The sequence below is a fragment of the Meiothermus sp. Pnk-1 genome, from assembly GCF_003226535.1.
In the GTDB taxonomy this organism is placed as follows: Bacteria; Deinococcota; Deinococci; order Deinococcales; family Thermaceae; genus Allomeiothermus.
Genome location: NZ_QKOB01000001.1, coordinates 445,473 through 501,724, shown reverse-complemented (window position 1 = coordinate 501,724; position 56,252 = coordinate 445,473). Strand labels below are relative to the sequence as shown.

The 56,252-nt window shown below is 65.0% G+C and carries 53 protein-coding genes, 3 tRNA genes, 3 pseudogenes and 1 riboswitch (2 of these 60 cut by a window edge); of the genes and pseudogenes, 28 read left to right on the top strand and 31 right to left on the bottom strand.

Features of this window, described 5'->3' with window-relative positions; all coding sequences use genetic code 11:
• From DNA98_RS02570 to DNA98_RS02495, 17 genes and pseudogenes are all read right to left on the bottom strand, one after another.
• Positions 1–655, bottom strand: partial view of a hypothetical protein gene (locus DNA98_RS02570; RefSeq protein ID WP_110525262.1) — the 5' portion only. It extends 1,436 nt beyond the left edge of the window; the window shows 655 of its 2,091 coding nt (coding positions 1–655); its start codon is at positions 653–655; its stop codon lies beyond the left edge, outside the window.
• 334 nt (positions 656–989) lie between these two features.
• Positions 990–1,739, bottom strand: a complete 750-nt coding sequence (locus DNA98_RS02565; RefSeq protein ID WP_110525260.1) for an ABC transporter permease — start codon at positions 1,737–1,739, stop codon at positions 990–992.
• A 101-nt stretch (positions 1,740–1,840) separates the two neighbouring features.
• Positions 1,841–2,872, bottom strand: coding sequence for an ABC transporter ATP-binding protein (locus DNA98_RS02560; RefSeq protein WP_233493017.1), 1,032 nt, complete (start codon positions 2,870–2,872; stop codon positions 1,841–1,843).
• Positions 2,845–3,987 (bottom strand): ABC transporter permease, encoded by a 1,143-nt coding sequence (locus DNA98_RS02555; protein ID WP_233493015.1) that lies wholly within the window; start codon positions 3,985–3,987, stop codon positions 2,845–2,847. Before DNA98_RS02555 ends, DNA98_RS02560 begins: the two co-directional genes overlap by 28 nt.
• A 176-nt stretch (positions 3,988–4,163) precedes the next feature.
• Positions 4,164–5,066, bottom strand: coding sequence for an ABC transporter substrate-binding protein (locus DNA98_RS02550; RefSeq protein WP_110525258.1), 903 nt, complete (start codon positions 5,064–5,066; stop codon positions 4,164–4,166).
• A gap of 193 nt (positions 5,067–5,259) precedes the next feature.
• Entirely contained in the window at positions 5,260–6,492 is a 1,233-nt protein-coding gene (locus tag DNA98_RS02545; protein WP_110525255.1) for a CaiB/BaiF CoA-transferase family protein, read from the bottom strand.
• Between the two features lie 61 nt (positions 6,493–6,553).
• Complete coding sequence (cax, locus tag DNA98_RS02540; protein WP_110525253.1) at positions 6,554–7,624, bottom strand: calcium/proton exchanger; 1,071 nt, start codon at positions 7,622–7,624, stop codon at positions 6,554–6,556.
• A 46-nt stretch (positions 7,625–7,670) separates the two neighbouring features.
• Positions 7,671–7,829 carry a hypothetical protein gene (locus DNA98_RS17730; RefSeq protein ID WP_158531590.1) on the bottom strand — a complete coding sequence of 53 codons (159 nt, stop codon included), beginning with the start codon at positions 7,827–7,829 and terminating at the stop codon, positions 7,671–7,673.
• A 51-nt stretch (positions 7,830–7,880) separates the two neighbouring features.
• Positions 7,881–8,996 (bottom strand): zinc-binding dehydrogenase, encoded by a 1,116-nt coding sequence (locus DNA98_RS02535; RefSeq protein ID WP_165364053.1) that lies wholly within the window; start codon positions 8,994–8,996, stop codon positions 7,881–7,883.
• 127 nt (positions 8,997–9,123) lie between these two features.
• Complete coding sequence (locus DNA98_RS02530) at positions 9,124–10,197, bottom strand: class II aldolase/adducin family protein (RefSeq protein ID WP_110525249.1); 1,074 nt, start codon at positions 10,195–10,197, stop codon at positions 9,124–9,126.
• Between the two features lie 48 nt (positions 10,198–10,245).
• Positions 10,246–10,539 (bottom strand): hypothetical protein, encoded by a 294-nt coding sequence (locus tag DNA98_RS02525; RefSeq protein ID WP_110525247.1) that lies wholly within the window; start codon positions 10,537–10,539, stop codon positions 10,246–10,248.
• A gap of 48 nt (positions 10,540–10,587) precedes the next feature.
• Entirely contained in the window at positions 10,588–11,067 is a 480-nt protein-coding gene (locus DNA98_RS02520) for a YbaK/EbsC family protein (protein ID WP_110525426.1), read from the bottom strand.
• A gap of 6 nt (positions 11,068–11,073) precedes the next feature.
• A pseudogene (locus DNA98_RS02515) lies at positions 11,074–12,177 on the bottom strand (M20 family metallopeptidase); the annotation flags it as partial.
• Between the two features lie 21 nt (positions 12,178–12,198).
• Positions 12,199–14,121: a bifunctional diguanylate cyclase/phosphodiesterase gene (locus tag DNA98_RS02510; RefSeq protein ID WP_110525245.1), complete on the bottom strand. Its 1,923-nt coding sequence runs from the start codon at positions 14,119–14,121 to the stop codon at positions 12,199–12,201.
• 382 nt (positions 14,122–14,503) lie between these two features.
• A tRNA-Ala gene (locus DNA98_RS02505) sits at positions 14,504–14,579 on the bottom strand.
• Between the two features lie 37 nt (positions 14,580–14,616).
• Positions 14,617–15,201, bottom strand: a complete 585-nt coding sequence (locus DNA98_RS02500) for a Uma2 family endonuclease (protein WP_110525418.1) — start codon at positions 15,199–15,201, stop codon at positions 14,617–14,619.
• Positions 15,202–15,203: 2 nt separating this feature from the next.
• On the bottom strand, positions 15,204–15,782 hold the full coding sequence (locus DNA98_RS02495; RefSeq protein WP_110525243.1) for a Uma2 family endonuclease: 579 nt from the start codon (positions 15,780–15,782) through the stop codon (positions 15,204–15,206).
• A 284-nt stretch (positions 15,783–16,066) separates the two neighbouring features.
• Here DNA98_RS02495 and DNA98_RS02490 point away from each other — a divergent pair, with 284 nt between their 5' ends.
• The 8 genes and pseudogenes from DNA98_RS02490 (at position 16,067) to DNA98_RS02460 (ending at position 19,741) form a co-directional block, all read left to right on the top strand.
• A complete protein-coding gene (locus DNA98_RS02490; RefSeq protein ID WP_110525241.1) occupies positions 16,067–16,435 on the top strand; it encodes a prepilin-type N-terminal cleavage/methylation domain-containing protein in 369 nt (122 codons plus the stop codon).
• A gap of 51 nt (positions 16,436–16,486) precedes the next feature.
• Positions 16,487–16,555, top strand: a pseudogene (locus DNA98_RS18470) (prepilin-type N-terminal cleavage/methylation domain-containing protein); the annotation flags it as partial.
• A 90-nt stretch (positions 16,556–16,645) separates the two neighbouring features.
• The gene (locus DNA98_RS18000; protein ID WP_233493014.1) at positions 16,646–16,840 is read left to right on the top strand and encodes a hypothetical protein; all 195 of its coding nucleotides are present in this window, start codon (positions 16,646–16,648) and stop codon (positions 16,838–16,840) included.
• A complete protein-coding gene (locus DNA98_RS02480) occupies positions 16,831–18,279 on the top strand; it encodes a hypothetical protein (protein WP_110525237.1) in 1,449 nt (482 codons plus the stop codon). The genes DNA98_RS18000 and DNA98_RS02480 overlap by 10 nt, the downstream gene beginning before the upstream one ends.
• 51 nt (positions 18,280–18,330) lie before the next feature.
• The gene (locus DNA98_RS02475) at positions 18,331–18,714 is read left to right on the top strand and encodes a HEPN domain-containing protein (RefSeq protein ID WP_110525235.1); all 384 of its coding nucleotides are present in this window, start codon (positions 18,331–18,333) and stop codon (positions 18,712–18,714) included.
• Positions 18,715–18,719: 5 nt separating this feature from the next.
• On the top strand, positions 18,720–18,989 hold the full coding sequence (locus tag DNA98_RS02470; protein ID WP_233493013.1) for a nucleotidyltransferase domain-containing protein: 270 nt from the start codon (positions 18,720–18,722) through the stop codon (positions 18,987–18,989).
• A 118-nt stretch (positions 18,990–19,107) separates the two neighbouring features.
• Positions 19,108–19,407: a nucleotidyltransferase family protein gene (locus tag DNA98_RS02465; RefSeq protein ID WP_110525231.1), complete on the top strand. Its 300-nt coding sequence runs from the start codon at positions 19,108–19,110 to the stop codon at positions 19,405–19,407.
• Positions 19,397–19,741 carry a DUF86 domain-containing protein gene (locus DNA98_RS02460; protein ID WP_110525229.1) on the top strand — a complete coding sequence of 115 codons (345 nt, stop codon included), beginning with the start codon at positions 19,397–19,399 and terminating at the stop codon, positions 19,739–19,741. Before DNA98_RS02465 ends, DNA98_RS02460 begins: the two co-directional genes overlap by 11 nt.
• 6 nt (positions 19,742–19,747) lie before the next feature.
• Here DNA98_RS02460 and DNA98_RS02455 read toward each other — a convergent pair whose 3' ends face one another.
• The 4 genes from DNA98_RS02455 to ispD form a co-directional block, all read right to left on the bottom strand.
• Positions 19,748–21,277 (bottom strand): iron ABC transporter permease, encoded by a 1,530-nt coding sequence (locus DNA98_RS02455; RefSeq protein ID WP_110525228.1) that lies wholly within the window; start codon positions 21,275–21,277, stop codon positions 19,748–19,750.
• Positions 21,274–22,311 carry a thiamine ABC transporter substrate binding subunit gene (locus tag DNA98_RS02450; protein WP_233493036.1) on the bottom strand — a complete coding sequence of 346 codons (1,038 nt, stop codon included), beginning with the start codon at positions 22,309–22,311 and terminating at the stop codon, positions 21,274–21,276. The genes DNA98_RS02455 and DNA98_RS02450 overlap by 4 nt, the downstream gene beginning before the upstream one ends.
• Before the next feature lie 76 nt (positions 22,312–22,387).
• Positions 22,388–22,498, bottom strand: a riboswitch (TPP riboswitch).
• Positions 22,499–22,534: 36 nt separating this feature from the next.
• On the bottom strand, positions 22,535–23,359 hold the full coding sequence (gene ispE, locus DNA98_RS02445) for a 4-(cytidine 5'-diphospho)-2-C-methyl-D-erythritol kinase (protein WP_165364050.1): 825 nt from the start codon (positions 23,357–23,359) through the stop codon (positions 22,535–22,537).
• Positions 23,359–24,000 carry a 2-C-methyl-D-erythritol 4-phosphate cytidylyltransferase gene (ispD, locus tag DNA98_RS02440; RefSeq protein WP_110525222.1) on the bottom strand — a complete coding sequence of 214 codons (642 nt, stop codon included), beginning with the start codon at positions 23,998–24,000 and terminating at the stop codon, positions 23,359–23,361. Before ispD ends, ispE begins: the two co-directional genes overlap by 1 nt.
• Before the next feature lie 67 nt (positions 24,001–24,067).
• On the opposite strand from ispD, the gene DNA98_RS02435 reads away from it, so the two are divergent.
• A complete protein-coding gene (locus DNA98_RS02435; protein ID WP_110525220.1) occupies positions 24,068–24,847 on the top strand; it encodes an undecaprenyl-diphosphate phosphatase in 780 nt (259 codons plus the stop codon).
• Positions 24,848–25,532: 685 nt separating this feature from the next.
• Here the strand turns inward: DNA98_RS02435 and DNA98_RS02430 are convergent.
• The 4 genes from DNA98_RS02430 to DNA98_RS02415 all read right to left on the bottom strand — a co-directional run bounded on the left by DNA98_RS02430 (position 25,533) and on the right by DNA98_RS02415 (position 30,171).
• Positions 25,533–26,111 carry a UbiX family flavin prenyltransferase gene (locus tag DNA98_RS02430; RefSeq protein ID WP_110525218.1) on the bottom strand — a complete coding sequence of 193 codons (579 nt, stop codon included), beginning with the start codon at positions 26,109–26,111 and terminating at the stop codon, positions 25,533–25,535.
• Between the two features lie 74 nt (positions 26,112–26,185).
• Complete coding sequence (locus DNA98_RS02425) at positions 26,186–27,562, bottom strand: sodium:alanine symporter family protein (RefSeq protein WP_110525216.1); 1,377 nt, start codon at positions 27,560–27,562, stop codon at positions 26,186–26,188.
• A gap of 67 nt (positions 27,563–27,629) precedes the next feature.
• Positions 27,630–28,706 carry a S41 family peptidase gene (locus DNA98_RS02420; RefSeq protein ID WP_110525214.1) on the bottom strand — a complete coding sequence of 359 codons (1,077 nt, stop codon included), beginning with the start codon at positions 28,704–28,706 and terminating at the stop codon, positions 27,630–27,632.
• 31 nt (positions 28,707–28,737) lie between these two features.
• Positions 28,738–30,171 (bottom strand): ATP cone domain-containing protein, encoded by a 1,434-nt coding sequence (locus tag DNA98_RS02415; RefSeq protein ID WP_110525212.1) that lies wholly within the window; start codon positions 30,169–30,171, stop codon positions 28,738–28,740.
• 178 nt (positions 30,172–30,349) lie between these two features.
• Here DNA98_RS02415 and DNA98_RS02410 point away from each other — a divergent pair.
• The 14 genes and pseudogenes from DNA98_RS02410 (at position 30,350) to DNA98_RS02345 (ending at position 43,984) form a co-directional block, all read left to right on the top strand.
• Positions 30,350–30,424: transfer RNA gene (locus tag DNA98_RS02410), tRNA-Cys, on the top strand.
• 56 nt (positions 30,425–30,480) lie between these two features.
• Positions 30,481–30,557, top strand: a tRNA-Val gene (locus DNA98_RS02405).
• 83 nt (positions 30,558–30,640) lie between these two features.
• On the top strand, positions 30,641–31,459 hold the full coding sequence (locus DNA98_RS02400; RefSeq protein WP_110525210.1) for a glycosyltransferase family 2 protein: 819 nt from the start codon (positions 30,641–30,643) through the stop codon (positions 31,457–31,459).
• Between the two features lie 540 nt (positions 31,460–31,999).
• A complete protein-coding gene (locus tag DNA98_RS18465) occupies positions 32,000–33,406 on the top strand; it encodes an HD-GYP domain-containing protein (RefSeq protein ID WP_110525208.1) in 1,407 nt (468 codons plus the stop codon).
• A gap of 17 nt (positions 33,407–33,423) precedes the next feature.
• Positions 33,424–33,966, top strand: coding sequence for a DUF5317 domain-containing protein (locus DNA98_RS02390; protein ID WP_110525206.1), 543 nt, complete (start codon positions 33,424–33,426; stop codon positions 33,964–33,966).
• Positions 33,967–33,997: 31 nt separating this feature from the next.
• Positions 33,998–35,008 carry an isocitrate/isopropylmalate dehydrogenase family protein gene (locus tag DNA98_RS02385; protein ID WP_110525204.1) on the top strand — a complete coding sequence of 337 codons (1,011 nt, stop codon included), beginning with the start codon at positions 33,998–34,000 and terminating at the stop codon, positions 35,006–35,008.
• A 251-nt stretch (positions 35,009–35,259) separates the two neighbouring features.
• Positions 35,260–36,400, top strand: a pseudogene (gene pilM, locus DNA98_RS02380) (type IV pilus assembly protein PilM).
• Positions 36,393–37,025, top strand: coding sequence for a flagellar protein FliT (locus DNA98_RS02375; RefSeq protein WP_110525203.1), 633 nt, complete (start codon positions 36,393–36,395; stop codon positions 37,023–37,025). Before pilM ends, DNA98_RS02375 begins: the two are co-directional and overlap by 8 nt.
• Positions 37,015–37,710: a type 4a pilus biogenesis protein PilO gene (locus tag DNA98_RS02370; protein WP_110525416.1), complete on the top strand. Its 696-nt coding sequence runs from the start codon at positions 37,015–37,017 to the stop codon at positions 37,708–37,710. Before DNA98_RS02375 ends, DNA98_RS02370 begins: the two co-directional genes overlap by 11 nt.
• The gene (locus tag DNA98_RS02365) at positions 37,707–38,633 is read left to right on the top strand and encodes a hypothetical protein (protein ID WP_110525201.1); all 927 of its coding nucleotides are present in this window, start codon (positions 37,707–37,709) and stop codon (positions 38,631–38,633) included. Before DNA98_RS02370 ends, DNA98_RS02365 begins: the two co-directional genes overlap by 4 nt.
• Positions 38,634–38,637: 4 nt before the next feature.
• Positions 38,638–40,947 carry a secretin N-terminal domain-containing protein gene (locus DNA98_RS02360; RefSeq protein ID WP_110525199.1) on the top strand — a complete coding sequence of 770 codons (2,310 nt, stop codon included), beginning with the start codon at positions 38,638–38,640 and terminating at the stop codon, positions 40,945–40,947.
• Positions 40,948–41,041: 94 nt separating this feature from the next.
• Entirely contained in the window at positions 41,042–42,193 is a 1,152-nt protein-coding gene (gene aroC / locus DNA98_RS02355) for a chorismate synthase (protein ID WP_110525197.1), read from the top strand.
• Between the two features lie 61 nt (positions 42,194–42,254).
• Entirely contained in the window at positions 42,255–42,932 is a 678-nt protein-coding gene (locus tag DNA98_RS02350; protein WP_255418276.1) for a shikimate kinase, read from the top strand.
• On the top strand, positions 42,929–43,984 hold the full coding sequence (locus DNA98_RS02345) for a 3-dehydroquinate synthase (RefSeq protein ID WP_110525195.1): 1,056 nt from the start codon (positions 42,929–42,931) through the stop codon (positions 43,982–43,984). Before DNA98_RS02350 ends, DNA98_RS02345 begins: the two co-directional genes overlap by 4 nt.
• On the opposite strand, the gene rsmF is transcribed toward DNA98_RS02345, so the two are convergent.
• Complete coding sequence (rsmF, locus tag DNA98_RS02340; protein WP_110525193.1) at positions 43,944–45,317, bottom strand: 16S rRNA (cytosine(1407)-C(5))-methyltransferase RsmF; 1,374 nt, start codon at positions 45,315–45,317, stop codon at positions 43,944–43,946. The two genes, DNA98_RS02345 and rsmF, sit on opposite strands and share 41 nt — an antisense overlap.
• A gap of 127 nt (positions 45,318–45,444) precedes the next feature.
• On the opposite strand from rsmF, the gene acpS reads away from it, so the two are divergent.
• Positions 45,445–45,810 carry a holo-ACP synthase gene (gene acpS / locus DNA98_RS02335; RefSeq protein ID WP_110525191.1) on the top strand — a complete coding sequence of 122 codons (366 nt, stop codon included), beginning with the start codon at positions 45,445–45,447 and terminating at the stop codon, positions 45,808–45,810.
• 32 nt (positions 45,811–45,842) lie between these two features.
• Here the strand turns inward: acpS and DNA98_RS02330 are convergent, their stop codons facing one another.
• Positions 45,843–46,694 carry a sulfurtransferase gene (locus DNA98_RS02330; RefSeq protein WP_110525188.1) on the bottom strand — a complete coding sequence of 284 codons (852 nt, stop codon included), beginning with the start codon at positions 46,692–46,694 and terminating at the stop codon, positions 45,843–45,845.
• 128 nt (positions 46,695–46,822) lie between these two features.
• On the opposite strand from DNA98_RS02330, the gene DNA98_RS02325 reads away from it, so the two are divergent.
• Positions 46,823–48,424 (top strand): DNA repair protein RecN, encoded by a 1,602-nt coding sequence (locus DNA98_RS02325; protein WP_110525186.1) that lies wholly within the window; start codon positions 46,823–46,825, stop codon positions 48,422–48,424.
• A 29-nt stretch (positions 48,425–48,453) separates the two neighbouring features.
• Positions 48,454–49,767 carry a diguanylate cyclase gene (locus tag DNA98_RS02320; RefSeq protein WP_110525184.1) on the top strand — a complete coding sequence of 438 codons (1,314 nt, stop codon included), beginning with the start codon at positions 48,454–48,456 and terminating at the stop codon, positions 49,765–49,767.
• 109 nt (positions 49,768–49,876) lie between these two features.
• Here DNA98_RS02320 and DNA98_RS02315 read toward each other — a convergent pair whose 3' ends face one another.
• The 4 genes from DNA98_RS02315 to gmk form a co-directional block, all read right to left on the bottom strand.
• Positions 49,877–50,491 carry a MarC family protein gene (locus DNA98_RS02315; RefSeq protein WP_110525182.1) on the bottom strand — a complete coding sequence of 205 codons (615 nt, stop codon included), beginning with the start codon at positions 50,489–50,491 and terminating at the stop codon, positions 49,877–49,879.
• A gap of 53 nt (positions 50,492–50,544) precedes the next feature.
• Complete coding sequence (gene argR / locus DNA98_RS02310) at positions 50,545–51,003, bottom strand: arginine repressor (RefSeq protein WP_110525180.1); 459 nt, start codon at positions 51,001–51,003, stop codon at positions 50,545–50,547.
• 197 nt (positions 51,004–51,200) lie between these two features.
• Entirely contained in the window at positions 51,201–51,527 is a 327-nt protein-coding gene (gene rpoZ, locus DNA98_RS02305) for a DNA-directed RNA polymerase subunit omega (protein ID WP_110525178.1), read from the bottom strand.
• Between the two features lie 79 nt (positions 51,528–51,606).
• Positions 51,607–52,284: a guanylate kinase gene (gmk, locus tag DNA98_RS02300; RefSeq protein ID WP_110525176.1), complete on the bottom strand. Its 678-nt coding sequence runs from the start codon at positions 52,282–52,284 to the stop codon at positions 51,607–51,609.
• 112 nt (positions 52,285–52,396) lie between these two features.
• Here gmk and DNA98_RS02295 point away from each other — a divergent pair, with 112 nt between their 5' ends.
• Positions 52,397–53,857 (top strand): glycoside hydrolase family 13 protein, encoded by a 1,461-nt coding sequence (locus DNA98_RS02295; RefSeq protein WP_110525175.1) that lies wholly within the window; start codon positions 52,397–52,399, stop codon positions 53,855–53,857.
• A gap of 296 nt (positions 53,858–54,153) precedes the next feature.
• On the top strand, positions 54,154–56,252 hold the 5' portion of the coding sequence (locus DNA98_RS02290; protein ID WP_110525172.1) for an adenosylcobalamin-dependent ribonucleoside-diphosphate reductase. The gene runs 2,158 nt beyond the window's last position; the window shows 2,099 of its 4,257 coding nt (coding positions 1–2,099); the start codon lies at positions 54,154–54,156; its stop codon lies beyond the right edge, outside the window.

Genomic DNA, 56,252 nt, shown 5'->3' with positions numbered 1-56,252 from the left:
GTTCGGGGATGGGGATGGGCTTGACGATCTGTTTAAGGATTTCCGGATCGAGCTTGAGTTTGTCCCAGATCGTCACGTCCACGTGCTCGAACAGGCACCACCATTTGTTGGTGGGCTTGATCTGAATGTGCTCATCCAGCACGCTTCCCCAGGGGGGAAGCCAGGTAGGCAGGGGCGGGGGAACCCATTCCCAGGAGAGGATGGCCCGTACCCGGGGCATCACCGCGGTGTCGCAGCACTTGCGGTGGGGATCGAGCTTGAGACTCACCGCGTAGGTCAGGGGCTTGTTAGGCTTCCCGGCGCAGTCGTTGGCGTTGGGGATGTCGTAGACGTGGGTGGCCACTACCCCCAGATCCTGCCAACCCCCGCCGTAGTCGATGAAGAAGCGCACGTACTCGAACGTGCCCTTCTGGCAAAGGCTGCCCCCGTAGCCAAACGGAAGCTTGACCTCGATCACCGCCTCGAGCTGGTCGAGGTCGGGGTTATAGCCCAAGCAGGTGAGCTGTTCGTACTTGGTGTTGGGCTGCCACTTGAGGGCAGCCTTGGGGCCGCTTTCTAAGTTGCCAAAGTGGTTGGGATTCCTGGCGATCAACTGGCGGAACTGTGAACGTTCTTTTTCAATGCGGATAGCTTCGGTAGGTTTTTCTCTGGCCATAAAGCTCCTTTCCGCAGGCCCCACGCCTAAAGCGCCCTTCACCATTCGGGCAGATAGGGGCCGAACCCGTCTGGCGAGCCGATCCTGGGTAAACCACCCCTCCTTTCCCCACACTGGGAAGGGGTCACGGTGGCTTGTGCGTCATCGCCCGAGGCAGGGGAATAGGGTCAACTTGGAAACCGCGCCCGACGAGGCCGGGACATGTCGGTGCAACTAGCCAATCAACCTTGAAGCAGCCTCGAGGCCAACCCTAGCAGACCAAGCGTTACACCAGCGTTACAGCCATCTTGGCCAAAAAGGGAGCCACGCATAGGGTGACTGCTACAATGGCTGGTCACCGCCAGGGGGCTAAACAAGCCTCGAGCTGGGCGAAAGTGTAGTCTAGGAGGATCGCCAGGATCGCCACCGCGGCGGCTCCTTGGGCTACCAAGGCCAGGTTGGAGACAGCCAGCCCAGCGATGATCGGCACCCCCAGGCCGCCCCCGCCCACCAGCGGGGCCAGGGTGGCGGTCGCCAGGATCAGCACGAAGCTGGTACGGACCCCAGAGAGGATCACCGGCAGCGCCAGGGGAAGCTCGACCCAGAACAACCGCTGGCGCGGCGCGAGGCCCATTCCCCGGGCCGACTCGAGCACATCCTGGGGGAGCCCGGCCAAGCCCTCGAGGGTGTTCCGCACCACCGGCAATAGCCCGTAGACAAAAAGGGCCAGCACCGCTCCCTGGGCCCCAAACCCGAAGAGGGGCAGGGCCAGCGCCAGCACCGCCGGGGGCGGAAAGGTCTGCCCCACTGCGACCAAGCTCTCCACCAGCGGTCGGAACTCTTCCCCCTGGGGCCGGCTTACCCAGACCGCCACCGGTAACCCCACCAGCAGCACCAGCCCGCCCGCCACAAAGGTCAGGCCCAGGTGCTCGAGGGCCAGGTTCAGGAGCGTCTGCCGCTCGAAGATGGGGGTCGGCGCGCTAGGGAACAGCCGTCCCAGCACCGCCCGCCAGAGCCCCTGCTGGGCAAAGAGCACCAGCACTCCAGCCCATAGCCCGAGCGAGAGCCAGATTCCCTTATTCCGAGGGGCCGCGATCCGATTCACGCTATCATCCTTTGCCTGGCTCGGCAAAACCCAGCGCCCACCCACCGATCTTGGAGCCTGACAACAGCCTCATGATGGCCGCGAAGCTTTCCACAGGATGTCTAACCCGCCCCTTCCCGCGGTCGTCCCAAAAACACCCCTCCCCTACCATCCCCGCTAAACCGGGCCCCTTTGCTCAGGGCCAATACCATGCTCATCCAGACCTCGCCCACCACTTCGCCCGCTTCGTTTTGCACCAGCGCCCGGTCGCTCCCGGCGGCGATCATCTGCGAGAGCGCGTCGCGGGCGGTGGCGGAGAGCGAGAGGAGGGGCAGGCCGTCCGGGCTTGGGCCGCCCGGCAAGGGTTGGAGCAGCTCGGAGAGGGGGTGGCGCTCGAGCACCAGCAAGGCCCGGCTCTCCCCCAAAAACCGCTCCACGAAGGGGGTCCGGGGGTGGGTCAGCAGGCGCTCGGGGGGGTCTAGCTGTTCGATCTGGCCCTGGTTCATCAAGCAGATGCGGTCGGCCAGCCGCACCGCCTCCTCGAGGTCGTGGGTGACGAAGAGGACGGTTTTTCTCAGCACCGCCTGGAGCCTCAAGAACTCCTCTTGCAAGCGGGCGCGGGTGGGCGGGTCCACCGCGCCGAAGGGCTCGTCCATCAGCAGAATCGGCGGATCGGCGGCCAGCGCCCGGGCCAGCCCCACCCGCTGGGCCTGCCCGCCGGAGAGCTCGCGGGGGTAGCGGTGGAGAAAGGTCTTTGGCTCGAGCCCCACCAACGCCAGCATCTCGCGGGCCCGGGCCACGCGACGCTCCTTGGGCCAGCCCAGGAGCTTGGGCACCACCCCGATGTTCTCGAGCACGGTCATGTGGGGAAAAAGCCCGATGCCCTGGATGACGTAACCCATCCCCCGCCGCAGCTCCACCGGGTCCAGGTCCATCACGTCCCGGCCGCCCACCAAGACCCGGCCCTCGCTGGGTTCGATCAGGCGGTTCACCAGGCGCAAGAGGGTGGTCTTGCCGCACCCCGAAGGCCCCAGCAGCACGCACAGCTCGCCCTGCGCCACCTCGAGGCTCACCCCCCGCAGGGCCAGGGCCTCGCCGTAGCGCTTGACGACGTTCTCGAAGCGGATCATCCCACCCCCCGCGGCCTCAGCCATCGCCCCAGCCGCCGCAGCAGCACGTCGGCCAACAAGGCCAAGGCGACCACCGGCACGACCCCTAGCAGCACCAGATCCGGCGCCCCGCCCTCCACCCCGCGCAGGATAAAGAAGCCCAGCCCACCCGCCCCGATGAGGGCGGCGACGGTGGTGAGGCCGAGGGTGAGCACGGCGGCCCCGCGCACCCCCTCCATCACCAGGGGCAACGCCAGCGGCAGCTCCACCTGCCAAAATAGCTGCCGCGGGCTCATGCCCATTCCCCGCCCGGCCTGGCGGAGCTCCTCGGGAATGGCCTGTAGCCCTGCCCTGGTCCCGGCCACGATGGGCAACAGCGCGTAGAGGGTGAGCGCCAGCACCGCCGGGGCCGCCCCGATCCCCCGCACCCCCGCCTCGGCGAGCGGCGCGTTCAGAGCCAGGTGCAGCGGATCTGGACCCAACAGGCCAAAGAGCAACGCCCCGATCACCGCCATGCCCAGCATCCCCACCGGCAGGGCCACCGCGAACACCGCCCAGCTCCCCACCGCCCAGAAGGCGCGCACCAGCAAAGCCCCAACCGCCAGCGTGGCCAGGGCGACCTCGAGGCTCAGGGCCCTGGAAAGCCACGCCAGCGGCACCAGCAAAAGGCCGAAGAGGGCCAAGGAAGGGATGGTCTGCAAAAACCCCACCGCCCCCACCACCCAGCCGAAGCTACGTCCCCTCGAGGCCAGGATCCCCAACGGAACCCCGACCAGCACCGCTTGGATGAGGGCGCTACCGGAGAGGGCCAGGTGCCGCCAGGCCTCGGTGCCGAACTGGGAACGCCAAGCGTCCAACTCCACCACAGGGCCCATCCGGTCGAAAACCCCCAGCCAGACCAGGGCGGCCAAGGCAACCGGAGCCGTCCAGGTGGCCCGCCAGCCCGCCTCGCGGTAGGCGGCGAAGAACGCCAAGTAAAAAGCCGGGATGCTGAGCCAGAAGCCCCCCCCTGGAGAAACCCGGGCGAACTCCCCGGCCCCCGCCAGCAATCGCCCCGTCCCGGCGAAGACCAAACCGCCCCAGAGCAGTACCCCCAACCCCGCGACCAGCCCGCGCCAGGCCCCCTTGAAAGCGGGTAGCGCAAGCCAAAGGACCAGCATACCCGCCGCCCAAAGGGGCTCCAGTCCGAACGCCGTGTAACCCACTCCGGCTGAGATACGCGTCGGCTTGAGCACCAACCAGGGCCCCCAAAGCGCCCCCAGACCCAGCCCCGCAGCCAACCACGCCACGGGGTGGACCAGAAACGGACGCCGAGTTGGGCGCAAGCCCTCCACCGCTACTTCAGGAGGCCCTTGCCCTGGAGGTACCCCCGCGCCACGTCGGCCGGGTTCTTGCCGCCTACGGCCACTTGGGCGTTCAGGCTCGAGAGGGTGGCTTCATCCAGCGCGGCAAATATGGGGTTCATCAGCCGGGCAATCTCCGGGTATTTGTCGGCTACGGCCTTGCGCACGGTGAGGGCAGGCTGGTACACCGCCACCGCGCCCTGCGGGTCGGTGAGGGCCACCAGGCCGAGGGCCGCGATCCCGCCGTCGGTGCCGTAGGCCATGGCGGCATTGACCCCGCTGGTGCCCTGGGCAGCGGCCTGTTCGGTCTGGGTGGTGTTGCCGCCGGGGAGGATGAGCAGTTGCTCGGGCTTGAGCTTGAAGCCGTAGACCTTCTCGAAAGCCTTGAGGGCGTCGTCGCGGTCCACAAACTCCTGGCTGGCCGCCAGCTTCACCGGCTTGCCCGCGTTGACATACCGGGCGAAGTCGGCGATGGTCTTGAGGTTCTCCTTATCGGCCAGGGCCTTGGGCACCGCGATGGCCCAGGTGTTGTTAGCCGGAGCCGCCGCCAACCAGACGACGCCGTTTTTAGCGTCCAGCTGCTTAGCCTTGGCGTAGGCTTGGGCGGCGTTGCGGGCGTCTATTTTCTCGCCCGGGAAGAACTGGGTGACGGCGGTGCCGGTGTACTCGGGGTAGAGGTCGATCTCGCCCGAGAGGAGGGCTTTGCGTACTACCGCGGTGGGACCGAAGCTGCAACGGTCGCTGACCCGGAAACCGCCCGCCTCGAGGACCAGCTTGGTCATCTGGCACAGCACCGCCCCCTCGGTATCGATCTTGGAACCGACCACGACAGGACCCTTTTGCGCCAGGGCCAGGCCCATCCCCAGCGCAACCAAAAAGGCGAATACCTTGTTCATGCTCTCCTCCCGGGGCGAGCCCCCATGGACAAACAGGCCTCTACGGTGGGGGGCTCGTTAGGTCTGCAACATAACACTCCGGGTTTTCCAGTTTGTCAGCAAGCTCACCTAGCGCCCCGGCGATTTGGGTGCGGAGGTCTCCTGCGGCCCTAACGTCCTCGTCGTACGCCCAACGCGAGGGATTAGCGCGATTTTACCGTAGCTTGAGTACCCCGGCCTGGGCCAGCTCGAGCACCTCCGGCTCGCCCAAGCCCAGTTCGTCGCGCAAAACCTCGAGCGTATCGGCCCCCAAGAGCGGCGGGGCACGGCGGATCGCGGCGGGGGTGCGCGAGAGGTGCCCCAGCGGGCTGCCCAGGAGGGGAATCCGTCCGAGCGTGGGGTGCTCGACCTCCTCCTGCATCCGCCGGGCCTGGGCCTGCGGCTCGGCGAAGGCTTCGGCCAGGTTGTTGACCGGGGTGGCGGGAACCCCGGCCTGCCGCAACAGGTTCAGCCAGTGGTCTCGGGGCTGCTCGCGCAAGATTTCCGCGAGCCGAGCGACGAGTTCGGCGCGGTGCTCGACCCGGCTGGGGTTGCTCTGGAAGCGGGGATCCTCCCACAGCTCGAGGTGGCCGATGGCCCCGCAAAACCGGCGGTACTGCTCGTCGTTGCCGATGGTGAGCATAAACCAGCCGTCGGCGGCCTCAAACGCCCCGTAGGGCACGATCTGGGGGTGGCCGTTTCCCAGCCGCTCTGGGAGCTTCTGGGTGAGCAAATAGCTCTGGGCCAGGTTGGCCATCGCCGCCAGGCCCACGTCGAAAAGGGCCAGGTCGATGTGCTGTCCTAGGCCGCTGGTCTGCCGCTCGAACAGCGCCGCCAGTACCGCGATGGCTCCGTTCAGCCCGGTCATCAGGTCGATCCAGGCCACCGGCACCCGCATCGGCGGCCCCTCCGGCTCGCCCGTCACCGACATGATGCCAATCAGCCCCTGCACCGCCACGTCGTAACCGGGCTCACCTCGCCGCGGCCCGGTCTGCCCGTAGCCGGTCACCGAGAGGTAGATGAGCCGCGGGTTGAGGACAGCTAGGGTCGCGTAATCCAAGCCGTAGCGGGCCAGGTCACCCACCTTGTAGTTCTCCACCAGCACATCGGCCCTCTCCGCCAGCCGCCGCACGAGTTCGGCCCCTCGAGGGTCCTTCAGGTTGATGGCCAAGCTTTTCTTATTCCGGTTCACCGAGAGGTAGTACGCACTCTCCCCTTTCGGCCCCGGCTTCCAGCCGGCGCATCCGTCGGGTTCGATAAAGGGAGGCCCCCAGCTGCGGGTTTCGTCGCCCCACAGGGGTTCAATTTTCCAGACCGTAGCCCCCAGATCGGCGAGTATCTGGGTGCAGTACGGCCCAGCCAGCACGCGCGAGAGGTCGAGAACACGAAGGCCGGCGAGTGCGCTCATGGGTATATGGTCGAGAGTTGGGGCTTGAGGGTCAAGACGTACAACGCCGAACAGTACGAGACTACCTCGGCGTGAAGAAGAACGCGAAGCCTAGCAGCACGTAAACCCCCAGCAACAAGAAGCCTTCCAGCCAGTTGGTCTCCCCGTCGCGTACCACCGCGTTGGTGGCGATGATGCTGGCGGCCAGGGCGGCCAGCTCGAGGGGATTTTGGAATACCAGGTTCATCGGCTGGCCGATGATCCAGCCCAACAGGATGAGCAGCGGCGCGACCAGCAGGGCGATCTGGAGGGCCGAGCCGATGGCGATCTGCACCGCCAGGTCCATCTTGTTCTTGATGGCGAAGCCGATCGCCGCGAAGTGCTCGGCGGCGTTGCCGACCAAGGGGATCAGGATGATCCCCACGAAGAACTCGGACAGGCCCAGCACCGAGGTCGCGGCCTCGAGGCTGCCCACCAAAAACTCGGCCATCACCGCCACCCCTGCCGTGGCCGAGGCCAGCACTCCGATCGAGACCGGAACGCTCCAGGTGGCCGGATGGTCTTCGGGGTGGGCTTCGTCGCGCCCGCTCACCAGGTCGCGGTGGGTGCGCAGGCTGAACCAGATGTTGGCCAGGTACACCAAAACCAGCACGATGGCCGCCGCATGGCTGAAATCGAGGTCGGGCAGGGTGGGGTCTACCCGAAAATACGTGCGCTCGGCCAGGTCGAAGAAGGCCGGGAGCAGAAAGGCCACCATCGAAAGCGCCAAGAGCGTCGCCATGATGTTGGCCGAGTTGGCGTTGAAGCGCTGGGTGTTGAAGCGCAACCCCCCCAGGAGGATCGAAAGCCCCAACACCAGGAGCAAGTTGGAGAGGATCGAACCGGTGATCGAGGCCTTCACCACCTCGAGCTTTCCCGCCGCCAACGCCACCCCGGCGATGATCAGCTCGGCGGCGTTGCCAAAGGTGGCATTTAAGAGCCCGCCCACGGTGCTCCCGGTGCGGGCCGCGAGCTCCTCGGTGGCCCGGCCCATCAGGCTCGCCAGCGGCAAGAGGGCCAGGGCCGAGGCGACGAAGATCCATACCCCCGGAGCGTGCATTAGCTCGAGCAGCAAAGCGATCGGTACGAAGACGAGGAGGATATAGTTCAGCATGGCCGCATTGTAACGGAGTGGCTAGCGCGGCGGCTCCGCGCCGCCCCTAACCTCGAGGGGCCAGCACGTAGATGAGCAAAAACACCCCAACCACCGCCAGCCCCAGAATGACGTAACCGGTAAAGCTCGCGCGCTGTACGGAACGGTCGGGGTCGGTGCGCTGCCCTTCCAACTGGCTGTCTTTTTGCTCGGGTGTCTCGGGCATACCTCGAGCCTAGCCCGGCTCGAGCCCTGGGGTTTTGCGTTACCCCACACCTCAGGGCGCGAACACGATCTTCGCTCCCTTGTGGGTCACTGCGGCCTTGATGGCCTCGGGCCAGGCCTCGAGCGGATATTTCTTCGCCACCAACTGCTCGATCCCCTCGGCGTAAGGGAGCATCTTCACCGCCTCGGCAAAGTCGTCCCAGCTATAGCAGTAGCTGCCGAAGAGGCGCACCTCGCGGAACCAGTAGGGCGAGAAGTCGTGCCAGGCCTGGCCGGGGGCGCCAAGCAGCACCACCCGCCCCCCCTCGCGCACCGCCCAGCTGGCCTCCTGAAGCCCGCCAGGGCTGCCCGAAGCCTCGATTACCGCGTCGAAGCCGCCACGCCAGGCGGTGGCCCCCAAAGTCCCCCGATAGCGCTTGGCCCCGTAGGCCTGTTGGGCCTCGGCGGTGGAGGCGTGGGTGGCGCTGGCCCCCAGGGCCTTGGCCAGTTCGACCTGACGGCTATGGCGGGCCACCACGTGGACCGGGCCCGCGAAACCCAGCACCCGCAAAGCCTTTACCGTGAGCAGCCCGATGGTTCCTGCCCCGATCACCAGTACGTCCTTGGGCCAGTCCTTGGCCAGCCCCTGTTTGACCCCGCGCACCACCACCGCCAGGGGCTCGGTGAGCACCGCCCGCTCGTCGGGGACCCCTTCGGGGATGGGGTGAATGCGCTCGCGGTGGGCCAGGATGCGCTGGCTCCAGCCACCCGGCAACTCCGCGCAAAAGCCGAGCAGGTTGGAGGAGAGATTGCCCTCGGCGATGTTCTGGCAGAGGTGGTCTTCCCCGCGCGCACAAGCCGGACATTCCGGCAGGCCGCGCTCGAGGCAACCGAGCACCGGGTTCACCGCCACCCGCACCCCGCCCAGCTCGGCCAGGATCTCGTGACCCAGCACCGCCGGGAAGGAGAAAAAAGGCGAGAGCGCGGGGGAGTTCTTGCCGTAGAGCAACGCCAAGTCCGAGCCGCAGATCCCGCTCATCCGCACCCGGAGGCGCTCATAGCCGTGCAGGGGTTCGGGCTCGGGGAGGCTTACGCACCGGAGGGGGAGCGCCCGGACCGGGAAGCGCTTGCCCAACAGCCGCGCCGCCACAAAGCGAGGAATGGACGCTTGGTACAAGATAGCCTTCATCATCGCCCGGCTCGAAGAAAGGCGGTGGGTGGCCTTGGCGGGAAGGGCAGGAGCTTGCACCATACAAACGCGACGCGGGGTCTGCAGACCTACCCCCTACTATAGCTCCAGACCCACCCGGTTGCGGCTAGGTCATCGGGACGGTCTTGAGCAAGCGGCCCTCGATGCGCTTTAGGATATCGTCAATGCTCCGCCCGGTGATGGTCAGGCCGTGGTTTTTGAGGCCCACGATGGCCCGGCTGGGGTCTTTGGCCTCGCGCACCTTCTCGGCCACGGCCTCGGCCAGCTGGTACGAGCCACAGGGGTAGTTGAACTGGGTGGCGGGAGCCTCCTCCATCCAAGCATGGACGTGGATGATGGCCCCCACCGCGGGGTGCTCGCGGTAGATCATCCAGTGCTCGATGGCATCCACGCTAACCCGGCGAGGTTCTATCGAAGGCGGCACCGACAGGACCATCAGGTTCTCCTGGGCGTCATAGTCCTTGACCATCAGGAAGTCGCGGCCCACCTCGCGCATGTTGCTCTTGTCCACCCCGCTGGCCGACATCCAAAAGCGCTTGGCGTCCTTGCGCACCGAGAGGTTGCCGTAGGAGAGCCCGCCGATCCCGTAGAGCCTTTTGACGTGGCGAAGGTCCTCGGGGGAGAGGATCTCCTCGATGGGGAAGGGCGCTGGGAGCAGGTCCCACTCGGCCAGTTTGGCCCCGGCGCGGGAGAGGGCGCGGGTGAGCTCGTCCCCCTGCCACAGTTCGGGCTCGAGGTCGGGATCGAAACGGTTATTGACCACCAAGGTCGAGCTGGCGATGGGCCGGATGCGCTCGTAGACCCGCTCGGCGAAGCCCGGACCGTCAGGTTCCATGTAGTGGCCCAGCTCGAGGGTCAAAAAGTGCGCCCCCTCGCCCGGTACATACAGCACCATCTGGTTGGAGAGCGCCCTGACCAAGTAGGGGTAGAGCGAGGCGATGGGGTCGGGAGGCATCTGGGGGGTCTCGAGGAAGGAGATCACCAAGGTGCCCTGGGCTTTACGTCGGTAGGGCCGGGGGTTCTCGGCGGTGATCTGGTTGAGCACCAGCCGGGGAGTCTCGGGGTTTTCCTCGTAGCGGTACCCCTTGGCCTCCAAGACCGCTCTGAGCTCCCGCATCAAGCCCCTAAGGCCAGGGGTAGCCTCACCCACCAGGGTGAATACCGGGGATTCATGTTTCATTGCCACCTCCTGTCATAGCGCTGCCATACACTAGCCTACCAGGCTGTTCTACTCTACCGAAACCCACTCCCGGATCGGCACCAGTTCCCCGCCCTCCACATTTTTGCGGGTTGGGCGGTAACCCCGGTCAAACCAGACCTCGAGCACCGCCCGATCTAGGGTCTTGGGGCCGATGACGGTCTTGCGCACATAGTACCCGTTCTCATCGGGAGAGATCTCCCCGCCCTTGGTCAGCCGTAGCTCGACAATTTCCCCGCTCTTGCGGGTGCGCACCCGCACCAAGAAGGCGCCAGGCCCCTGGGGTTTGAGGTGCTCATCGGCGCGGCGAAAAAAGCTGAACATTTGGGGATAGCTTAACCCCCCATGCCCCACCTTCAAAAGCAGGCGAGGTCACTTCATCGGCACGGGGCGGCCTCCGGTGAGCCGCAGCAGCTCGTCCGGGGTGAGGCAAAACACCGCCTTGGGCGTCCCGGCGGCGGCCCATAGCTGTTCGTACTGTAGCAGGTCGGGGTCGATGAGGGCCTCGAGCCGCGTGGCGTGCCCCAGCGGGGGAACCCCCCCGATGGCAAAGCCGGTCACCTCCCGCACAAAGTCGGGGTCGGCCCGCTCGAGGGGCTCCCCGACGGCCTCCGCTACCTTGGCCTCGTGTACCCGGTTAGGCCCGCTCACCAGCAGCAGATAGGGTTTGCCGGAGTGTACCCCCTTGAAGATCAGGGATTTGACGATCTGGCCTACCGCGGCCCCAACCGCCTCGGCGGCCTCCTGGGCAGTGTGGGTGGAGCGGTCGTGCTCGAGGACCTCGAGGTGGCCGAAGCCGCGCTGGCGTAAAAGGTCTTGGACTTTTTGCGCCGATGGGCTCAGTTTCTTCACGACGGCCAACTCGTCCAGCAAGCCCGCCAGCAGCGCCACCCGCTGGGGAATCTGCGAAACCATCACCCGCTCGGTCTTCTGGTGGGCGTCGGCCCCGAAGAGGCCCAGCCCGTCCAGGGTGGGAACCCCCAGGGCGGCGGTGAAGTTCCCGTCCGACCCGCCCCCCACCCGGCCCGCGCCCAGATGGAGCCCCAGCTGGGCACCGATGCGTCTAGCCCGCTCGAACAGCTGTAGGGAGGCCTCGCTGGGCTCCATCGGCGGGCGGTTGATCCCCCCCTCGAGGCTCAGGCGTGCCCCAGGCAGGTGGGGCTCGAGCCCCCGAAGGGCGCTATCTACGCGTTCGGCCTCGCTCATCTGCCAGACCCGCAGGTCGATCAGCACCTGGGCTTCGTCGGGCACCACGTTGCTCACCGTGCCCCCCTGCACCACGTTGGGGCCCAGGGTGGTACCTTTTTCCCAGTCCTGCAAGGCCACCACCCGAGCGATCTGGTGGGCCAGCTCCACGATGGCGTTGACCCCCTTCTCCGGCTCGACCCCCTGGTGGGCGGCCTTGCCGTGCGCGGTGAGGCGATACTGCCCCACCCCCTTGCGGGCCACCTTGAGGTCGCCATTGCCCATAGGGGCCTCGAGCACCAACACCCAGTCACTGCGCTGGGCCGCCCTCTCGATGGCCGCGCGGGAGGCCAGCGAACCCACCTCCTCGTCGGGGGTGAACAAGACCTCGAGGCCGGGCAGCCTGAGCCCCAGAGCTTCCGCCGCCCGCAAGGTCCACAAGAGCTGCACGATGCCCCCTTTCATGTCGTAGACCCCGGGGCCAAAAGCCCACTCCCCCTCGAGCTTCCAGCCGAAGGCCCCCACCGGGTGCACGGTATCGAAATGGCACAGCAGGAGCACCTTAGAGCCTGGCCCTGGGCGCTGGAGGGTAAGCAGCGGCCCATTTGGGGTCTCTTCCCGGCTCAGGGTGCCCAGAGGGGCGAAGTGTTCTGCGATCCAGGCGGCCACGTTTTGCAGCCTGGGAAGGTCGAGGGAAGGAGCCTCGAGGCGGATAACAGCCTCCAGGTCGGCCAAAAACTCGGGGAGGTGGGCCTGGGTGTACTCGAGCACGTTCATAGGAAGTATTGTACGCACCCCTCATAGCCAACCCGACAGCGGGGCCATCCGCAAGATCTCCACCGGCACCGGGCGCGCCACCCCGTACCCCTGGGCCAGGTCGCAGCCCGCCTCGCGCAGCCAGCCGATCTGCTCGGTGGTCTCTACCCCCTCGGCCAACACCCTGAGGCCCAGGCCATGCCCCAGCGCGATCAGCGAGCGAAGGATCGCCTCATCGTGGGGGTCTTTGCCGATCCCGGCGACAAAGTCCGGGGCAATTTTGAACAGATCGACCGGAAAGTGTTTTAGGCGAGCCAACGAAGCAGGGCCAAGGCCAAAGTCGTCCAGAGCGATCCGCACCCCCATAGCGCGCAGGGCCTCGAGGTGGACGATGATCTGCTCCTCCTCGGGGGTCAGGCTCCTTCCAAAGCCCAGCGCGGTGATCTCCAGCCATAGCCGGGCGGGCTCGAGCCCGCTCTCTGCCAGGGCTTGCCGCACCCACTCCACCACCTCGGGCGCGTGCAGGCTTTTGGGAGAGAGGTTGACCGAGACCTGTAATCCCAGCCGGGCTGCCTCCGAGGTGGCCCGCCGCAGCACAAAGCGGTCGAGGCTCTGGATCAATCCGCTCTCCTCGGCTACAGGGATGAACGCGCCGGGCAGGACCAGCTCGCCCACCCGGTACCAGCGCAATAGCGCCTCAGCCCGGTCCAAGGCGCCGGTCTTCAGGTCCAGGATGGATTGGTAGTGCAGCGTCAGGTCGTCTTCCTGGAAAGCCTGGTGCAGCGCCGCCTGGAGGGCCAGCCGGTCTTGGGTGTGGCGATCGTGATCGGTACGGTAAAACGCAACGCCTAAATCGTCCTCCTTGGCCCGGCGCAACGCCGCGTTGGCGGCCCGTAGCAGCTCCTCGAGGCTGGCCCCGTCCTCGGGGTACAGCGCCACCCCCAAGCTGGCTTGCACGTAGACCCTTTGCCGGTGCCCGGGCAGCTCGAACGGCTCCCCGAAGCTCAGCAGGATCCGCTTGGCGACCTCGGCCACCCCGCTCAGGTTGACGTCGCTGACCAGCAGGGCGAACTCGTCCCCGCCCCAGCGGCAGAGCACATCCCCGGGCCGCAGCTCGGCTTGCAAGCGTTCACCTACCCGCTTGAGCAACAGGTCTCCGGCAGGAGCCCCCCACGTGTCGTTGATCTCCTGGAAGTGATCCAGATCGAGGATCACCAAGGCCACCCCCATCCCTGTGCGGTGGGTGCGGGCCAGGGTAGCCTCGGCGATCTCGCGCAGGAGGTGGCGGCCTGGCAGGCCGGTGAGGGGGTCATGGTAGGCCATGCGCTGGATCTCGCGGCTGGCCCCGCGCAGCAACGGGAAAAGGCTCATGAACACCAGGGCGAACACCCCCAGCGACCCCCCCCAGGCCCAGGCTTGCAGCCGCGAGACGCGCTCCTCGAGGGGGGCCACGGGCCGGTAGACCTGGTACGCCCCCACCACCCGAGCCGCCACCCGAACCGGGACGACCACCTCGAGCCGCCCCTCCGTAACCCTGGCCGAAACCGCCCCTTCCGCCAGGGCTCGCCTGACCCCGTCCTGCTGGATCGGATGGGGATCGTCGGGGTAGATCAGCGCCCCTTGGGGGCTCCACACCCGAACCTCCACCCCACCCAAGCGGCCAACCCCCTCCAGCCGCCTCCGCCAAGCTTGGTACGCCGGCTCACCCGGCAGGAAATCCTGCGCCGAGACCTCCCCCACCCAACCCGCCACCAGCGCAGCGGTCTCGCGGGCGCTATCCTGTAGGGCCTCCTGGGCCATCCGCTGGCTGAGCCAATAACCAAACCCCCCCGCCAGCAACAACGTCACCGCGAGCCCCAGCAGGGTGAAGCGCTGGGGTAGATTCAGACGGGGAAGGTGCACTGGGCGGTTCAGGTTGCGCCAAACTCCCCGAGAAATGCGCGTGGAGTATTTGGTTCTATCCATAACCTTGGCGGCATACCAATCAACACTTCCCTCCTATCTTGCCGGAGGGATGTAAATAGGGCTTATAAAGATGTATCTAGGGGGTCGTACGTCGTACGCCATACGCAATACGCAAAACGCCAGACGCTAAACGCGGGGGTAGATTCCCTTCGGGACAGCCTATGGCTGTACACCTAGGGGACGATCCCCTAGCGGGACGGGCGGTGCCCGTACACCCGGGGGACGATCCCCTTCGGGACGAGCAAAGCTCGTACACCCGAGGGACCGATCCCCTGCGTACGACGTATGACGTAGGACGTCTGACGTCTGACGAATCAAGTTACCCGTGCACCGGGCTCCGGTAAAAAGAAGCTCCCCGGCAACCCTGCCGGGGAAGATTTTCTGGTGGAGCTGAGGGGATTCGAACCCCTGACCTTCTGAATGCCATTCAGACGCGCTCCCAGCTGCGCCACAGCCCCAGAGCAAAGAGAATACTAGCCGCCTGCGCCCCTCTTGTCAAGCATCGGGATCCTCGGGAAGCCGGTCGGGCAGCTCTATGCCTTCGTAGATCTCCTCCAGCGAGAGGCGTAGCGAAGGGCAGGGCACGCGGACCTCCCCCGCCCCCACCACCTCGGTGTAGAGCCACTGCTCCCCCTGGCGGTAGTACCCCTCTGCCCGGCGCACCCTCGAGTCCACCAGCAAGTACGCCTCCAGGCTGGGGATGCGGCGGTAGTGCTCGAGCTTCTCCCGCCGGTCCACCACCTCGGTAGTCTCCGAGAGCACCTCCACGATCAGGCAGGGAGACTCCTTGTAGTAGGGGTGGGGGTCGTCGGCGCACACCACCATCACGTCCGGGTAGTAGCTGCGCCAGTTGTCGATCTTGAGCTTCATGTCGCTCATGTAGACCCGACAAGGGCTTCCCCGCGTCCCTCCCCAAATCCGGGCAAAGATATTGCCCGAGATGCGGTTATGAATGTCGCTGGCCCCCGCCATCGCATACATCACCCCGTCCACCAGCTCGTGCTTGACCTTGGCTTTTTCCTCGGCCGCCAGGTACTCCTCGAAGCCGAGCCGGGTCAGCACCTTGGCCGCTTCGCCCACGCTCACCCCTCCTCCTGCCACTCTTGCGGCAAATCCAAGCCCTGGTAGATTTCCTCCAGGCCCAATTTCACCTCCAAGCAGGGCACGCGGACCTCCCCCGCCCCCACCGCCTCGGTGTAGAACCACTGCTCGCCCTGGCGGTAGTACCCCTCCGCCCGGCGCACCCTCGAGTCCACCAGCAAGTACGCCTCCAGGCTGGGGATGCGGCGGTAATGGGCCAGCTTCTCCCGCCGGTCGGTGGCCTCGGTGCTGGCCGAGAGCACCTCGACGACCAGGCAAGGCCGCTCCTTGTAGTACTCTCCGGCATCCGGCTGGCAGAGCACCATGAGGTCGGGGTAGTAGCTGGTGTCGCGGCCCACCCGCAGCTTCATATCGCTGGCGTAGAGGGCGCAGCCCCTCTGCCGGGCGGCGGGCCCCAGGGCCATCACCAGGTTGACCACGATGCGGTTGTGCCGGTCGCTGGCCCCGGCCATGGCGTACATCACCCCGTCCACCAGCTCGTGCTTGCGGGGGGCGCGCTCCTCTAGGACCAGGTACTCCTCGAAGCTGAGCCGTGCCAGCAGCTTGGCTGCTTCGCCCATAGGCCCATCTTATGCGTTTTTACAGTTTGTTTAAACCTTCGCGGCACACTCTTGCCTAAGGAGGCGCAGTGCTTCATTCCCCGGTATCCCTTGCTCTCTTGCCCCCCTGCGCCTCCTCCCTCCTAGGTGCATTCGTCACAAGCCCCCCGGCGGGTGAACCCTAGGATGGTAGACGTAGGCCGTTGTCTTTTCGTCGTCACACCGGCAATAGGCCCTCTCGCCAGCAGTACCCATACCGCGCCCATATCCATATACATGGCGCGGCCCCTAGAAGGAAGGAAAGTATGCGCAAGAACAAGACCAAAGGCTTCACCCTCATCGAGCTCCTGATCGTCATCGCCATCATCGCCATCCTGGCCGCGGTGCTGATCCCCAACCTGCTCAACGCCCGCAAACGTTCCAACGACACCGCCGCCATTGCCTACACCAGGAACGTCGCCACTGAAATTGAGGCCACTCGTGACTCCACCACGGGAGCCGTAACCGCCACCAGCTGCCCCTCGACGATCAACAAACCCGCTGTGGTAACGGGCTGCTCAGTTGCAGTGCTAAACAACAGCACCGATTTCCAGGTCACCGTCACCTTCTCTAACGGCTCCAAGAGCAAAGCTTTCTACGACAGCTCCAACGGTCAGCTGGTCCTCTCTAACTAAGCGAGGCATCCAAACCATCTTTTGGGCGGGGGCTCCCCCGCCTTTTTGCCTATGCGCAAGCACGGATTTACCCTCATAGAAATCCTCTTGGTGCTAAGTATCTTGCTAACCCTGGCAGTGGCTCTCGTAACTTATAGCTTCCAAGCTTGGAGCCGCGCTCGTGAAGCAGCGCTTCGCCAGTACCTATACGAAACACGGGGAGTAGCCTTGGTGTTTCACACCGACCACGCCCGCTACCCGCGGGACCTCGGCGAACTCACGGATGGTGGCCTGCGCCCTCCCCGACCAGAGTACCACTTCGTCTACGCCGGTGGGGACGCGGATAACTTCTGCGCCTGGGGCCAGGCGGGTCAGATCACCCTGCGAGTGGAAGCAGCAGGGCTTAGTCTGGGGGCATGCCCTTGAGGATTAATCCCCTGCGATTTGGCCCCTGGCTTCTAGGCGGTTTTGCCCTACTATTTCCTCTGGCCTTTCTCCCCGGCACGCTGCTCTGGCCGGTAAAGGCCTTTGACGACCCCATCAGTGCTTCTAAAGAGCTGTTTATCCTGCTACCTAAGCTGATGCTTTTAGTTCTAGCCGGGGTTGTCGGCCTCCTGAGCGTCAAGAGTTGGTTGCGGCAGTACTGGCGAGAAGCCTTCCCGGTACTGCTGCTTATTCACCTTCTGTTGGTGGGACTCTCTAGCCTAAACGCCCGAGATGAGTGGGCCTTTACACTCCTGGGACCCTCCCGTCGCCTGGATGGACTCATCTACCAAGCAGCCCTGGCGTCGTGGTTGCTCTTCGTCTACTGCCTCCTGCGACGCCGCCCGGAGGCCATCTCTTTGGCCCTTTGGGGAGTATTCATCAGCGGAATCATCGAAGCCATTAGTGTAATACTCTCCTACTATCAGCTAGATCCTCTTCCTCGCCTAATCTACTTTTTGGCACCCCAAAACCATCCCTTTGAAGGGACTATCGGTAACTACGGGATGCTAGCAGGGTTCTTACTGGCCGCCACAATAGCCGGGTTGTGGTTAAGCTGGGAGCGGGGTAGCTGGGTACTGTTGGGGCTGGTGCCGCTGGGTATGGCCTTGGGCATCGGGAGCAATCGTTCAACCTTGCTGGGAATCCTGCTTGTCCTGATCGCCCTTAACATTGCCCTACGTTCGAAACAGGTCTTCTTGATGAGCCTCCTGCTCGCAACCAGCTCTCTAGCTGCCCGGGAGCTGCCTGCGCCCCTGAAAGACTGGCGCGATATTGGGTCTTTTTCTACCGGCCAAAGCCGAATATATATCTGGAAACTCACCATGGCAAAACTGCGCGAAATCCCCTTAGCTCCTTGGCTTGGGGGCGGGCCGGATGCCTTGCGCTTAGCCCAGATGCGCAACCCTCCTCTTAACGACCCTAATCTAGTCCGTATCTACCAAATCGAGTTGGGTTGGCGCGACCTCCCTACGGGGGTGGAAATCTACCAGGAACCAGGCCGCCCCATCCGCTCGCGCTGGCTTCTCTTTCACTTTGCCGAGTACAAGGGGGAGAAAAACGCCAGTGTTCTGGTTCCTTTCGGTGTAGATCGGGCGCACAATATGCTCCTCGATCGGCTAGTGAGCTACGGCCTCTTCGATGCACTGTTGTGGGCGGTGCTGTATCTAGCTCCTCTGGCCCTATTTCGCAGGCGCACCCCTGAAGCCGTCCTGCTAGCCTCCGCCGCTCTTGGGTTTTTGGGCTACTACCTGTTTTGGTTCCCGGTGGTACAGGTCGAGCCCATCCACATGGTCTTTGTCGCCATGGCCTGGGCCATGCTCAGCAAGCCGGCTGCTGCGAAGTCCGCCGAGGAGGGTAAGGCCGAGCTAGCCCGCGCGTAGGCCCAGGCCGGTGCCTACAACACTCCGGGGGCTTCGGCATATACTGGGAGGGTGCGTGTTGAGGCCGAGCGGCTGCTTCTGCAGGCCCAAGAGGACCTAGCCTCAGCCAGGGTGCTTTTTCAGGGAGCGAGGTTCTATGCAGCAGCCTTTTTCGGGCAGCAGACTGCAGAGAAAGCCCTGAAAGCCCTATATATTGAGCGCTTCCTGAAGTTGCCTCGCACGCATGACCTTATCGAGCTAGCCGAGGCTTTGGGTGCGGAAACTGGCCTGCTCGAGCAAGCCCGGTTACTTACTCCGGATTACCTGCTCACCCGCTACCCGGATGCCGCAGGAACGGTTCCTGCTCGTCTCTACCGGCAAGACGAAGCCAGGGATCGCCTTGAAGCCGCCAAGGAGATTTTGCAATGGGTAGAGTCCCAGCTACAGAGAGACTAGTCGAGGTGCTGGCCGGAGCAGCCTTACCCATCGAGCAAGCTTGGCTCTTCGGCTCGAGGGCCCGGGGGGATGCTCTGGAGGATAGCGACTGGGACCTCCTGGTGGTCTCGGGCGCATTCCGGGGGGTTCCTTATCTGAAGCGGCTCCAAACGCTCTACCGCCTTCCCCTACGCCGGGCCGAGTACGTGGCCCTCACCCCAGAGGAACTAGAAGCCCGCCAGAACGAAATTGGCATCGTGGGCGAGGCGTTGCGGGAGGGGATCCGGCTCCTCTAGGCGACTCCCGCAACCCCCCAAGGGCCAGCAGCCGGCCATTGCCTTGCGGTGCGTGTTGAGGCCGAGCGGCTGCTTCTGCAGGCCAAACCTCAGCGGCCCTTCTGCTACCCTGAAGGGGATGCTACGGGACGAGGCGCTGACCATCCTGAGGGCTCAATTTCCCGAACTATCCCGGCGCTTTGGGGTGGCGAGCCTGGCCCTGTTCGGTTCGACGGCGAGGGGGGAAGCACGCGCCGATAGCGACGTGGACGTGATTGTCGAGTTCGAGCCGGAGGCCAGGGTAGGGCTGTTCGAGCTATTCGAGCTGAAGCAGGCGCTGGAAGCAGGGCTGGGGTGTGCTGTGGACGTGGTTACACCGGATGGGCTACGGCCCTGGATGCGGGAAAAGGTGCTGAGGGAGGCTATTCGTGCCGCCTAGGGACTGGGTGCACTGGTTAGGTGACATATTGGAGGCTATTCAGGACGTGTGCAGTTACACCCAGGGTCTGGATTTCGAGGCTTTTACTCGAGACCGGCGCACCCTCCAGGCGGTGGTGTACTGCTTTATCGTCATCGGCGAGGCCGAGCGGCATATCCCGGATGAAGTCAAGGCCCAGCACCCCGAAATCCCTTGGGAGAAGATGAACGGGATGCGAAATTTCCTAGTGCACGAGTACCCTTGGATCAGTTCTCGAATTATTTGGGATACAGCGACGCAAAACTTACCCCCCTTGCTCGAACCCTTGCGCCGGATTTTCGAGGCTCAGGGGTGAGGGTGCTCAACCCAACCCCCTCCGCCCTCGATCCAAGAGCAAAAATAACCCCCCCGCCAACAAAGCCAACAACCCCGCCAGCGCCAGCGCCTCCTGGAAGGGCTCCGCTCCCGGCTTGCCCAAGCGCTCGTAGATGGCCAGGGCGAGGGTGGCCCACTCGGGACGCCGCAGCACCAGGGTAGCCCCGAACTCCCCCACCACCGCCGCCAAGGCCAGGGCCGTACCCGAGAGGAGGGCAGGCCGCAGCAGGGGCCACTCCACCCGCAACAGCCTCCGCCAGGGGCCGGCCCCCAGCACCCGGGCGGCCTCGAGCACCCCCTTGGGCATAGCCCGAAAGGCGGGCAGCAGGGCGCGGGCCAACAGCGGATAGCTCAGCAGGGCGTAGGCCCCGATCAGGATCAAGAGCGAACCGCTCAGGCTAGGGTACGCCAGCAGATACCCTAGCCCCACCGCCACCGGGCTCACCATGAGCGGGAAGAGGCCCGCCAGATCGAGGCTCCGCTCCCCCCGCCAGACCGCATAGGCATAGAGGAAGCCCAGCGGCAAAGCAACGAGCAGGCTGAGACCGGCAAAGCGCAGGGTGTTGGCCAGGGCCAGCGCGCCAGGGGTGAAGTCCCCGCCCGTCCAGGCCGAGGCCAGAGCCCCCGGGGCAGCGAAGGCTCGAGCCAGCAGGGCCAGCAGCGGGGCGTAGAGGGCCAGGAAAAACAGCCAGACGCCCGCCGCCAGACGCCAGGCCGCGGCGGGAGGCAAGGGCTTGGGCCGGGGGGCAGCGCTCAGGGAAAGGGCCAGGCGCCTTTGCGCCCCCAGATAAAGCAGGCTCACCAGCGCCAACACCGCCAGTTGCAGCAGGATCAAAGCGGTGGCCTCGGGGAAGGCCAGGCGGTAGGCCAACAGCCCGTAGACCTCGACCTCGAGCGTGGCGTAGCGCGCCCCACCCAGCAGGAGGGGCAGGCCAAAGCTGCTGAAGCTATAGAGAAACGTCAGGCCACCCCCCGCGAGGAGGGCCGGGGCCAGCAGGGGGACCCCCACCCGCCAGTAGGCCCGCCACGGGCTGGCCCCCAGGGTGCGGGCGGCGGCCAGGGGGGGCTCGAGGGCCGGCAAGACCGCCACCAGCATCCGCAGCACCAGCCCCAGGTTGTAAAACGCGCTGGCCCAGAAGAGGATCCACGGGGTGCCGTAGAGGTCGACCCCCAGCACCCCACGGGGGCCTACCAGGGCCAAAAAGCCCAGCGCCACCACGAGGGTGGGCAGCACAAAAGGGACCGTCGCCAGGGAAAGCCACAGGTCGCGCCCGGGGAAGCGGTAGCGGAAGGCGTAGGCCAGCGGAAGCGCCAGGGCGACCACCAATAGGCTCGAGCCCAGCCCGTAGGCCAGGCTCCAGGCCAGGCGTCCCCAGTAGTAAGGGTTGGCCAGGGTGGGGCCTAGCCCCTCCCCCAGCCCCAGGGCGAGGATCCGCCCCAGCGGGTAGAGCAGGGCCAGGGCCAGGAAAACCCACACCAGCCAGGCCCCGCAGCGAGCAGGCTCGAGCCGCCTCACCGCCGGGCCTTGCGCACCGCGAGGGCGCTCTGGCCTTGCAGCACTACCTCGGTCCACTCGCGCACCCAGCGCTCAGCCCCCTGGGCGATCCGCTGGGGGGAGAGCTGGGCGGGTTCCTTGGGAACCTCCGCCCACTTGAAGACCTCCGGCAGCGCCACGTCCTTGCGGGTGGGGTAGACCCACATCTGGGTGGGGATGTTCTCCTGCGCCGGCTTGGAGAGGAGCCAGTCCACGAACTTGCGGGCGGCCGCGGGCTGCTTGGTGCCCTTGAGGATCCCCACGAACTCCACCTGCAAAAAGCTGCTCCCCGGCAGCAGCAGGTTGCCGGTAGGGGGCTCGGTGAGCTTTTTCTCGGAGTAGAACAGCTCGGCGGCGGGGCTGGTGGCGTAGGAGACCACCAGCGGGCGGTCGCCCCCGTTTTTGCTAAAGGCGGTGTAGTAGGCCTCGCTCCAGCCCTTCTCCACCCTCACCCCACCCTTGCGCAGGCCCTCCCAAAAGTCCAGGTAGCCGTCCTCGCCCAACGTCGCCACCGTGGCCAGCAGAAAGGCCAGGCCGGGGCTCGAGGTGGCCGGGTTTTCCACCACCAGGAGCTTGGCGAACTCGGGGCGGGCCAGGTCGGCGAGGGTCTGGGGCAGGGCTTTGTCCTTGAAGTGGGCTTTGTCGTAGTTGAGGGCCACGTAGCCGAAGTCCACGGGGAGGGCCCGGTAGGTCGGGTCGAGGACGAACTCGCTGCGGAGCGAGGGGAGTTGAGGGGAGCGGTAGGGCTCGAGGATGCCCGCCGCCAGCGCCTTGGAGAGCAGGGAGTTGTCGAAGCCGTAGAGGACGTCCGCGACCGGGGCAGCCTTGGTCAGGATGGCCCGGTTCAGGGTCTCGCCCGCGTCCCCAGCCTTGAGGAAGCGGAGCTTGATCCCCGATGCTTGCTCGAACTGGGCGATGAGGTTTTTGTCGAGGTTGAAGCTCTCGTGGGTCAGAACGGTGAGCGTAGTGGGTTGGGCCAAGGCCGGGGCCATGAGAAGGCCCAGTAACCCACCCATCCAGACGATCCCTCTGGCCAACGTGTTGCGCGGTGTGCTCCAAAACATAAAACCCCCTTCGTGTCACCGAGAAGGGGCCTTTCTCTGGTCACTCTCCCTACGCCGGTATGACCCGGATCAGGTTCCAAGAGTCGGGCTTGCGCCCTCTCAGCCCAGGCCGTGTGGCCGGGCTCCCCCGGTGACAAGCCTGATCTTACACCCTCCGGCTGAAAATGGCCTGACCTCAGGCACTTTGGGCTGGGCGAATCCAAAAGCGCGGAAAGCGTTCGCGCAGCCGGGCAGCGAGATGCTGCGCTTGGGCTGGGTCCGAGGCCAGGGCCAAGAAGGTCGAGCCCGAACCGGACATCAGCACGCCCCGCAACCCGAACGCCCGGAGCGCCGCCTTGAGTTCGGCCAGCTCGGGGCGGAGGCGGAAGACCGGGGCCTCGAGGCTATTCCACCAGGGAGGCTCTTCCCCCCCTTTCAGGGCCGCCAGGATGGCGGCGACGGGCAGTTCGGGAGCGTAGTCGTCGGGCTTCGTGACTTGGTAAGCTTCCGTGGCGGAAACCGCCAGGCCGGGGTTGACCAGCACCAGATGGAGCCGGAGGGGCTCGAGGGGGGAGAGCACCTCCCCGATCCCCCGCGCTTCGGCCAGCCCTCCTCGCAGGAAGAACGGTACATCCGCCCCTAGGGCTCGGGCGATGGGAAATAGGTCCAGCGGCGCCGGGTAGAGCTGCCGCAGGCCGAGCAGGACCGTGGCCGCATTCCCCGAGCCCCCCCCCAGCCCAGCGGCGACGGGCAGGCGCTTCTCGAGCAGCATCCGCACCCCGCCCGGATTCCCCGCCGCCTCCAGGTAGGCCTGCGCCGCCCGATAGGCCAGATTCCCTGGCCCAGTTGGTAGATCGGCCCCCCTGACTTCCAGGTGAACGCCCTGGGGGACGGGCTCGAGGGCGATCCGGTCACCCACGTCGAGCGCGGCAAAGAGGGTGTGCAGCTGGTGGTAGCCGTCCGCCCGCCTGCCCAGCACCGACAGGCCCAGGTTGACCTTGGCCGGGGAAAACCGCTCGATCATGGCGCTTCCCAAACCCGAGCCAGCCCCTCCGCCAGCGGGAGGTCCTCAGGGTAGGTGATCTTGAACGCCCGGCGGTCGCCCTCCACCAGGGCCACCCGCCGCCCCAGGGCCAACACCAATTGCGCGTCGTCGGTAGCCTCGAGCCCTTCTTGGCGTGCTTTGCGGTGGGCCTCGAGCAACAGCTCCCGCCAAAACCCCTGCGGGGTCTGCACCAGGCGGTAGGCCTCGCGCGGGGCGGGGGGGCCGTAGAACCCCCCGGCTTCTTGGATGAGGGTGTCGGGCACCGGGATCACCGGAACCGCCGCGCCGTGTTGGCGGGCGGCCTCGAGCACCCGCTGGGTGACGGCTGGGGGCAGAAAGGGCCGGGCCACGTCGTGAACGAGCACGAGGTCGCCAGTGGCCTCGAGCAAAAGGGTGTATACGCTCTCCTGGCGGGTTTGGCCCCCCGGCAAACAGCGCACCCCGGGGCGGTCCAGGCTATACCCCGCAGGCAGCGCCACCAGCCGTTCATCGGCCCAGGCGAACGCGGCGAGGGCCCAGTCCAAGAGGGTGCGCCCACCGACCTCGAGCCAGGCCTTGGGCCCCCGGCCCAGCCGCTCCCCCGATCCCGCCGCGGGCAACAGCACCGAAACCTTCACGCCAGAATCGTACTACGCGGAGGGGCTTCAGGCTCCGCTCATCAAGAGCAGGAAGGATTAGGGCGGTATGACGGCTTTTGAAGCGCTCGTTTTGGGAGTTATCGAAGGGCTTACCGAGTTTCTGCCGGTCTCCTCCACCGGTCACCTCACCCTGGCCGCCCACCTGCTCAAGATCCCCGTGGAGAGCGACGACTTCGCCAAGAGCTTCCTCATCGTGATCCAACTGGGGGCCATCCTGGCCGTGCTGAGCCTGTACCTCGAGCGTTTCCTACGGGATTTCGAGGTATGGAAGCGCATCGTCGTGGCCTTCATCCCCACCGGGATCATCGGCTTCGGGCTCTACCGGGTGATCAAAGACCGCATCCTGGGCAACGACCTCATCGTGGTGGTGGCCCTGGTGGGGGTGGGGGTAGTGCTGCTCTTCGTAGACCGCTGGCTGCAAGGCCACCAGCGCTACGAAGACGTGGACCAGATGCCCCTAGGGCGGGCCCTTTTGATCGGAACCTTCCAGGGTCTATCGGCCATCTTTCCCGGAACCTCGCGCAGTGCCGCCACCATCGTGGGGGGGATGGTCTCGGGGCTCTCGCGGCGGGCGGCGGCGGAGTTCTCCTTTATCCTGGCGGTGCCGACCATGCTGGCCGCCTCCGCCTATGACCTCTACAAAAGCGCCCACACCTTCCCCCATGAGGGGTACGGGCTGATGGCGATAGGGTTCGTGGCCGCCTTCGTCACCGCGCTGCTCACGGTGCGCTGGCTTTTAGAGTTCGTCAGCCGCAACACCTTCGTGCCCTTTGCCATCTATCGCATCCTCATCGGGGCGGTGTACGCGATGTTCTTTCTGCGCTGAAGACGGTCAGCCACCCGCGAACCCTAGGGCTTCTCCCAGCTCGGGTGGGGCGGCGCTGCGCCAGGGCGGAAAAGATGCGATGGAAGGCCTCGCTTGGCCCGGGGGGATGGCCTGCCCCGAGCAGCCTTCGCTTTTTTCGGACGGCCCCCAGCGATAAGCCGGGGGCTTTTGCTTACCACTCCCTCGCCCTACCCCACCAAAACCGGATAGTCGGTGAGTTCTTCGACCGATACGCTGCTGGTGTGTCACTCGTGGCGCTGGCAACGCCGACGCAGAACCCGTTTTTCAGCGCTTTACGGGAGGGGATTATGGGATGGAGTTACTATGCGCTCGAAAAGATTTCCCGGCAACGGCAAAGCGAGCTACTTCAGGCGGCCAGGCAAGACCAGCTCATCGCTGCCGCTGCTACGCGCCCAGCCCCTTCCTCTCTGTCTCGCCGTATAGGGGCTTTGCTGATCAATATCGGCCAACGCCTCCAAGGGGGTGGGGGTCGCCTAGGAGAGCGGCCGTGAATTTCTTTCAGGCTCGAGCCCTCCGACCAGCGATGCCCTCTTCCCAAGACGCCACGGGCGAGGCGCTTCTCGACCAAAGCGGCCTCGAGCCCCGCATGGCCTCATCCAGACCTGAGGGAAAGCGGCGGACGTATCGGCGACCAGCCTGTTTCTCCGGGCGGCCCTGGCCTCTTCTACCCTTCGTCTTTCCATCGGGCCGAGCGCGGGTATGAAATGTCTAGCAAGTCCAGGATCCGCTGGGTGATGAAGCCCAGCAGGTCCTCGATGTGTTGGGGTTTGTGGTAGAAGCCGGGGCTGGCCGGGAGGATGGTGGCCCCGGCCTGGGCCGCTTTGACCATGGCCTCGAGGCTCGGCAGCGGCAGGGGGGCCTCGCGGGGCACCAGGATCAGCGGGCGCCGCTCTTTGAGGGTGACGTAGGCTGCGCGGGTCAAGAGGTTGTCGGCCAGCCCCCAGGCGATCTTGGCGAGGGTGGTGGCGCTACAGGGGATGACCACCATCCCTACCGTGCGAAAGCTGCCCGAGGCGATCGGAGCGCCCAGGTCGGGGGAGCGGTGGACGGCGTGGGCCAAAGCCTCCACGGCCTCCACGGGGGTCTCGGCCTCCTCGACCAACACCCGCTTGGCCCCTTGGGTCATGACCAGGTGAATCTCCAAGTGGGGAATCCGGCGCAGGGTGTGAAGCAGATCGAGCGCATACGGCATCCCTGAAGCCCCGGATAGGCCAACTACCACCCGTTTAGACGCTTCATCCACGAGAAGAGTCTAAACGTAGCGGCTCCTCTGCTGTGTGCCTCAACGCCCCCACCGCGGGGGTTGGGCCGCGGCCTTTAATCTTCAGGGATCCGCCAGGGTTCACCCTGGAAGAACTCCCGTACCAGCTGCGCAACCAGCGGGGCTAAGAGCAGCAAAGCCAGCAGGTTGGGAATAGCCATAAAGCCATTGAGGGTGTCGGAGATATCGATAAACGCCTTGAAACCACCGATGGGGGCCACAAAGGCCATCACCGTGAAAGCCAGCCGGTACGGCCAGCGGATTCCCTCGCCGAAGAGGTAACTGGCGGCCTCTTCGCCGTAAAAAGCCCACGAGACCATAGTCCCGAAGGCCAAAGCCGCCAGCGTCAGGGCTAGGACGATCTGGCCGATGCTCAGCGGGTAAGCCTGAAACATCGTCACCGCCGCCTGCGGCGCAGCGCCCACCCCTTCGCGCTGCCAAAGCCCCGAGGCCAGGAAAGTAAGGGCCATCAGGGTGGTCACGGTGAGCGAGACCAGCATCTCCGCCACCCCCCAGAACCCCTGCCGCACCGGGTGGTCCACCTGAGCCTGGGCGTGGGCGATGGGAGCCGAACCCAACCCGGCCTCATTGGCAAAGATGCCCCGCCCCAACCCGGCGTTGATCACGGCGATGTAGCTGCCCACCGCCCCGCCCGCGAAGGCTTGCAGGTTGAAGGCCGAGGCGAAAATCTGGGCCAGGGCGGTGGGGATCTGCGCAGCGTAGAGGATGAGCAGGGGGAGAATCGCCAGGGCCAGCAGCAGCAGCTTAATCGGCGCGATGAACTGGGCAAACGCCGCGATACGCCGAATGCCTCCCCCGATGATGACCCCCACGATGACCGCCACCACTAACCCGGTGATGGCCGGGGGAACCTCGAAAGCAGCCTGCAGAGCGTTGCCTACCGCTCCGGCCTGGGAGAGGTTGCCAATCCCGAAAGCAGCGACCGCAGCAAAAAGGGCAAAAGCCCCGCCCAAAACATTCCCGAAGCGCCCCAGGCGGCGGCCAAGCCCCCGCGAGATGTAAAACATCGGCCCTCCCGAAACGCTGCCGTCGGTGTAAGCACGGCGGAAATGCACCGCCAGGGTGGCTTCGGCAAATTTGGTGGCCATGCCCAAAAGGTAGCCCAGCCACATCCAAAACACCGCCCCTGGCCCCCCGGTGAGGATAGCGGCGATCATCCCGATGAAATGCCCGGTACCCACCGTGGCGGAGATCGCCACCATCGCCGCTTGAAAGGGGGTGATCTGCCCACCAAACCCCTGCGCCCGCTCGCGAATGGCCCCTAAGGTCTCCGAGACGATAACCCCCAGCCGGCGGAACTGAATAAAGCCGAGCGCCACCGTCAGGATGAGACCCACCGCCAGGAACACGAATTTAGCCTCGAGGCCAAACACCACCCGGTTGAGCGCCGCGTTGATGGCTAGCACGTCCATATTGCCTTCACTTTACGCGAGCTGTCCCGCCTAGGCGGGGTCAACTGAACGAAGCCACCACCTTTTCTTAAAAGCGCCGCCCCACTCGGATCTTCTCCACCCATGCAGGGAGGCTGAAGCGCTTGGGCTGAGGGCTATCAAGGTAGCGCAACGCCGCCTCGAGCTGGGCCTCCGCGCCCTGCACCGGCAAGTCCGGCTCGACCCCGCGCCCTTCCCAGGTGGCCCCCCGCAAAGGGGCCAACACCCCTGCGGCCACCATCGCCACCGCCCCGTCGGGGAAGCAGTAGGGGATCAGGATCTCGGTGTTACCTGCGGTGCGCTCACCGATCAAGAAGGCCCGCCCCGCATCCTTGAGCGCCCCGGCCAGCCCCTCGGCCGCCGAGTTCACCCGGCCATCGATGAGCACCACCAGCGGCTTTTGGGTGTTGGCCCGTCCAAAGGCCGGCTGGGTCGGCTGGGGAAAGGTGCCCAAGCTAGGACTTACGATCCGCCAGGGGAACCCCCGCAAGAAAAGCCCGGCCACCTCGGCCATACGCAGCGCCAGCCCCCCTGGATTTCCCCGTAGGTCGAGGATGTAGCCCTTGATCGGGCTTTTGCGGAACCCCTTCGCCTCATATAGGCGGATAACGGAGGCCAGGGTGCTAGCAACCTCTGGGTCTATCAAGTTCGACAACCGAACGATTACCGCCCCACCGCGCAGGCTCACCTGGGGAGGGGTAAAAGCAGCCCCCCGCGGCTCTTCGGAGGGTGAGGTGGAGGCAAGGGAAGCCTCGGGGCTCGAGCCCCCCTTCTCCCGCCCCGAGGGGCGTTCCCAGGCCTCGGGATAGGGCAACGGCAGGCACTGCGCCCCCGAAAGGAACAACCCGGCCTCGTCGGGGCCCAGGTAGGTGGAGTGGTCGTCGCGGAGCTCGGCGTACATCTCCTCGATGAGCCGGTCTAATTCCCTCCAGCTCCCGACCTCGGGGAGTTTGGCCCGGTAGCGCTGGCCTACCGCCTGCCAGTCCACCCCGTGATGGCTCTGGTCCCAGTAGTGCTCCTGCACCAGCCGCCAGGCGTACTCGAACTGCTCCGCATAGCGGCTGGGGCTAGCCCACGCGCTGCCCAGCAGCAGGCCCAGCACCAAGCCCCAAAAACCCCTTTTCATCCTCATTAGTGTGCCACAGCTACCGACCGCGTTAGACGGCTTCCAGCACCTCCCCGTACACCTTCTGCATCTTCTCCACGATCACCTCGAGCCCCCGGTCGATGGCCCGGTCCAGGTTATCGCCCGGAATCACCGGGATGCCGGTCTGCTCCGCCAGCTCGAGGAGGTGACTTTGGATCAGGCGAATGGCGGGGAAGTTGCGCAGGTAATCCTCCCGCGGGCGGTTGCCCTGGGTCTCGCGCTCGCGCAGGATAAAGCGGCTGCGGTGCAGGGCCTCGTCTTCCAGCATCATCAGCATGGGAATCTGAATAACCTGCGACTGCGAGGGGTGGGAGAGATACCCCGGCACCACATGCACCCCCTCCACTACCACCGAGGTGTGCTCCTGGGCGCTGCGCTCCTGAATAGCCCGCAAGCCCACCGCCACCCGGGCCACCTGGTCGCGGAAACCGCGCAGGATCAGCTCCGGGCTGGGAGCTGCCCCCTCGGCCCCGGCCAGCCGGGTCCAGGCGTCGAAGCTCGAGGTGTGGAGGGTAGGGATCAGGTCGGTCGCCACGGTTGAACGCAGGATCTCCCGCACGGTGTCGGTGGAGATGAGTCGGGTGATGCCCAAGCGGTAGGCCAAAGCTGAGCCCAACAGGCTCTTCCCTACCCCGGTCACCCCGCCGATGAGCAGGTGTACCGGGCGCACCGTGCGGCGAATGGCCCGCAGCAGCTCGTACTTGCGAGCCAGGTCCTCCCCCACCTCTTCGGCCAGCAACGCCGAGGCCACCGCCCGCAGCTGATCGCGGCTCACCACCCGCTGCCCCTCTTCGCGCAGCCGGCGTTCGATCTCGCGGGCGATACGGTAAGCGGCATCTGGCGAGACCCCAGCGGCCATGATGGATTGGGCCAGCACCCCTTTGGAAAAGGGCACCCTGGGCTCCCCTGGCTCCTCCTCTACGAAAAGCTCCCCCGCCAACCACAGCCGCCCGGTATAGCGCCGCCGGGCAGCCCGGCCAAACTGCTTTTCCACCAACCGCCCTACGCGTTTTTCTAGCTCGGCGGAATCGATCTCCCGCACCCCATCTTTGCGCAGGGCAGTCTCGGCACTCTTGGCCAGCTCGTACGCTTCGCGGGTGGAAAACCCCGCGTCCTCGAGGCTACGCGCCAGCACCCCCTTGGAAAACGGGCGGCGGGTATCCCCGCTCTTGACCACGATCTCCTCAAAGCTTTGGGTCTGCGATTTGAGCCGGGCCGCCACCTCGGGGCCCAGCACCCGCTCGACCTCACGGGCGAGCAGCCGCTTGAGCGCGCTGGCGCTGATTTCCGATCTCCTGCGACCTCGCAGATGCTCTTCGATGGTATGGGCGATGGACTGCGCGACCTGCATCTTGACCCCGGCGTTGAGCAACGACTCAACCAACAATCCCTTGGAAAAGGGCCACCGGTAGCCCCTCGAGGTCTTGATATAGGTCTCCCGCATAGGGCAATCATAACACTCGCAGCCACTAAAGCATTGCGTATCCCGCAGTAATTTAGCTACCCTGGGGCTAATGGCTTGCTCGGAATTGGGCGCCGCCGTCCTGGGGTTTTCCTGCTTTGACAGCCACTGCGGCGTGTGCTAGCATACCCGTTGCGGTTGACGCCGCAGCACCTTTCGCGGCGCTGTAGCCAAGTGGTAAGGCAGAGGTCTGCAAAACCTCCATTCGCCGGTTCGAATCCGGCCAGCGCCTCCAAAACCGGGCCGCAAGTTGCCGGCCTATGCGCTGGAAACGGCGCACCAAGCCCACGTGGGCGCGTAGCTCAGCTGGCCAGAGCACTACCTTGACACGGTAGGGGTCGGAGGTTCAAGTCCTCTCGCGCCCACCACCTCCCAGACGAGAAACCCCCTTTATGCAAAGCGCGCATAAAGGGGGTTTTGGTGCAATAAGGGTGCAGCTAAACTGGTTCTGGTGGCTCTTTCGGTAGTGGTCGTCTCCTATAACGCTCGAGCGGTCCTGCGCGAGTGCCTGCGGCGCCTCACCGCCCATTACCCGGAGGCCGAGCTTTTGGTGGTGGACACCGGCTCGAGCGATGGCAGCGGGGCCATGGTGCGCAGCGAGTTTCCCCAGGCAAGGCTTATAGCAGTGGCCAACCGCGGCTATGCCTACGCCGTGAACCGGGGCTTGGAGCACACCCAGGGTGCTTACACGGCGGTGATGAACAGCGACATCTACCTCGAGCCCGGCGACCTCGAGGCCCTGCAACACGCCCTGGACGAGGAGCCCACCGCAGCCCTGGCGGGGCCGGTGCTGCTGACCCCTTCCGGCAGGCTACAGTCCTTTGGGCTCTTCTACGCCCCCAACTACTGGCGGCTGCGCAAACCCAGGCCGGTGAGTTGGCTCTCGGGGGCGCTGCTCTTGGTGCGGCGGGCGGCGCTCGAGCGCCTGGGCGGCATGGACGAGCGTTTTTTCTTCTATAACGAAGACCTCGAGTGGGGCCTGCGGGCCCGCAGGCTGGGCTTCAAGAATCTGTTGGTTCCCCGGCGGGTCTTGCACCTGGGGGGGGCTTCCACCCCCAGCGACCCCCGCTTTATCGCCGAGGGGTACCGGGGAGGCCTCCTGCTGAGCGCGGAGTATTACCCCTGGCTGCACCGCTTGCACCGGAAAGCCGTTTGGCTCGAGGCCCATTTACGCCTATACCTTGATCGAAACCCAACGCGGCGGAAAGGATACCGCCTGTTGGCAGACTGGCTCACCGAAAAAAATGTAAACGAGTCTTTATTTATTTAAACAGCAAAGTTACAATTTCGCCCAGGAAAGACCTGAGAAACCGATGAGTACGGCCACTTGGGCTTTCCTAGCACCATTTATCAATTTTGGCTTTACTCGCCAATTTTTCATTTGCAGCACGAAATAATCCTGAATTTTTGCTGTACCCGCACCCAAGGGCACGTATGCGTGCTATACTGGGTGTGGTCTTTCTTTACATTGCTGAAGTAATGTGATAAATAAACAATTTAGGCCAAGTTGATACTTACTATACATCTCTTGACTATTGGAACCGGATGGTCTACCCTGATCTCAAGCAAGGGGGAACAAAACCCCCACCCAGAACCAAAAGGAGAGATGAACATGAAAAAACTGATCGTTCGCGCCCTGACCCTGATCTCCAGCCTCGTAGCCCTTGGACTCGCCGTTGGCGCTACTGCTGAGTGGAAGTAAGTTCTCGATAAAGGACTGATTTCCCTAAGAACCCTACAGGGGTTCTTTTTCTTTTTCAGAGAGGCCTGTTAAAGATTGTTTACATCTGCCGCTTATGCTCTTCATGGAATGAAGCGCATCGCCGAGGCGGTCTCACCACGAACCCTCATTTATATTTTTGGGGTAGCACTGGCCGCTATTGTCCTAGGTGTTTACCTCTATACCGATGGTCCACAAAGTCATGCCCATGCTTGGTATACCTGGTGGGACATCATCTTTTGGATCGCCTTGGTGGCTTGGTCTACCCGCGTTGCCGTAAACCTCCCGATCAATGCATCGATGTCGCATTTGTTCGTGATCATCCTGGGTGCGATAATTATTTTTCCACCTTGGCTCGCAATGCTCATCGTCGCCATTGGGTATTTCAGCTCTGATCTTGGCAAACCTACATTCCCCTGGTACAAAGATCTTTTCAACCGCGCCCAAAACACCCTGGTCACAGGATTGGCAGCCCTGGTGTGGCACTTTTTCACCAAGGTACTCCCAGTTACTTTGGGGCGTTTTGATGTAAGCACGGGGGTAGCGATTGTTGCTGCTTCTTTTGTTTTATTCATCTCAAACATCACCTTGGTTTACTACGTAATTCACCTGGCCTCCGGAGTTCCGCTCCGCAAGATCTGGGTGGATAACTTCCGCTGGCTTTCGACGAGCTACTTCATCCTGGCGCCCATCGGGCTGCTTATGGCCCGAGCCTACCAGACCCCGCTGGTGGGGGGCTGGGGCGGGTTCAGCGTGCTCTTTATACTCATGCTGCTGTACTACTCCCGCTTCTACTGGGACGAGCGGGTCAAGCTACAGGAAGCCTTGGATAGCACCATCGAGGTACTGGTCAAAGCTCTGGATGCCAAAGACCCCCACACCCGCCTGCACTCCGAGCGGGTAGCGGCCATCGCCAAAGACCTTGCCAAGGCCGCCGGGCTCGACGAGAGCGACCGGCGCAAGATCGAGTACGGCGCCCGCATTCACGACATCGGCAAGATCAGCATCCCCGACTCTATCCTGCTCAAACCGGGGCGGCTCACCGAAGAGGAGTTCGAGCAGATCAAGCTGCACCCCACCGAGGGTCTCAAGCTGCTCCATCCCGCCCGGCGCTATATGCGCGACGTACTCCCCATCATCCGCCACCACCACGAGCGCTGGGACGGGCGGGGCTACCCCGATGGCCTGGCCGGGCAAGAGACCCACCTTTGGGCGCGGATTGTAGCGCTGAGCGACGCCTACGAGGCCATGACCGCTGGGCGGCCTTACGTGAAAGCCAAAACCCCCGAGGAAGCCCTGCGCGAGATCTTGGATTTGGCCGGTAGCCAGTTCGACCCCAAACTGGCTAAGCTATTTCGGGAGCTGTGGTCCCAGGACCCGCTTTGGAAGGATCGGGAGGTTTTCCTACGCGCCTATACCTCGCCAGCGCCCTCCTCGGATTCCTCGGCGCCCTCCTCGCCGGGGCCCGCTTACCGGACTTCGGAAGAATTGAACTGAAGTCCGCCTGGGCTTTTGTGTTGGCTGCCGGGCTCGAGGGCGGCCTGGCTTTTGCCACCGTCCGGGGACTCCTCTCCCCCGAGCTGGCCGGGCCTATCGCTAAGGTCTCGGTGCTGGCCTTTGTAGGTTACGGCCTGCTGCGCAACCTGCACCTCAAAAGCCTGTGGTTCGTCTGGCTGGGCCTGCTGGCCAACACCCTGGTGATCCTCGCCAACGGCGGGCACATGCCGGTGAGCGCGGCGGCTTTGCGCCAAGCTGGGTTGGGCCACCTCGAGCCCGCCTTGCGCAACGCCTACGACGCCGTTCATGTCCTGATGCACGAGCAGACCCGGCTTTGGTTTTTGGGAGATGTGATCCCGGTACAGTTCAAGATCCTGCGCAATGTCATGAGCCTAGGCGATGTGCTGCTCATGCTGGGGATTGCTGGGGTGATCCTCGAGGGGGCCTTGCAGGCAAGCGGGCGCGACCCGTTCAACCCCCCCAAGCCGACCAAGTTGCGCCTGGCCCTGGGGCTCTACCTGGCTGCGGTGGTGATTTGGGCCTGGCTAGGCCGGGCGTAGTCACCCCCGTTGGAGCTACAATAGCCGAGGTATGAATCGAGTTTATCGAATCTGCTTGATCGAAGGCGACGGTATCGGCCACGAAGTGGTTCCAGCGGCCAGGCGCGTGCTCGAGGCGACCGGACTCGAGTTCGAGTTTGTAGAGGCCGAGGCAGGCTGGGAAACCTTCGAGCGAAGAGGCACCTCGGTGCCCGAGGAGACCGTGGAGATCGTCAAGTCCGCCGATGCCACCCTCTTCGGGGCCGCCACCAGCCCCACCAAGAAAGTGGAGGGCTTTTTCGGGGCCATCCGCCACCTGCGCCGCCGGCTGGACCTCTTCGCCAACGTGCGCCCGGCCAAGCACCACCCCGTCAAAGGCTCCACCCCGGGAACCGATTTGATTGTGGTGCGCGAGAACACCGAGGGGCTTTATGTCGAGCAGGAGCGCCGCTACGCCAAGGGCAAGGTGGCCATCGCCGACCGGGTCATCACCTACGAGGCTAGCTACCGCATCGTGGAATACGCCCTCAAGCTGGCCCGCACCCGCCGCAAGCAACTGGCGCTGGTGCACAAGGCCAACGTCCTGCCGCTTTCCGATGGGCTATTCCTCGAGGCCGCCTACGACGCTGCCAAGCACTACCCCGACGTCCAGGTCTCCGAGGTGATCGTGGACGCCTGCGCCATGCGGCTGGTGCGCAACCCGCAAAGCTTCGACGTGCTGGTGATGGAAAACCTCTTCGGCGATATCCTCTCCGACCTCACCGCGGGGCTGGTGGGGGGTTTGGGTATCGCGCCCTCGGGCAACATCGGCGAGCAGGCCGCCATCTTCGAGCCGGTACATGGTTCCGCCCCGGACATCGCCGGGAAGGGGGTGGCCAACCCCACCGCCGCCATCCTCTCGGCGGCCATGATGCTCGACTATCTGGGAGAGCACGAGACCGCCCGCCGCATCGAGAGAGCGGTGGACCTGGCTCTAGAGCAAGGCCCCCTCACCCCCGACCTGGGGGGCCAAGCAAGCACGCTCGAGTTTGCCCAAGCCGTCGCTGCCGCGCTTCGACCATAAGCCAGGCCTTGTGGGATCGGGGTGAGCCCTCGAGGCGCTTTAGCCGTTCTTAATCTTCTTAAGATCCCCCTCATAAACCCCGCAAATAGGGGTAATATGCGGATGTATACGCTCGGGATGAGGATTTTCTGCGCGCCACCAGGGGCAACGGCCGCCAACCCGCGCCCTGTTTCTGCGCGGTGGGGTGTGACGATTAGCCATGAGGTAGCGGTTTTGGCTTGTTATACTCCGGTGAGTTGAAAGGGGGCAGAGTGCGAGAGCTACTAAGCAGCTTGTTAAGGCCACGGGTCGAGGCTTTGGGCCTCGAGATCGGCTCGGCCAACCTCAAGCTGGTGGAACTGACCGGCCACCCCCCCACCCTCCGCGGCTTGGCCATCCGTCCTACACCGCCAGGCACCATCCAGGACGGAGCTATCGTGGAACCGGGGGTGTTGGCCGGGGAGTTACGCGATATGCTGGGCGAGTTGCGCACCCGCAAACGCTACGTGGTGGCCGCCGCCAGCAACTTGGCGGTGATCACCCGTAACATCCAGGTGCCCAAGATGTTGCCCAAACAGCTCGAGGAGGCCGTGCGCTGGGAAGCCGAGCGGTACATCCCCTTCCCTATCGACGAGGTCGTGCTGGACTTCGCTACCCTGGATGACCCGGAGAGCATCGCGGACGGGGAGCAGATGGAAGTGGTGGTGGGAGCGGCTCGCCAGGAGACCATCGCAGGGCTGGTTGAAGCCATCAAGGCCGCCGGGCTCGAGCCCCTGGTCATCGACGTGAAACCCTTCGCCGGGCTCAGGCCAATGGAGCACAAGCTCAAAGCGGAGGGCGGGCAGGCTCCGGTGACGCTCTTCCTGGAGATCGGGGCCGAATCCAGCGCGTTAGTGCTCACCCGGGGCGAGCGGCTCTTGCTGAACCGCGTCATCAACCTCTCGGGCAAAGACTTCACCGCCGCCATTGGGCGGGCTTTCAATTTAGACCCGGTGGCGGCGGAGGAAGCTAAGAAGAGCTACGGTTTGGCCACCATCCCCACCGAAGACGAAGAGCTTCTCCTCGACTTCGACGCCGAGCGCGAGCGCTTCAACCCGGCCCGCATGTACGATGCCATCCGCCCGGTGCTGGTCGAGCTCACCACCGAGCTAAGGCGCAGCCTGGAGTTCTTCCGGGTGCAAGTGGGCGACCTGGGGATCGAGCAGGGCTTTGTGGCCGGGGGGGGGCAGCAAGCTGCGCGGCCTGGTCCCGCTGCTCTCGGACACCTTGGGAATTCCCCTCGAGCCCGCCAATCCCTGGCAAAGCATCTCCTTCGATAAAAGCCGCTTTGACGGGGACTACCTCAAAAGCCTGGCCCCCGAGTTCACCGTTCCGCTGGGCCTGGCCTTACGGGGGGTGAACCCGCTTGATTAGGCTCAACCTCCTCCCCAAAAACCTCCGCCGCCGGGTCGAGCCCGGCTGGTGGCGGTTGGTGGCGATCCTCTTCGTGGCCGTAGTGCTGGGCATCGTGGGCTATCTGCACTATTCCGCTTGGAGCCAGCTCCAGGCCCTCGAGGATGAACGCGACCAGCTGCGGCTGGAGGTGGACGTGCTCCGGCCCGCTATCCGTGAGCAACAAGATCTGCTCCGCCGCCAGCAGGAGCTGCAACCTTTGGAGCAGGTACGGCAGCAACTGGAGAGTCGCCGGATACGCTGGTCAGACAACATCGCCGCTTTCGTCAACCAAATCCCCCGCGAGAACGGCCGTTTCGGGGTAGCCCTGCGCAGCATCGGGGCCAGCCTGCGGGGTCAGGGCAACTCGCCTGCTCCCGGAGATAACCTCTACGACGGCAAGCCGGTGAAGGTGGAGTTCAGCCTCCAGGGCGAAGCCTTGGGCCAAGCCCAGCTGGTCCGTTTCATCGAAGCCTTCGAATCCTCCCCCCGCTTCGGGATCAACTTCCAACAAGCCACCCTCGACCAAAACCGCGGCCTCTACACCTTCAGCGCCACCGTGGGGATGGTCGACGAAGCACAAGGAGGTGAGCAGGGTGCTCGCTAGATTCGGACAGCGCGAGTGGTCCTTGATCGCCATCGGGGCCGCCATCGTAATAGGGATTTTGTGGTTTTACTGGATGGTGCAGCCTTTACGCCAACAGGCCGAGTTTGTCCGGCTGGGCAGCAACGGCGAAGCGGTAGCCCCCACCATCCCGGTGAACGGCCCGCTGCCTGAAGACCTCGGCATTGACGATCTGCAAGCCGCCCGCGACCGGGGCCGCCGCGCCCAGGCCGCACTGGGGCAACTCCGCAGCACCATCGCCGAGCTCGAGGCCCGCCAGCAGCAGTTCCTGCGCGAGCTGCCGCCGCAAGAACGCCTAGCCGATGTGCTGGCCTCGCTGGCCCAGCAAGCCCGGCAAAGCGGGGTCACGCTGCGCAGCATCCAGCGCTCGCCGGTGGCCCAAACCGACGTGCAGGGGGTGCGCAGCGTGAACCTGGCCCTCCAGCTCGAATCGCCCTTCTCCGAGCTGTACGTCTTCCTGCGCCGCTTGGAGGAGCTGCAGCGTTTCAGCAGCATCTCCGGGCTCAACATGAGCCTGGGCGGAACCTCCGGACAAACCGCCGACCCCATCATCAACACCAGCCTGACCATGACGGTGTATGTCTACCAAGCCCCGGGAAACGCAGCTCAGCCCGCTAACCAGCCGCAAGGCGGCACTCCGGCCCCGGGCCAGGGAGGTCGGCCATGAGTTGGCTCAGGCAGCTCCCTCAGTCCACCAAGGTGTTGATCGCGGTGGCGGCGCTGGTCTTGGTGGTCACGCTGTGGTACGTGCTGTTCTTCTTACCTGGGCAGAACCAGGCGGCTAGCTCCCTCCCACCGACCGGCGAGACCACCTCCCAACCCCGAACCATCCCCCCGACTTCTCAGGCCCCGGGAACCGTGGCGCCGGCCCGGCCCCTCGAGGTGCTGCCGATCCCCTTCTTGGCGACCCAGGCCCCAGCTCAGCCGGAGACCGGGGGCCAGGCCAGTACCCCTGGCCCCCGGGTGCCCGGGCGGGTGCAGGGACAGGCTCCGCCAAACCCCTTCGTGCCCCTAATCATCGAGACGGCTGCGCCGCCCGCTATGGCTAGCCTGCCACCGGCCACCCCGATCCCCAGCACCTCGGGCCGGGTTCAGGTCCGACAACCCAGCGTCCCTCTGCCGGGTCCATCGCTGCCCCGGAGCAATCCGACCCCTACCCCGGTCACCCCCCACCCCCAGGTTGCAGCCCCACAGATCGTTGGGGTTCCGGCTTCCCTGGCAGGCGGGGCCAGCCTCTCCGGGGGGGCGCTCCCTCTGCGGCTTAGCCCCCTCGAGCGCGAGGTGGCCCAGCCCGTCCCCCGCCCCGCTACTCCCCAAACCGCGGCGGCCTCTCAACCCGCCGCGCCGCCGGCCCCAGCGGCCCCCTCCGGGCTGGCCGGGTTCGTGCAGGAACAGGGGATCAAGCTAGTCATGACCACCCTCGGGCCGACCAGCGTGGCGGTGTTCCAGACCAAGGAAGGCTATGTCGTGGTTCCGGTGGGAGAAAAGCTCCCCGGTACCGAAGTCCTGGTCAAAACCATGACCGCAAACGAAGCTACCCTGGTGCGCGGCGATGAGTCCTTAGCTATCAAACTTGAAGGCGGTGAATGAAGCTATGAAACGACTGCTGGCAACGCTGGCCCTGCTCAGCTTCGGCTTGGCGAGCTTTGGCTGGGCGGGTAGCCTCCCTACCGACAGCCGCTTCGATGCCCCGGTGCGGTTAAATATCGCCAATACCGCAAACTCTCAAACCGTCCCCACGCTCCCTTTGGATGTGGTGCTCGAGGCGCTGGCCAAATCAGTCGGGCTCCAGCCCCTTATCTACCGGGAGTTCCCCACCGACGGGAACGCCGCCAACGCCAAACCCGCCCTGCCCAACATCAAGCTCGACTTTGAGGGGCGGCCCTTCCGTCAGGTGTGGGACCTGATCTTCAACACCTACGGGGTCCAGTTGAGCCTGGACTACCAGCTCATCGGGAACAACACCATCGTGGTGGCCCCCAGCGCGCTCATCACCTCGCTCTCAGAGGCCCAGCAGCGGGGAGGAGACCGCAGCCGGGTGCTCTACTTGGTGAGCATTCCCCCGGTGGTCTACATCGACGGTACCAAGATCGACTACGAGAAGGCCAAGGCCTGGGTCAAGGACAACTTCATTCCCTTTGCCACCACCGAGTTTGGCAGCCTCTCGGTAAACTGGATCGTGGTGCAGCAGGGCAACACCTTGGCCGCCCTCTCCTCCATCGTGGGTACCACTGCCCAGCACAACCGCTTCCAGGACACCCTGGCCAAAGGCCGCTACACCTACGAGGTCTTGACCGGGGGGGCCACCCAGGCGGAGCAACCCCAGGTCAGCAAAATCGAGCGCCTCTATACCTTGCAAAACGTCTCTTTCAACGACCTGCAAAGCTTCTTGCTGGGGCAGCTACCCAGCCTCGAGATCTCGGTGGTGCCCACCAACCCTAAAGCCGCCTACATCCGCGGAACCGACGCCGACCTAAAAAAGCTCGACGAGCTGCTCAAGACCGCCGACCTGGCCCGCGCCTTTAAGCGGACCTATGCCCTGCAAAACCTCACCTTTGAGCAGGCTAGCCAGCGGCTCCAGCCCCTCTTGACCGGGGATCTCAAGGGGGTCAGCCTCGAGCCCATCCCGGGCAATCCCAACGGGCTTTTCGCCAACGCCACCGAGGCTCAGCACGCCCAGCTTGCCGAGGCCATCAAGGCCATCGATACCCCCATCGTCCAAGCCCCGACCAGCGACATCATCCGCCGCATCTACACCCTCAACTTTGCCAACCCTGCCCGCATCGCCGACTTCCTGCGCAAAGAGGTCAAGGGGATCAGCGCCGAGATCATCGAGGGCCAGCCGATAGTGGTGGTGCGCGGCACCGAGCAGCAGCAGCAGGAAGTGGCAGACCTCATCAGCAGCCTGGACAAACCCACCAGCGAGCAAGCTGCCGCCGCTTCGCGCACCCAGCGGGTCTACAAGCTGAAGTTCGCCAATGCCCCGGCCCTGGTGGAAGCGCTGAGCAAAGTCAATACCGGCACCGCCACCTCTGGAAACCAACCCCCTACCACCTCCGGTCTGCCGAGCCTGGTCGCCGACCCCAGCACCAACAGCATCATCGCCGTGGGCAGCGACGCACAGATGCGCAACTTCGAGGGGACGCTGGCCCAGCTTGACGTACCCAAGCAGCAAGTGCAGCTTCAGGTGCGCATCCAAGCGGTCAACAGCAGCGTGATCCGCAACCTGGGCCTCAAGTGGGACACCATCGCGGGGGGAAACCTGGTGGCCTCCATCCTGGAGACCGGCCTGAGCCTCATCTTCGACGCCACCCGTAGCCTGGCCTCCTTGAACATCCGGGCCACCCTGAACGCCCTGGAGAGCCAAAACCTCTCCCGCCGCATCTCCGACGCCAACTTGCTCGTCGAGAGCGGTTACGGCAACGACACCAGCGACCTGCGCCAGGCCAGCGCTGCCGGAGCCGAGCTGAAGGCGGGGGGCAAGCTCCTCATCGTGACCACTGCGGCCAGCACCGGCCAAGGCAGCGGGCAGCAAAGCGTGCAGGAGTTCGATGTGGGCCTCACCCTCAGGCTGCGCCCCCGCATCACCCCCGATGGCCAGATCATCCTCGAGGTCTACACCCAGACCGGCGACCAGCCTCAGGTGCTAGCCTCAGACCGCACCTTCCTGCCGGTCAACAGCACCCTCTCGAGCTTCCGCCTCAAGGATGGACAAACCGTGGTGATAGGCGGGTTGGTCCAGACCACCACCACCAACACCGAGACCAAGGTTCCCCTGCTGGGCGATATCCCCCTCATCGGGGCCCTCTTCAAACAGACCACAACCGAGAACAAGCAAGAGGAGTTGATCGTGATCATCACCGCCAACATCGTCAAAGAGCAGCAAACCACCATGGGCCGGTAACCCTCGAACACCCTCAGCCCCCCGCAAAGCCTCGCGGGGGGCTGTTGTTGTGCCCGCTAGGCGCACCCCGGCCCTTCTGTGCTAGGCTCTTGCTATGCGGTTTCTGACCTCGGGCGAATCCCACGGCCCACAACTCACCGGGATCATCGAGGGGCTGCCGAGCCGGCTCCCCCTCAGCGCGGAAGACATCAACCCCTGGCTGAAAAAACGCCAGGGCGGCTACGGGCGCGGTCGGCGGATGGTGATCGAGACCGACACGGTGGAGATCGTGAGCGGGGTGCGCTCCGGGCGCACCACCGGGGCCCCGGTGACCTTGGTCATCAAAAACGCCGACTACCGTAACTGGAGCGAGATCATGGACCCAGCCCCGGGGAACGAGCCGCGCAAAAAGGCCCTTACCGCGGCGCGCCCGGGCCACGCCGACCTCGCCGGGGGAATCAAGTACCACCACAAGGATCTGCGGGACGTGCTCGAGCGAGCCAGCGCCCGCGAGACGGCCATGCGGGTGGCGGTGGGGGCGGTAGCCCATAAGCTCCTCTCCTTCTTCGGGGTGGAGAGCGTGGGCTTCGTGGCGGGGATGGCCGGGGTGTGGAGCAAGGTCCCCTTCGATTGGGAGCTACGCAGCCGCATCGAGGAAAGCCCGGTGCGCATGACCGACCCGGAGGCCGAGGCCGAGGTAATCCGCCGAGTGGACGAGGCCAAAGCTGCAGGCGACACCCTGGGCGGGATCATCGAGGCCCGCTTCAAGGGGCTGGTGCCGGGGCTGGGCTCGCAGATGCACTGGGAGCGCAAACTCGATGGCCGGGTGGCCCACATGGCCATGAGCATCCCGGCGGTGAAGGGCGTGGAGATCGGTACGGGCTTTGAAAACGCCATGAAACCGGGGTCACAGGTGCACGATGCGATCTACTGGGAAGAGGGGCGCGGTTACTACCGCCGGACCAACCGGGCCGGCGGCACCGAGGGGGGCATGAGCACCGGCGAGGAGCTGGTGGTGCGGGCCGCGCTCAAACCCATCGCTACCCTGATGAAGCCCTTGCCGACCGTCGACGTGGTGAGCCACCAGCCCGCCGACGCCGCCCGCGAACGCTCCGACACCACCGCCGTGCCCGCAGCCAGCGTGATCCTCGAGGCCCTTACCGGCATCGTGCTGGCCCAGGCCTACTTGGAAAAGTTCGGCGGGGACACCCTGGAAGAACTCGTCGAGCGCGTGGAGCGGTACAAAGAGCACGCCCGGACATATTGAGCCATGGCAGCGCCTTGCCGTAGGCCATACGCCAACAACCGTTCACGAAGACGTAGGACGCATGCCGTACGACTTCCCAACCTCCCGCCTCAGGACCTATCCTCCGGCCATGCTGCACATTGACCGCCCCACCACCTGGGTCTCCCTCACGGGCTTCATGGGGGTGGGTAAAAGCCGTATCGGGCGGGAGCTGGCGCACGAGCTAATGCTGCACTTCATCGACTTGGACGGCTATATAGAGCGCGAGACCGGGCTCACCATCGCCGACATCTTTCGCCACCTGGGCGAAGAGACCTTCCGCCGCCTCGAGGCCGAGGCGGTGGGCGAACTGGTGCACAAAGACTTCCTGGTGCTCTCGCTGGGCGGTGGGACCTTCATGAACCCAGAAAACCGCCAAAAATTGCTGAACCGGGGCCTCGTGGTGGCCTTGTGGGCCAGCCCCCAAACCATCTTCGAGCGGGTGGGACGCAAGCCGGGCAAGCGCCCTATGCTCGAAGGGGGAGATCCCCTGGGGCGTATTCAGCAGATATTCCTCCAGCGCGAGCCGATTTACCGCCAGGCCCACCTCCATGTCTCCACCGACGGGCGACGGGTGCAGGAGGTGGTGAAGGAGATCGTCGGGAAGCTGTGGGAGTATACCCGGCTTCATCCCGAGTTTGCTCCCCCCCCCACTTCGCCGACCAGCCCCCCGTCCCCAATGGAGGTCTTCCACGAAGCCGCAGACCCGGAGGAGCTGTGATCCAGCTAGCCGTAGAAACACCTAAGGCCTACCCGGTGGTGCTCGGGCATGGGCTGAGCCCGCTGGCCAACCCTAGCGGTCCCCGGGCTTTGTTGTACGACCGGGCAGTGGAGGGTTTTGCCGAGAAGCTAGCCGACCGCCTGGATATCCCAGCGCGGTTGGCCCTCGAGGGGGGGGAAGGGGCCAAGACCCTCGAGGTCTACGCCCGCTGCCTCTCCTGGCTGGCTAGGGAAGCCCTGCCCCGCAACACCACCCTTTACGTGGTGGGGGGCGGCACCCTCACCGACCTGGGCGGGTTTGTGGCGGCAAGCTACTTGCGGGGAATCGGGTACATCTCCTTCCCCACGACCACGCTGGCCATCGTGGACGCCGCGGTGGGGGGGAAAACTGGCCTCAACCTGCCGGAGGGCAAGAACCTGGTGGGGGCGTTTCACTTCCCCCAAGCGGTCTACGCCGACCTCGAGGCCTTATCCACCCTCCCCCTCCCCCTCTTCAAGGAGGGCCTGGTCGAGGCGTTCAAGCACGGGCTCATCGCGGGGGATGAAACCCTTCTCCAGCTCGAGCCCCTGGCGCCGGGCTGGGGGGGGCTCGAGGAGTATCTGGCCCGCGCCGTCGCGGTCAAGATTCGCGTCGTCGAGGCCGACCCCACCGAAAAGGGCGAGCGCAAAAAGCTGAACCTGGGCCACACCCTGGCCCACGCCCTGGAAGCCGCCACCGCCCACCAGGTCTCCCACGGGGCAGCGGTAGCCTACGGGCTGTTGTACATCAGCCTGGTCGGCCGGGCCCTAGGCGGCCAGGACCTGGTGCCCACGGCGCAAAGGCTCTTGACCTGGCTCGAGCCCCCGCCCCTACCCGAGCTTTCCTGGGAGGGGTTGCTGCCCTACCTGGCGCGCGACAAGAAGAAGCTGGGCACCAGCCTCTCCTGGGCGGTGCCGATGGGCCTCGGAGATGTTCGGATAGAGCCCGTGGACGATGGAACCCTGCGGCAAGCGTACGGGGAGTTCCAGGAGCTTATAAACCAGCCCGGCCAGGCCGCAGGATCCCGCCCTTAAGCTTGCCCCACCCCAGGCCAAAGCTCCCCGCTTGGGTCCGCACCCCTACCCACACCGTCCCGTCCGGGCCGTCGCATTCGATGAGGTTACCCTCGGCAAACGCCAAAGTTCGCGGGTCTTCCGCCGCCAGCTCGAGGCGCGGACTGACCTCCTCGGCGCGCAAAAAGTGCGCCAGGGGTTTCCCCGGCAACAGCCGCCCGGCCTGCACCTTGCCCAGGTAAAGCCCCGGCGCCGGGGCGCGGATCCCCGCAAGGCTCGGCAGCCCCTCCGGCAGCAGGTAAAGATGCCCGGCCCGTTCCCAGATCTCGCCCTCCAGGTCCGTTCTCAGGTGCTCGGCAGCAAAGGCCCCCCAAGCCATCCTGGCCTCCTTCGATAACGGCGGCACCCGCTCGTAAGCCGGCGAACCCTCATGGCCATCGGTCTTGCGCAGTTTGGCCAGAAAGTGGCCCTCGCCGCGCAAGCGGTGGGGCCACAGCCGGGCGGTCTTGGCCAGTTCGGGATCGCCGCCACCCCAGGCGGGGACACCCGCGGCAAACGAAGGGTGAAGCTGGGCAGGCTCGAGCACGAACTCGGGATTACGGGCGAGGAAGTGGGCGATCACCCCCTCGTTTTCCTCAGGGGCGAAGGTACAGGTGGAGTACACCAGCACCCCGCCGGGGCGCACCAGACGGCCCGCCTGATCGATCAGGCTGCGCTGGATTCGAGCCGAGCGCTCCGGGGCCGCGGGCCCCCAGTGGCGCACGGCTTCGGGCTCCTTGCGAAACATCCCCTCGCCCGAGCAGGGGGCGTCGAGCACCACCCGGTCGAAGTAGGCTCCCCAGGCTTCGGCCAGGCGTTCCACCGGGGCCCCCACCACAGCGAGCCGGGCTCCCCAGCGCTCGACGTTCTCCAGTAGCCCTCGAGCCCGCCTGCCGTCCACCTCGTTGGCGATGAGCAAGCCTCCTCCCCCCATGCGGGCGGCGAGGTGGGTGGTCTTGCCGCCGGGGGCTGCCGCTAAGTCCAAGACCCGCTCGCCCGGCCTTGGATCGGCCAACGCTCCCACCGCCTGGGCGGAAGGCTCTTGGATGTAGTACAACCCGGCGTAAAAAAAGGGGTGCGGGCCAGGGCGGGCTTCCGGTGGGTAGTAGAAGCCCTCCGCGCACCAGGGGATGGGCTCTAGCGGCCAGGGGCTCAAGCTTTGGAACCGCTCGGGCGAGAGTTTGAGGGTGTTGACCCGCAAGCCGTAGCTGCGCTCGCCTGAGGTAAGGGCACGGAGGAACTCCGGGAACTCGGCTCCCAGCAGGTCGCTCATGCGTCGAAGAAAGGGTTTGGGCAGTTGCACAGCGCAAAGCATAGCAGCGAGGGGGTAGCATGAAGCTATGACACTGCCCATTCCGGAGAGGCCCCACAGTTTGGATGAGCAGAGCCCGGAGCGTCTGGAATACGACGGGGGCTGTATCTACACCAACCTCGAGTAAACCATGCCCATCGTAGCCATTGGCACCGACATCGTATCTGTAGAGCGCCTGCGCCGGGTGTTCGAGCGGCACAAAGGGCGTTTCCTCGAGCGCCACTTCACCCCGGAGGAGGCGGCCTACTGCCTGGCCCAGGCCGACCCCCTGCCTGCGCTGGCGGCCCGCTTTGCCGCCAAGGAGGCTTTTCAGAAGTGCTGGCCGCACAGCTTCGGCTGGCGCGAGGTCTGGGTGGAGAAAGAGGGGATGCGGCCCCGGCTGGGCTATGCCCCCCAGATCGCCCAGCGGATGGCCGCCGCGGGTTGGCGGGCGCATCTTTCGCTCTCTCACGAAAAGGAGCACGCCCTGGCAGTGGTGATCCTGGAGGCGCTATAGGCGAGGTAGGGCGACCGGGGCGCTCCCAAACGTCAGCCCTCTTCCCCCTTGGCCACGGGCCGCGAGGGGTCGCTCACCCAGTCGCTCCAAGAGCCGGCATAGAGCCTGGCCCCTTTGATCCCCGCGACCTCGAGGGCCAGCAGATTCGCCGCAGCGCTCACCCCTGAACCGCAGTAGACGATGAGGTCTTTACCTTCGACCTCGGCGAAACGCGCCCGTTGCGCTTGGGCAGGTTTGAAGCGGCCACTGGCGTCCAAACCATCGGCCCAGTTGCGGTTGATAGCCCCGGGAATATGCCCGGCCACCGGGTCTAGCGGTTCGACCTCGCCGCGGTAGCGCTCCGGGGCTCGAGAATCAATCAAGACCGTATCGGCTGAGCGGCCCGCTACCGCCTCGGCATCCAAGAGCATCTCGGGGCGGGGGTGGGGGGTGAAGGTCGTGGGGGGATAGGTGGCGATACCCGGCTCGAGCTTTCCCCCCGCCTCCAGGTACGCCTTCACCCCGCCGTCCAACACTGCGACCGCGTCGTGGCCTAACCAGCGCAGCATCCACCATAGCCGGGGGGCTACCATGCCGCTATCGTCGTAGGCTACCACCCAGTGCTCGTTACCGATGCCCGCCTGGGAGAGCGTCTTGGCAAAGGCTTCCGGGGCGGGCAGGGGGTGGCGGCCCCCCTTGCGGTCGGGCCGGAGGGGAGCCGAGAGGTCGGCCTCGAGGTTCAGGTAAACCGCGCCGGGGATATGCCCCTCGCGATAGGCCATGTACCCCGCCAGCGGGTCGGCCAGCGAGAACCGCACGTCCACGATGCGCAACTTCTCATCCGCCAGATGCTCTATCAGCCACGCGGCACTGACCAAGGGGGTAGGAAGCTGAAACTCGGCCATAGATTTACTTTACCTTTCTCCGGCGATGGCTCGAAGCGTGGGTTAGTCCCTCTAGGATTCGCCCTACAACAGATAGACAGGGTTCATGTGTAAGATTGAAGCAGAGTGCCCATACGGGGTTTTGACCTGTGCTCGAACGTTTGGAGGTAAAAAACCTAGCCGTTCTCGAGGAGGTCGCGCTCGAGTTCGGCCCCGGCCTGACCGTGCTGACCGGGGAGACCGGAGCGGGCAAGAGCGTGCTGGTGGATGCGCTATCGCTGCTGCTGGGAGAGCGGGCGGAGGGGATGATCCGCCCGGGCGCAGAAGCTCTGCTCGTGACGGCCTGGTTTGATGGGCGGGTGCTTTCGCGGCGGGTCACCCATAGCCGCAGCATCCCCCGCGTAGACGGTGAGGTGGTCTCGCTGCGGGAGCTAGCGGAAGAGACCAGCCGTCACCTCACCATCCACGCCCAGCACGCCGCGCTCTCGCTCCTGGGGCGCAAGGCCCAGCGGGAACTGCTGGACGCCCTGGTGGATCCGGCCTTGCTCCAGGCCTACCGTGAGGCCTACACCCACCACCAGACCCTGCTCGCCGAACAGGGGCGGCTCGAGGCCGCCGCCCGTGAACGCGAGCGACGTCTGGACGTGCTCTCCTTTCAGCTCAAGGAGATCGAGGCGGCCAAGATCATCCCCGGCGAAGAGGCCGAACTCAAGCGCGAGGCCGAAAAGTTGCGCCACGCCGAGAGCTTGCGTGAGCGGGTAGGGCTGGCCTCGAGCCTGCTCAGCGGGGAACACGACAGCGTAGGGCAGATAGCCCAGGCCCTCAGGGAACTCAAAGCCGCGGCCAAGCATGACGAGGGGTTAGGGGGCCTTGGCCGCGACCTCGAGGCCGCCCTGGACGGCCTCAAGGCGGTAGCCCGCGAGCTCGAGGACTACCTGGATAGCCTGGAGGCCGACCCCCACCGGCTAGAGGCGGTGGAAACCCGGCTGGCCCTGCTCGAGCGCTTGCAGCGCAAGTACGGCGACAGCCTGGAGGAGGTGCTGGCCTTTGCCGAGGCGGCGCGGCGAGAGCTGGCCGAGCTCGAGCGGGCCGACGAGCGCCTGGCTGCCCTGGCCCAGGAGATCCAGGAATCCCGGCAAGAACTCCTGCACCGGGGGCATCTGCTCTCTGTGGCCCGCGCACAGGCCGCGGAGCGGCTCTCCAAGGAGGCCACGCGGGAAATTCGCACCTTGGGGATGCCCGAGGCCCGCTTCCGGGTAGAACTGCAACCCCTAGGCGAGCCGGGGCCGGAGGGGCTCGAAGAGGTGCACTGGCTCTTCAGCGCCAACCCCGGCATCGGCGAGGCCCCGCTAGAGCGGGCGGCCTCCGGGGGTGAGCTTTCGCGGGTGATGCTAGCGCTGGTGCTGCTCACCGGGGTAGAAGCGAGAACGGTAATCTTTGACGAGGTAGACGCCGGGGTGGGGGGAGAGGCGGCCTGGCAAGTAGCGGAGCGCCTGGCACGGCTGGCCCAAACCCGCCAGGTGCTGGTGGTGACCCACCTGCCCCAAATCGCCGCCCGGGCCCAGCGCCACTTTCAGGTGGTCAAAGAGCGGGGGAAAGTCCAGGTGAAGGCCATCGAGGGAGAAGAGCGGGTACGGGAACTGGCCCGGATGCTCTCGGGTTCATACTCGGAGACCGCCCTTGAGCACGCCCGCGAGCTGCTGGCCGGGGCTCCCTTGACCCCCCAAAGCGGGGTTGACCCCTTCGTATAATTCTCCGACAATACGGCCAAAGGCCCCCCATGACCTCACCTCCCGCTCAGCTCCAGGTGCTCTTTGGCTCACCCCAGGGCGCGGTGTGGTTGGATAGGCACGGTCGGGTGCGCTGGCACAACCCCGCCGCCCAGGCCCTGCTAGGGCAGGATCTGCTGGGGATTTCCCTAGCCAAGCGGTTGAGCCCCTACGACGCTTCGCGGCGACCTATTCCCCGCGAGCACAGCGCCCTAGCCACAGCGGGGGCGGCCCAAGGTCTTTTCGCCTTGATCCACGTAGATCAGCGCTGGCTCCAGGTCAGTTGCCACCCGCTGGGCGAGGGGCGGCTATGTCTTCTGGCCGACATCACCGACCTCGAGCAGCAGGCCATGGCCTACCGCACTACTTTGGAGGTGCTCTCGGGGCTGGTGCGCCAGGAGGAAAACATCGCCGACTTATTGCAACGGGTGCTCGAGACCGCAGTGGCCGTGGTGCCGGGTGGGGAGGCAGGAAGCATCTCCTTGCGCGAAGGCGATTCGTTTCGCTTCGTGGCCCAGGTGGGGTTTGATGAGGAGCTGATCGGCCATTCCTTCCCCGCCGACCTCGAGCTGCTCTGGTACGGAGAGGGGGAAACCGCTTGGCATCTGGGGCGCCCGCGGCTGATCCGCGGTTCAGAAGTGCAGCAACGCAGTGCAGCGCAGGCCGGGGAGCTTTCTGAGCTATTGAGAGCACACGGGCGGGTAAGAGAGATCCAGGCCAGCATCTGCGTGCCGGTGGTGCTCCAAGGCGAAGTGCTGGCGACCATCAACCTCGATAACCTGCGCAGCCCCGATGGATTCCCGCCGGAAGCTTTGCCCATCGCCCAGGCCTTCGGCATCCAGACCGCCGGCCTTCTCTACGGCCAGTTGGCCCGCAAAAGCCTCACCAGCCAAGCCCTTACCGACCCCCTCACCGGGCTGGGCAACCGCCGGGCGCTCGAGTACGCCTTTCCCAAGCTTCAGGCCCAAGCCAAGCGGCTAGGCCTGCCCCTCACCATGGTGTACTGGGATATGGACGGGCTCAAACGGCTCAACGACGCCCAGGGCCACGCGGCCGGGGATCAGGCCCTAAAGCGGCTGGCCGACTCGCTCCGGGCGTTCTCGCGTCAAGGGGACGCGACCTTTCGGGTCGGAGGCGATGAGTTCGTGAGCCTCCACCTCAACCTGCCGGTGAGCGAGGCTCGAGAGTTGATCGAGCGGGTGCGGGGCAATCTCCAGGTACGGGTGAGCGCGGGAAGTGCAGTCATCGACCCGGAAATGGGCCTGGAGGAAGCCTTATTCCAGAGCGATGCGGCCATGTACCAGGATAAACCCGCCCAACGCTGAGTACGCTGTTTGGGGGCATTGGGCTTTACTGACGTCGTACGCCAAACGCGGTGGATCATCCTCCGCAGGGAAGGGTACGTGAATCTTGCTACCAGTCCCCTGCGACGGCTCAAAGCCCCAGCGCCCGAATCCCGTTCGCCACATACTGTACCGCCAATGCGGCCAGCAGGATACCCAGCACCCGAGTAATGACGTTGATCCCGGTGCGACGCAATAGCCGGGATAGAGGGGTCGCTGCTCGTAGGAACAAGTAAGTAAGCAACAGTACCACTCCGGCCATGCCCAGCACTATGCCCAGGCCATATGGGGCCTTATGCGCCTCGCTGGTCAGGATCAGCACGCTGGCCAAGGTGCCAGGGCCGGCAATGAGCGGGATGGCCAGGGGAAACACCGAGAAATCCAGGCGGGTCTGGGCTTCCTCGTACTCCTCGGGGGTTTCGCGCTCGAGGTGGGCAAAAATCATATCGAAGCCAATTTTGAAAAGCAGGATGCCCGCGGCAATCCTGAGCGCGCCCAGGGTGATGCCTAGGTACTCGAGCACCGGCTTGCCCAGCAGGGCAAACCCCAGTATCACCACCCCAGCCACCACTACCGCCTTGCGCGCTAGATAGCGCTGCTCGAGGTGCGATCTACCTCCCGCCAAAGCGATGAAGATTGGCACCAACCCGATGGGGTCCACCACCACCAGGAGGGTCAAGAAAGCCTGAAAGGAGAACTCGAGCATAGCCTACAGCGCCCCTACCCCAAGCAGACAGCGGGTGAAGGGCGCTTCGCTCCCTAGATGAGATACCCCTCCATCTCGTCCTGGAGTTTCTCGGCGTCCGCGGTGCTGCGGGCCACTACCAAGATGGTGTCCTCGCCGGCAATGGTCCCCACGATGTCGTCACGACGTAAGCGGTCGAGCAACAGGGCGATCCCCGAGGCGTGGCCTTCGGCGGTGCGCAACACCAATAGGTTCTCCCCCCGATCCACGTCGTGAACGAACCCACGGAAGATACGCTTGAGCTCGTCCATCACGTCCTCGGCTAGCTCGAACTGGGTAAGCGCATATTTGTGCTTGCCCCGCCCCAGGGGAACCCGCACCAACCGAAGCTCGTTGATATCGCGGCTCACCGTGGCCTGGGTAACGTTGAATCCCTGCTTGCGGAGGCGATCCACCAGCTCGGCCTGGGTAGAAATATTTTCGCGGCTGATGATCTCTTGAATAGCTCGGTGACGTTGGTCTTTGCTCGCCATAACCCTACTCCTCGCCGCTCAGCCAGCAGGCGGTCGACGAATATACAATACGTATATACAGATTAGTTATTCATTAAAGCCGCGGCGGCCACCCTGAGATCAGGGTAACTCGATTTATGCCTTACGCTGGACGCGATAGATCATCCTCTCTTATCGCGTTGCCAGACCGCTAGGCCGAGAAGCCTTCGGCGAGGTACTCAGTCTCGGTCGCGTTCCTGCGGTTGGGGTTCGGCGGCTTCGCGGGGGTACAGCTGATCGAGCACCTTGGAAAGCCGGTCGTCGGGCACCAGGTTTTCACCGATCACGAGCCGCCCGCTCAGCAATTCCTGCATAGCCCAGGTGACAGGGTTGGGGTCGGGCTTCTCGCCCTCGAGCGTGCGCATCTTGGGCCATTCAGACGGCTCGAGCACGGTGTTTTTGAACTGGTAACACAGCAATTGCTGGGCGCGCTTGGCTACCACTACCGTCAGGCGGTACTTGGAGTCCGTAACGGTGAGCAGGGTATCGATTCTGGGTTCAGCCATAATCCTTACTCTCCCAAAAAAGCAGTGTAATGCGAAAAGGCCTAACGGGATAGGCCCACGTCACCGGGCCAGCCGCTGCTCAGGGGTTCTTTTGGGGGCCATTGCTCCTTAACTTCCGTTCGAGTTCATCCAGCTCTGCCTCCAGGGCCGGTTCGCGCTCGAGCGCGCGCTCGAGCGCCTCTCCCATGCGCTTGGTCCTGAGGCGCTCGGCTTTGATGATGCTGGAGAAATCCGAGACCGCCCGGTCAAGCTGATCGTTGACCACCACGTAGTCAAAGTGGTGGGCCTCGCGCAGTTCCTCCTCGGCGCGTTTGAGGCGCTGGCGGATCTTCTCGAGGCTATCGGTCCCGCGCAACAGCAACCGGCGACGCAGTTCAGACAGCGAAGGCGGAACGATGAAGACCAAAATGGCCTCGGGAACTTGCCGAGCCACTTGTAAGGCCCCCTGAACTTCAATTTCCAGCAGCACGTCCGTGCCTTCGGCCAGGGCTTTTTCCACCGGCTCGCGGGGGGTACCGTAGTAGTCTTCGACATACTGGGCATACTCCAAAAATCCGTTCTGGGCGATCTTGGCCTCAAACTCGGGCCGGCTCACAAAGTAGTAGTCCACCCCGTTTCGCTCTCCCACCCGCGGCGGGCGGGTGGTCATGGAGATGGAGTAGTACATGGGGCGGATGTACTCCAGGAGCCTGGCCCGGATGGACCCCTTGCCCACCCCGGAGGCTCCGGTCATGACGATGAGGTTTCCCCTTGGCATTCTTCCCACCCTCTAACCCCGGCATCCTACCACACGCCTCGTCCCTGCACCTCGGCGAGTGACGGCCAAAGCACATTCCCCAAGGAGACCTGCCGGCATAAACTTATGCGGTATGCCTCTCACCCCTGACTGGGTCAAAGACGCCATCTTCTACCAGATCTTCCCCGACCGCTTTCGCCGGGGGGATGGACCAATGGCCATGCCTACCCCCTTGAGCCAGGACTTTGAGCCCTGGGAGGCGGCCCCCACCCTGCGCGGCTTCAAAGGGGGCAACCTCTGGGGGGTGATCGAGAAGCTCGACTACATCCGAGAGCTGGGCTTCAACGCGATCTATTTCTGCCCGATCTTCGCCTCTACCGCCAACCACCGCTACCACACCACCGACTACTTCCAGGTGGACCCCATGCTGGGCGGCAACGAGGCCCTCCGCCGGCTGCTCGAGGAGGCCCACCAGCGGGGCATTCGGGTGGTGCTGGATGCAGTGCTCAACCACTGCTCGAGGGGGCATTTCGCCTTCCAAAACATCCTCGAGAACGGGCGCTTCTCTCCCTACCTGCGGTGGTTCCACGTCTACGGCTTCCCGCTCAACGCCTATTCGGGCAAGGCCAACTACGCCGCGTGGTGGGACAACCCCGAGCTGCCCAAGTTCAACACCAACACCCCCGAGGTGCGCGATTACCTGTTGCGGGTGGCCGAGTTCTGGATCGAGTTCGGCATCGACGGGTGGCGACTGGACGTGCCCAACGAGATCAACGACGACTCCTTCTGGCAGGAGTTCAGGCGGCGGGTCAAGGCCAAAAACCCTCAGGCCTACATCGTGGGTGAGATCTGGGACGACGCCAGCCGCTGGCTGCAGGGCGATCAGTTCGACGCGGTGATGAACTATCCCTTAGGGCGAGCGGTGCTGGGCTTCGTGGGAGGGGACACCCTAGACAAAGACCTGGCTGCCAAAAGCGGGCTGGGCCGGGTGGAGAGCCTCCAAGCCTTGGCCTTTAGCCACCGCCTCGAGGAGCTATTCGTGCGCTACCCCTGGGACATCGTGAGCGCCCAGATGAACCTGCTCACCAGCCACGACACCCCCCGCCTCATCACCCTGATGCGCAAGAACCTGGAGCGCACCCGGCTGGCCCTCTCGCTGCTGTATACCCTGCCCGGTGCCCCTATGGTCTATTACGGCGACGAGATCGGGCTCGAGGGAGGCCAAGACCCCGACAACCGGCGGGGCATGATCTGGCAAGAGGAGCGTTGGCAACAGCCGATCCTGGACTCCGTTCGCCATATGGCCCGGCTGCGCCGGGATCAGCCGGTGCTGCGCCGGGGCAAGTATCAGCGGCTCTACGCCCAAGACGGCCACCTGGCCTTCGCCCGAATCCACGAGCATCAGGCGTTGGTGGTCACGGTGAATGCCTCCACCGAGCCTTGGAAGCCGGTGGTTCCCCTGCACGGGGTCTGGGCCAGGGGGCAGGGGGCGCGTGACCTCCTGAGCGAGGCCCCCGCCGTCTGTCACCACGGCAACTTAGAGGCCACCCGTCCTCTACCCCCCCTAAGCTTGGGGGTGTGGGCGCTAGAGTAAGCGACAGGGTGGCGGCTTAATGTTCTTTCCAGAAAGTGATGGGAACCCTTTGACCGAAACCGCTAGTTGTAGTAGCCTCTTGCTCAGCTACCCCAATATATAGGGGCCGGAGCCTTCCGGTCGGGGGAGCTTTTGCCCTGAAAGCGGCAACTAGGGACCCGGGGACCAACCCTCGCTTCCTACGACGCCGCAACCATCAGGAGGCCATTATCTCGAGGTCAGACCTTCACCCATGCCTTCGTGGGGAGCTGATTTCCTAATCAGGGCCGGCCACGCCGGTCCGCCAGGAGGTGGCGATGGAGTTTAAACCGGGACATTTTGACGACCATGCGCAGGCGATTGCCCGCCGCCAGTACATGCAAGAGGGCGACGGGGACGTTTTAGGGATGTTCCGCCGGGTAGCGAACTGGGTAGCGGGGGCCGAGACACCTGAAGTCCGCGCCTACTGGAGCGAGGAGTTCTTCCGGCTCATGGCCTCTAAGCGCTTCTGCCCCGGCGGGAGGGTGCTGGCCGGCGCCGGAACCCGACACGGGAACGTCCTTAACTGCTTTGTTCAAGGGGCTACCGAGAACGACCCTTCTTCCTTCGACGGGGTGCTCGAGGTGGCCAAGAAACTGGCCTTGGTGACCAAGGTCGGTGGGGGCAACGGGGTCAACCTGGACCCCTACGTCGCGCGCAAAGCGGCCAGCTCCCGCCGCACGATGCGCGGCTTTGCCTATCTGCGGGCCGACCATCCCGACGTGCAGGACTTCATCCAGGGGATGATGCGCCCCCCCATCAACCCTGATGGCGAAAAAGAACCTATTACCGTCAGGAACTGGACGCGGGTGGTGTACGGCCTGGTGAACCCCGAACTGGCCGCGCTGGCCCGCCGTCATGGGGTCATGACCGTGCGGGAAAGGCCCGCCGCTGCCATCGTCGTGCCCGATGACATGGGCGGCATCATCGACGCGGCGCAGGAGGCCATTCGGCTGGCCATCACCCACGCCGAGCCCCACGTGGACTTCAGCCATCTGCGCCCGGAAGGTGCTCCCATCAAGGGCTCGGGTGGCACCAGCAGTGGTCCAGTAAGCTTCCTGGTCGAAATCTTCGACAACTTCCTGGAGTGGGCCAACCTGGGGGCGGAGAAAGCCGGCCCGGTGGCGACGCTGCGCTATGTGTACGCGCCGGTGCTCCGGGTGGTAAGGCAGGGCGGGTGCCTCCACCCTGACACCCTGGTTCACACCGACCGGGGCACCCTGCGCCTACGGGAACTCGTGGACCCCTTCCGGCGCGGCTGGCAGTCCCACACCCTGAGCGTGGCCACCGACGAGGGCTGGCGGCCTAGCCCCGAGGGGTACAACAATGGCATAGCCCCCACCCTCCGGGCGGTCCTGGAAAACGGCCTCGAGGTCCAGGGAACCCCCAACCATAAACTCAAGGTCCTCCGGGAGGATGGAACGCGCGCCTGGGTGGAACTCCAGGAACTCAAACCCGGCGACTGGGTGATCTGGGTGCTGGATGAGCACACGGGGACTCCCGTCCAGCTTGCCCCCCTGGACGAGCCCTTCCACCCCAACGCCATCCCCATCCGCACCCCCGAGGTGCTCACCGAGGATCTGGCCTTCCTTCTCGGGTTCTTCTTCGGGGAGGGCTTCGTAAGCGAGGACCGGATCGGCTTCTCCGTGCACGAGGAGGAGCCTATGCGGGAAGAGGTCAAGCGCCTTTTCCGAGAGCTCTTTGGGCTTGAACTCCGGGAGGAACGGAAAGGGGGCGACCGGAGCGTCACCCTCTTGGTCAGAAGCCGTCCCCTGGTCGCTTGGCTTAGGAAAAACGGCCTCCTCAAGGGTAAAGCCCGGGAACTGGAGATCCCCAGGGCCATCCGCCAAAGCCCCCGCCCCGTCCTCGCCGCCTTCCTGCGGGGACTCTTCGAAGCCGACGGCACCGTTACCGCGGGCTACCCCATGCTGACCACCGCCTCCAAGCGCCTGGCCCAGGACGTGACGGTCCTCTTGGGAGGGCTCGGTATCCCCTCCAAGCTTCTTCGCTACAACCCCCTGCCCGGTCGCTTCTCCAAGGCCGAGCACTACCGGGTGCGGGTGGTGACCGCCAAGGGCCTGGAGCGCTACCTGGAGAGGATCGGAGTGCCCAAGGGTTCCCGCCTGGAAGTCCTCTACCACATTCAGCCCGACACCCGCCGGGAGTCCAGCTGGCCCCTGCCCCACGCTGAGGGGCTGCTGAAACCCCTCCTGGCAGCGGCGGAAAAGGGCGGGGAGGGCCACGCCTCTCCCTACACCCCTTTGCGCAAAGACCTCCTCCGTTACCTCCGGAGTGAGCGCCGGCTCACCGCCACGGGATACACCCTGGTCCTGGAAAAGGCCCAGGGTCTCGGCTTGGAGGCCGAACCCTTCGCCTT

What these genes read in the sequence shown, in the direction of transcription:
- DNA98_RS02560 (WP_233493017.1), bottom strand. Translation starts at nt 2,872, where the DNA reads ATGGCTGAGGCCGCGGGGGGTGGGATGATCCGCTTCGAGAACGTCGTC.
- DNA98_RS02555 (WP_233493015.1), bottom strand. Translation starts at nt 3,987, where the DNA reads ATGCTGGTCCTTTGGCTTGCGCTACCCGCTTTCAAGGGGGCCTGGCGC.
- DNA98_RS02550 (WP_110525258.1), bottom strand. Translation starts at nt 5,066, where the DNA reads ATGAACAAGGTATTCGCCTTTTTGGTTGCGCTGGGGATGGGCCTGGCC.
- DNA98_RS02545 (WP_110525255.1), bottom strand. Translation starts at nt 6,492, where the DNA reads ATGAGCGCACTCGCCGGCCTTCGTGTTCTCGACCTCTCGCGCGTGCTG.
- cax (WP_110525253.1), bottom strand. Translation starts at nt 7,624, where the DNA reads ATGCTGAACTATATCCTCCTCGTCTTCGTACCGATCGCTTTGCTGCTC.
- DNA98_RS17730 (WP_158531590.1), bottom strand. Translation starts at nt 7,829, where the DNA reads ATGCCCGAGACACCCGAGCAAAAAGACAGCCAGTTGGAAGGGCAGCGC.
- DNA98_RS02535 (WP_165364053.1), bottom strand. Translation starts at nt 8,996, where the DNA reads ATGAAGGCTATCTTGTACCAAGCGTCCATTCCTCGCTTTGTGGCGGCG.
- DNA98_RS02530 (WP_110525249.1), bottom strand. Translation starts at nt 10,197, where the DNA reads ATGAAACATGAATCCCCGGTATTCACCCTGGTGGGTGAGGCTACCCCT.
- DNA98_RS02525 (WP_110525247.1), bottom strand. Translation starts at nt 10,539, where the DNA reads ATGTTCAGCTTTTTTCGCCGCGCCGATGAGCACCTCAAACCCCAGGGG.
- DNA98_RS02510 (WP_110525245.1), bottom strand. Translation starts at nt 14,121, where the DNA reads ATGGATAGAACCAAATACTCCACGCGCATTTCTCGGGGAGTTTGGCGC.
- DNA98_RS02495 (WP_110525243.1), bottom strand. Translation starts at nt 15,782, where the DNA reads ATGGGCGAAGCAGCCAAGCTGCTGGCACGGCTCAGCTTCGAGGAGTAC.
- DNA98_RS02490 (WP_110525241.1), top strand. Translation starts at nt 16,067, where the DNA reads ATGCGCAAGAACAAGACCAAAGGCTTCACCCTCATCGAGCTCCTGATC.
- DNA98_RS02480 (WP_110525237.1), top strand. Translation starts at nt 16,831, where the DNA reads ATGCCCTTGAGGATTAATCCCCTGCGATTTGGCCCCTGGCTTCTAGGC.
- DNA98_RS02465 (WP_110525231.1), top strand. Translation starts at nt 19,108, where the DNA reads ATGCTACGGGACGAGGCGCTGACCATCCTGAGGGCTCAATTTCCCGAA.
- DNA98_RS02450 (WP_233493036.1), bottom strand. Translation starts at nt 22,311, where the DNA reads ATGGGTGGGTTACTGGGCCTTCTCATGGCCCCGGCCTTGGCCCAACCC.
- DNA98_RS02435 (WP_110525220.1), top strand. Translation starts at nt 24,068, where the DNA reads ATGACGGCTTTTGAAGCGCTCGTTTTGGGAGTTATCGAAGGGCTTACC.
- DNA98_RS02425 (WP_110525216.1), bottom strand. Translation starts at nt 27,562, where the DNA reads ATGGACGTGCTAGCCATCAACGCGGCGCTCAACCGGGTGGTGTTTGGC.
- DNA98_RS02420 (WP_110525214.1), bottom strand. Translation starts at nt 28,706, where the DNA reads ATGAAAAGGGGTTTTTGGGGCTTGGTGCTGGGCCTGCTGCTGGGCAGC.
- DNA98_RS02415 (WP_110525212.1), bottom strand. Translation starts at nt 30,171, where the DNA reads ATGCGGGAGACCTATATCAAGACCTCGAGGGGCTACCGGTGGCCCTTT.
- DNA98_RS18465 (WP_110525208.1), top strand. Translation starts at nt 32,000, where the DNA reads ATGAAGCGCATCGCCGAGGCGGTCTCACCACGAACCCTCATTTATATT.
- DNA98_RS02385 (WP_110525204.1), top strand. Translation starts at nt 33,998, where the DNA reads ATGAATCGAGTTTATCGAATCTGCTTGATCGAAGGCGACGGTATCGGC.
- DNA98_RS02365 (WP_110525201.1), top strand. Translation starts at nt 37,707, where the DNA reads ATGAGTTGGCTCAGGCAGCTCCCTCAGTCCACCAAGGTGTTGATCGCG.
- DNA98_RS02360 (WP_110525199.1), top strand. Translation starts at nt 38,638, where the DNA reads ATGAAACGACTGCTGGCAACGCTGGCCCTGCTCAGCTTCGGCTTGGCG.
- aroC (WP_110525197.1), top strand. Translation starts at nt 41,042, where the DNA reads ATGCGGTTTCTGACCTCGGGCGAATCCCACGGCCCACAACTCACCGGG.
- DNA98_RS02350 (WP_255418276.1), top strand. Translation starts at nt 42,255, where the DNA reads ATGCCGTACGACTTCCCAACCTCCCGCCTCAGGACCTATCCTCCGGCC.
- rsmF (WP_110525193.1), bottom strand. Translation starts at nt 45,317, where the DNA reads ATGCTTTGCGCTGTGCAACTGCCCAAACCCTTTCTTCGACGCATGAGC.
- acpS (WP_110525191.1), top strand. Translation starts at nt 45,445, where the DNA reads ATGCCCATCGTAGCCATTGGCACCGACATCGTATCTGTAGAGCGCCTG.
- DNA98_RS02330 (WP_110525188.1), bottom strand. Translation starts at nt 46,694, where the DNA reads ATGGCCGAGTTTCAGCTTCCTACCCCCTTGGTCAGTGCCGCGTGGCTG.
- DNA98_RS02320 (WP_110525184.1), top strand. Translation starts at nt 48,454, where the DNA reads ATGACCTCACCTCCCGCTCAGCTCCAGGTGCTCTTTGGCTCACCCCAG.
- DNA98_RS02315 (WP_110525182.1), bottom strand. Translation starts at nt 50,491, where the DNA reads ATGCTCGAGTTCTCCTTTCAGGCTTTCTTGACCCTCCTGGTGGTGGTG.
- argR (WP_110525180.1), bottom strand. Translation starts at nt 51,003, where the DNA reads ATGGCGAGCAAAGACCAACGTCACCGAGCTATTCAAGAGATCATCAGC.
- rpoZ (WP_110525178.1), bottom strand. Translation starts at nt 51,527, where the DNA reads ATGGCTGAACCCAGAATCGATACCCTGCTCACCGTTACGGACTCCAAG.
- gmk (WP_110525176.1), bottom strand. Translation starts at nt 52,284, where the DNA reads ATGCCAAGGGGAAACCTCATCGTCATGACCGGAGCCTCCGGGGTGGGC.
- DNA98_RS02295 (WP_110525175.1), top strand. Translation starts at nt 52,397, where the DNA reads ATGCCTCTCACCCCTGACTGGGTCAAAGACGCCATCTTCTACCAGATC.